The sequence below is a fragment of the Rhizobium sp. BK399 genome, assembly GCF_014194695.1.
Lineage (GTDB): Bacteria > Pseudomonadota > Alphaproteobacteria > Rhizobiales > Rhizobiaceae > Rhizobium.
The window spans coordinates 616,706-672,760 of record NZ_JACIAH010000001.1 but is presented as its reverse complement, the minus strand read 5'-3'; the positions used below and the strand labels follow the sequence as shown (position 1 = coordinate 672,760).

The following is a 56,055-nucleotide window of genomic DNA, read 5'->3' as shown; positions in this document are numbered from 1 at the left end:
CCTTGCGCGGCTCTCCGGCGTCGAGAAAGTCTGACGGATGGCGGGCTTAGTAGATCTCGGTCTTCGAAATCTTGATGCCGAAGCCTTCGAGGCCGACGTAATGGCGCTCGCGGCTCGTCAGCAACCGGATCGATGAAACGCCGAGATCCTTGAGGATTTGCGCGCCGAGACCGATTTCCAGCCATTCATTGTCGCGGACCTGGGCCTCCGCATGTGCCTCTCGGCCCTGGCTGCGAGCCTTGCGACCGCTGTCATGGTGACCGACTCCGACGGAGCCTTCGCGCAGGTAGACGATGATACCTCGGCCTTCCTCGGTAATCTTCTTCATGTATTGGTCGACAGGCCGGCGTTTGCCGAACAGGTCGTCGGCGACATTCTCCGGATGCAGGCGAACCGGAATGTCGATACCGTCGCGGATGTCGCCGAAAACGACGGCGAGGTGCTGCATCGTATCCCAAGGGAGCGAATAGGTGTGTGCCTTGGCCTTGCCGAAGGGCGTTTCGATGTCGAAGCTCTGACCGAGTTCGATTAGCGTCTCCTTGCGTTGGCGGTAGGCGATCAGGTCGGCCACCGACACCAGCTTGAGGCCATGCGTTTCCGCGAATTCGACCACCTGCTGTCCACGGGTGACGGTACCGTCATCGTTTACCAACTCGCTGATCACGCCAATTAGCGGAAGGCCCGCGAGCTTGCATAGGTCGACCGCAGCTTCCGTGTGGCCAGAACGCATGAGCACGCCGCCCTCGCGTGAAACCAGCGGGAAGATGTGACCCGGCCGCACGAAGTCGGTCGCCCCGACATTCGGGTTGGCGAGGTTGCGAACGGTCAGTGTCCGATCATCGGCAGAAATGCCCGTTGTCGTACCGTGCTTGAAATCGACGGAAACAGTGAAGGCGGTCGTGTGGGCCGAGTCGTTTTCGGCAACCATCGCATTGAGGTTGAGCCGCCGGGCCTCCTCTTTCGGCATTGGCGCGCAGACGATACCGGAGGTGTGACGCACGATGAATGCCATCTTTTCCGAGGTACAGTGAACAGCCGCAACGATGAGGTCGCCTTCGTTCTCACGGTCGTTGTCATCCATCACCACGACGATTTCGCCGGCCTCGAAGGCCCTGATAGCATCGACGACGCGCTTCTGATCGTAAGCCATGTGTGTATTCCTATTTCAGCCGGCCGGTCTGGCCGCGGTCACGGAGATAGTGGTCGGCGATGGCGCAGGCGACCATCGCCTCGCCGATCGGCACGGCGCGAATGCCGACGCACGGATCATGCCGTCCCTTGGTGCGGATATCGACATTGTTGCCGTCGGCATCGATCGACTGGCGCTCGGTCAGGATCGATGAGGTCGGCTTGATGGCGAAGCGGGCGATAACCGGCTGGCCGGTCGAGATGCCGCCTAAGATGCCGCCGGCCTTGTTCGACAGGAACAGTGGCTTGCCGTCATTGCCCATGCGCATTTCGTCGGCGTTTTCCTCGCCGGTGATCTCGGCTGCTTCGAAGCCGTTGCCGATCTCGACGCCTTTGACTGCATTGATCGACATCAGCAGCGAGGCGATGTCCTGGTCGAGCTTGCCATAGATCGGGGCGCCGAGACCTGCCGGCACGCCTTCGGCGACGACCTCAACAACCGCGCCGATCGAGGAGCCATTCTTGCGGATGCCGTCGAGGTAATCCTCCCAGACCGGAACGATCGCGGCATCAGGTGCAAAGAACGGATTCTGGTCGACTTGATCCCAATCCCAGTTCTGGCGGTTGATCTTGTGCTTGCCGATCTGCACCAAGGCCCCGCGCACCTTGACCTCAGGCACAACAAGACGGGCGATGCCGCCAGCCGCGACGCGTGCAGCTGTTTCGCGGGCCGACGAACGGCCACCGCCGCGGTAGTCGCGGATCCCGTATTTGACATCGTAGGTGTAGTCGGCATGGCCTGGCCGATACTGCCGCGCGATCTCGCCGTAATCCTTGGAGCGCTGGTCGGTGTTCTCGATCATCATCGAGATCGGGGTGCCGGTCGAAATCATCGTCTCGCCGTCCGCGTCCAGCATCACGCCGGAGAGCACCTTGACCAGATCGGCCTCGCGGCGCTGCGTCACAAAGCGCGATTGGCCGGGCTTTCGCTTGTCCAGCCAGACCTGAATATCCTCGAGCTTGAAGCGAAGACCGGGGGGGCAGCCGTCGACGACGCAGCCGAGCGCCGGCCCGTGGCTTTCGCCCCAGGTGGTTACGCGGAAGAGATGACCGAATGTATTGTGCGACATATGTCCCGACCGGATCACGCCAACGGGTCGTCACCGGCGGCGTCCTTCATCTGAAAATGCGCGACACTCATAGGCCAAAAAAACGCGGCGGCAAAAGCCTTTCTTTGCTCCAAACCGCCAACGAAAGGAAATGGTGTTTCCGCGGATTATAAACGATGGCCTCAGGAGGCGATGCGCCAGGAGCTTTCGATCGCCATCTGCGTGAAATCCTCGAAGGACAGCGGGCGGGAGAAGGCATAGCCCTGCAGGAGGTCACAGCCGAGTTCGTCAAGGAGGGTGGCATGCGCTGCCGTTTCGACGCCCTCGGCCACCGTTTCGACGCCGAGCGAGCGGGCGATGTCGATGATCGAGCTGACCAGCGCGCGCTCCTGCGGCGAATTCATGATCGGCTGAACCAGCTGCCGGTCGATCTTCAGCCGCTTCGGCTTCAGCCTGAGGAGGCTGACAATCGACGTGTGACCCGTTCCGAAATCATCGATCTCGATGTCGATCCCAAGCGCCTTGATCCGCTCGAGGTTATGGGCGGCCACGTCCTCGCTTTCATCGAGGAAGATCGACTCGACCAGTTCGAATGACAGTTCGCCGGGGCGCATCTGCAGGCCGCTCAGCGATTGCGCAAGCATTTCGTCATGCAGCCGTCGTGCCGAAACGTTGACCGAAATCTTCGGAATGGTGACGCCCCGTGCTGCCCAGCGCATCTTGTCCCTCAGAGCAGTGTCGAGAACGATCCGGTCGAGCGTCTGGACGACGTTGATCTCGTCGGCGATCTTCAGGAACTTTTCCGGCGTCAACAGCCCGCGAGACGGATGCTGCCAGCGAACCAGAGCCTCGACGCCGGTGAGCTGCATGGTACGCGCGGAAAACTGCGGCTGGTACCAGGCCGTGAACTCGCCGTTCTCGATGCCGGCGAGAATCTCGTCTGCCAAGCGCTTGTTATTGATGATGTCGGCCTGCAGATTGTGGGTGAAGAACTCGTGGCGGTTCCGTCCCTGGCTCTTGGCGCGATAGAGGGCGATGTCGGCGTTGATCAGCACTTTGCGGGCATCGACGTGCACGCCATTGGCGAGCGCGATGCCGATGGAGACGCCGCAACGGCAGGCAAACCCTTCGAAGTCGATCGGCTGGCGCATTTGTTCGATGATGCGGCCGGCGAGCGCCGACATATCGGCGTCATTGGCGTTCAGTGCGAGGATGACGAATTCGTCACCACCGATACGCGCCACGAGGTCGTCGCTGCGCAGATTGCTCGAGAGCACCCTTGATGCGTGGATCAGCATCGCGTCGCCGGCGGCATGCCCGAGCGTGTCGTTGATTTCCTTGAACCTGTCGAGGTCGATATGAAGGATGGCGAACTTCTGCCGTTCCTTGCGTCCATCCATCGTCAATGTTTCGAGTGCGATATCCAGCTTGCGGCGGTTGGCGAGCGCGGTCAGCGGATCGTGCAATGCGTTGTGTTCGATACGATTCTTGGCAATCTCGAGCTCGATGTTCTTGGCGATCGCCTCGTCCTTGGCGGCCTTGAGCTGCGCTGTCATCAGCGCATCCTCGGTCATGTCGAAGGCAACGCCGATAATCTTCAATTTGCCGCTCGGCGTTTGATGGACCTTGCCGGTTGAACGCACATAGCGCATCGAGCCGTCCTCGACAGGGACACGGCAGATCAAGGTATGCGTGTCGCCGAGCTGCTTGAAATGGCGCGCGCTCTCGACGGCCAGGTCCCTGTCTTCCGGCAGAATGCAGGAGAGCCAAACCGGTTCGGTCATGAATCCGGCTCTTGGCTTCAACCCATAGAGCTCGTGCATCCGCTCGTCCCAGATCGAGCCTTCGTCCCCGAGCGTGGCTTCCCAGATGCCGCACTGATAGGAGTCGAGCGCCAGGTCCAGCTTGCCCGAGAGTTCCGAAAGCTCTGCCTCGCGCCGTGACAGTTCGTCCAGCGCCATTTCGAGCTCGGCATTCTTGATGTCGCTGACATCCTTCGCTTTACGCAGGGTTTCCGCTGTCTCGGCGTCGGCAGTGACGTCCCAGACGATGCCGATGGTTTTGTCGTCGCCTGCCGCGTCGGTGTAGAAGGAGCCAATCGAGCGCAGATGTCGGATCACTCCGTTCTCAGCGACAACACGGTATTGCGTCTCATATGCGGAGCCGGCGACGTTGTAGTGGAAGAAGTGTACTTCCGCGATGTGTCGATCCTCGGGGAGGATCGCGGCAAGCCAGTCTTCCAGCGAATGGCTGCCGTCTTGAGCTGGCTTGCCGTGCAGCGCAGCGGCGCGGGCGTCCCAGAACAGGGTATGCCCGTGATCATGCAGTTCCCATATGCCGATATTCGACGATTCCAGCGCAAGGTTGAGGCGTTGCGATAACTTCAGCAAGGTCGCCTCACGCACCTTGAGCTGCTCGATATTGCGGTTGCGCTCGCCGAGCAGCAGGGTCGCGAAGAAGACCGGGATGATCGTGATGCAGGCTGCTGCCGCGATGATCAGCCGAAGCTCTGACTGGTTTTCCGGGATCGCGTTCCAGCCTGTCTTCGGAACGGCAGCGATCTCCCAGCGTCCGCCGGCAAAGGCGATCTTGCGTGTCACCGGCTGCTTGTCGCGCAGATCCGGCGAGCCGAAGAAGGGCGTCGTCGCGCCGTCCGCCAGACCAAGGTCGCGCACTGCTATCGAGAGGTGATCGAGATGCGGATATTTCTCCTGGTTTTCGCTGTTTCGCGCGGGCTTCAATCCGGTGTTCTGGTAGAACAAGTCGGCGTCGACCATCACCTCGACGGCGCCCCAGATGCGGCGTTGCCCATTCTCCTTCACAAAGACTGGAAAGAAGACTGCGAAGGCCGCCTTGCCGTCGGTCGTGGTGATCGGGCCATAGAAGCGCGCTTGCTGGGCGCCTGTCGTGCGCGTCACCGATTGATGGGCGGAGAGACCATCGCGGACGTCACTACCCACCCGTTCGTCCGCGGCCTGCGGCGGATAGACGGCGCCGACGATGAAATTCGGCGCTATGGCGACATTCAGGAAGTGCGGGTTCTGGATGAGCAGCCAGTTGATCTGACGCTCCATCTCCTCGGCATTTACGCTCGAGTTGACCGCGACCATGTTCGCCAGGTCGCGTACGACCGTGATGTCCATGTTGATCTGCGCAGTCATCCGCGCCCGAATCAAACTGATCTCATTATCGGTTCGGATAGTTACTTCGCGCAGATGAGTGGCAGTATTGGCGCGGTCGAGCCCGAAGCCGACGATGACGACAACAATAGCGACGAGGCCGGAAACTAGGAGGGCGATACGGGTATGCCTGAAGACGCGCAGCAGCGTGTTGCTGTCTTTAAGGCCAAATAGCAAAACCCAGTCTCCCATGTTCGGGGCGACTTTAAATAGAAGCCGTTAATTTACGATTTCCCGCAAATCCTCTTTGCCGAACGCAGAAACCTACTGGAAATGCAATTAACGAAACGATGGCGTTGTTGTTAAAATACTCTTCACCAATTTGGCGCAGCACGTCATTCTTCAGGGCAAATTTCGCCATATTCGGGAGGTTATCTGTGCGCAGTTGGATTATCGAGTCGCGTTTTCGAGGGAATGCAGCCATGCGCTTCGTAGTAGCTACGCTTTTGGCCACAGCCAGTTTCTTGTCGCCGATCAGCGGATTTGCCGAGAGCGCGGACGTCGAGGCGACGATCAAGAAGGTCGATATGACCAACCTTAGCCTGACCCTCGATGACGGTAAAACCTATCAGGCACCGGAAGAGTTCAATTTCGAGGGGCTGAAGGCGGGTGTGAAGGTTATCGTCTTCTACACCGAGGTAGACGGCAAGCGCGTCATCAACGATCTCGACGTCGTTCAGTAGTTCGACCTAGATCCAGCCAATCAATCCCTTGTCGCGATCGATCTTCAGGATGCGGTCTTGTGGGATCTCACCTTCGGCAGCCTCGTCCTTTGGCAAGCCGGCAATCGTCCTGAAAAGACTGCGTATGACGCCGCCGTGTGTCACGCAAACCGTTGGTTTGTCGACGGAACTCAACCAGGATGCAACGCGCCACGACATGATTTCGTAGCTTTCCGCATCATCTCCCGGCGGAATGAAATCCCATTTGTTGAGATTGCGCTCGGTGACGCGGTCCCGGGCCGTCGCTTTCAATTCCTTGATCGTGAAGCCTTCCCAATCGCCAAAGGAAACCTCGACCAGTCGCTCGTCGGTCCGATAGGATTTCGATGGAAGACCCATTGCCTCACGCATGATCTCCATCGTGGCGCGGGTGCGTGCGAGCGGGCTTGCGACGAAATCGAAGGGGATTGCCTCGACCTTGAGGATTTCTGCGAGGTCAATGCCGTTCTGCCAGGCCTGCGCCCTGCCGATCGCATTGAGCGGAATATCCTTCTGCCCTTGCAGGCGACGCTCGGCGTTCCAGTCTGTCTGGCCGTGTCTGACGACGTAGATAAGCAAAGATCGGCTCCGTTGGGCGCGCAACCCCTCAACCGCTGTCGCGAAGAAGGGGTCGCGAGCACGACGCAGCAAAGGAGTGCGATCAGTCCTTTATGACGGAAATGTCGGGCGCGTCTACCGCCTTCATGCCGATGACGTGGTATCCGCTGTCGGCGTGATGGACTTCGCCGGTAACTGAACGCGAGAGGTCGGAGAGCAGGTACAGGCCGACATCACCAACTTCTTCGATCGTTACTGTACGACGCAGCGGTGCATTGTATTCGTTCCACTTCAGGATGTAGCGGAAGTCACCAATGCCAGAGGCGGCAAGTGTCTTGATCGGTCCGGCAGAAACGGCGTTGACGCGAATGTTCTTCGGTCCGAGATCAACCGCCAGGTACTTCACGCTCGCTTCCAATGCCGCCTTGGCAACGCCCATGACGTTGTAGTTCGGCATGACCTTTTCGGCGCCATAGTAGGTCAGCGTCAGCATCGAGCCGCCGTCCGTCATCAGCTTCTCGGCGCGACGCGCGACCGAGGTGAAGGAATAGACGGAGATCTGCATTGTCTTGTTGAAGTTGTCAGCCGAGGTGTCGACATAACGGCCGGTCAGCTCGTCCTTGTCCGAAAAGCCGATCGCGTGAACGATGAAGTCGATCTTGCCCCACAGCTTTTCCACGTGGTCGAAGACAGCGTCGATGGTTGACTCGTCGCTGACATCGCAATGTCCGGCAAGAACGCCATTTACTTCGGCAACCAATGGTTCAACGCGCTTCTTCAGTGCGTCGCCCTGGTAAGTAAAGGCAATTTCGCCGCCCTGTGCATGAATAGCCTTGGCAATACCCCACGCAATCGAACGATTGTTGGCAACGCCCATGATGACGCCGCGCTTGCCTGACATGAGGCCTGTTGCCTGAGCCATATTTCGCCCCCTAAGGAATTCTGATCGGTCCTGCCTATGGCATAGGCTGCTAATCGGTTCAAGATTGGCAGCAATCATCAACTGTTAGGGATCGTAACAAAGGGTGCGCGTGTCACCAAAATTTCACAAAAACAGCCCGTTCTTCATGCTGCGCATCAAATCGGTGACTTTGTCGTCAGGTTTTTCCCACAACATAATGCGCAGCTCGACCACGAGATCAGCCCTGCCGCCGTCGGCGTTCGCGAGGCCTTGACCAGGGATTCGGATCGTCCTGTCAGAGCCCGACCACGCGGGAACCGTGACGTTGATGGGGCCATTGGGCCCCTCGATCCGCGCCTCGGTTCCGAGCACGGCATTTTCGATCGTCACCGGCAGTACTGTGTGCAGGTCGAAGCCATTGACCGTGAAGTTGTCGTCGGGGGCAATGTGGATGTTGATGACAGCATCGCCGCGCTGCATCCCGGCGAGCTTGTGGCCCTGACCTTTCAGGCGCACCTGATGGCCTTCCGTCGTCCCGGCGGTCAGCGCAAATCCGCCATCGCGGCCTTCACCGAGATCGACGGTCACCCAGCTCCCTTTGATAACCTCATCGACTGTGACGGTCTTCGTTACGAACTGGTCCGGCGCCTTTTCGGGCGCAACTGTGCCGCCGCCGGTAAAGCGGCGAACGAGCGACGTCAGCAAGCTCAGCGGCTGCATGGAGACAGAGGCCTGAGCGGCGGCCTCATCGGCAGCTTGCTGTTCAGCCTCGGCCCTGCCGGCATCCGTATGTTTGTCTGCGGTTGCAGCCTCCGGTTCAGGCCGCCTTGGAGCGCCGGTGGAAAAACCTTGGGCTCGGCCGCCACCGGACGCAGCGCGTGCCTGCGTGCCGAAGATGCGCTCGATCACTTCTTCCGGCGGCTCCGCCGTGCCTGTCTTTTGCTGCTTGGAAGCGTCCGCGGCAGCCTTCTGCGCCGCGGCGCGCGCAAGTTCTTCCATCACGCGCTCGGCATTGGCCTGGGCCGCCTTGGCGCGAACGGCGGCTTCGCGAGCCGCCTGCCGTTGCTGCATGATCGTGCCTTCCTTGGCTTTGGCCTCGGCCATGCGGGCGGCATTGTCAAAGAGGCTCCGTTTCTTTGGATCCTTCAATGTCTCATAGGCGCGGCCGATTTCCGCGAAGCGAGCGCTCGCCGTCGGGTCGCCCTGATTGTGATCAGGGTGAACCGCCTTGGCCATATTGCGCCAGGCTGCTTTGATTTCGTCCTGCCCCGCGTCGCGCTTGACGCCCAAAATCTTATAAGGATCGCGCATGTCCCAAACCGCCGGTGTTCCGATGCGGTGTGCCTGCCCTTGCCCTGGCACCCCGAAGCCTCTCGTTCGGCGCCCGAGCTCATCCTGAGGATAAACCTGGCGCACATGAGGAACGATTGTCAGGAAAAGATGCTAATCAGTTCTTATCCGACGTGGCGGGTATCTCGCTTTTGCGCCGAATGGTTAGCCTTTTGCTAAACATCAAAAGAGGCGAAAGCATGCGTCACCTGGTACTCAGCTTTCCGGCTGGAAACTCAGGAGCTGCCAGTTGCCGCCGCCGACCAAGCAGGTCTTGCCATAGAATTTTGCAATTCCGACATAGGAGTGGCGCGTCGTACGGAACTGGCGGCAAACGTGGCCGGAATCGGTATTCTCGACGATTGTGTCGATCACGCCGGCGCTGCCGGTCGAAGCGTTCGCCCAGGGAAGGGGACGTCCCTCTAGTCTCTGGATGTCGGCCGATGTCACGGCGTTGCCGACCGTCATCTCGTCGGAAATCGAGTCACTCGTCGGCGCGGGCTGCGGCACGGTGCCCGTCGCAACCGAACGATCGACCTTCGAGCTGCTGAAGAGATCAAGGCCGCTGGACACGCAACCGGAAAGGGAGAGCACCGCCGTGCCGACAACGCAGAAGGCCGCACTGCGACGCAGCAGACCCTTTGTATGACGATCTGACTTTGCTATGACTTCCACCCTGCGTCCTGTCCGGTAGCTAAAAGCTGGGCAAACTTCGAATAAACCCGGGGCATTTGAGCTAATATGTCGGCAAATGAGTTAATAAGCGGTGACTTCACCGAGCGAAACGAACCGTTCGATCTTTTTGCCGAGTGGCTGAAGGAAGCGGAGGCTTCCGAGATCAATGACCCGAATGCGGTAGCACTTGCGACGGTCGATGAGGACGGCCTTCCCAATGTCCGCATGGTTCTCCTTAAGGGATTCGATCACGAGGGCTTTGTCTTCTACACGAATTTCGAGAGCCAGAAAGGCCAGGAAATCCTCGGGCAGAAAAAAGCGGCCATGTGCTTCCACTGGAAAACGCTGCGCCGGCAGGTTCGCTTGCGGGGGCCCGTGGAAATCGTGAGCGATGAAGAAGCAGATGCTTACTTCAAGACGCGGGCTCGCGGCAGCCGGATCGGTGCCTGGGCATCGAAGCAGTCACGGCCGTTGGAAAGCCGATTCGCGCTCGAGAAAGCTGTGGCGGAATATACCGCCCGCTACGCGATCGGCGAGATTCCGCGTCCGGCGCATTGGTCCGGCTTCCGGATTCGGCCGGTGTCGATCGAGTTCTGGAAGGACCAGAAGTTCCGCCTCCACGATCGCATCGAGTTTCGCCGGGCCTCGCCGGAAGAGAACTGGACGAAGGTTCGGATGTATCCCTGATCAACAGGATGTTCACACCTTGCTTGATGCAAACCGCAAAGGGATGCCGGAAGCAAGGCCGGAAACATGGCGTACGTTCTGATAGAGGCCGTTGACCGATAGCCTCGGCAGATGGGTGATGTGGCCGATCGAGCGCGGGGTGACGACGCCGGGCTGTGTCGTCACGGCAATATCGAAGCCCACCTCGCGTGCGATCGCCGCCTGCCTCTGTGTGACCGCCTGGCGCGTGCCATAGGGATAGGCGAAGCAGCCCGGTCGGGCGCCTGCGATCGCAGCCACATAGTCGCGCGAGGTTTCCATCTCGTCGCGAACCTCCTGGTCGGAAAGGCGGGACATCGCCCTGTGGCTGATCGTATGCGCGCCAAGGGAAGCGAGGGGACTGGCTTCCAGCAAATTGAGCTCCGCCGGGGTCATGACGAGATCGTCAACGATCTCGTGCGGATCGATCTCGTGCATCCGCGCCATGGCATCGATGGCTGCCACCACGGCGCTTTCGTCATGGCGATGAAGATGGCTCGCGAAACGCGCAAACGCATGCTCCTTCGAGGCAACCGTCGCGATATCAAATATCTCGTGGCCGTTGCCGAAATCGAAGCCGAACCTTTCCTCCTTGCGCAAAAGCGCCGCAAGTGTCTCCCACCAGATCGTATGGGTGCGTTCGGAAAGCCCTTTGGCGACGAAGATAGTGAAGGGCGCGTTGTGTCTCTCGAAGATAGGCAAGGCATAGACAAGATTGTTGCGGTAACCGTCATCGAGCGTGAAGGCCGCGAAAGGTTGGCTTGACGCGGACTGCGACAGCAACGCGGGAACTTCGTCAAGCGCCACGAACCGATAGCCGTCGCGCTTGAGGCGATCGAGGACCAGATCGAGGAATTCGGGTGTGATCTCCAGATGCGCATTGGGAGCGAACGCGGTGGCTTCCTGGGGGCGGACATGGTGGAGCGTGAAGATCGCGCCGCGCCCGCGGGCGCTTCGCATCACGCCGGCCGCACGCAGGAGGTTGGCAGCCTCAAGCGCACCGGTGATGGCAATTCGCCTTGCAAGCTTTTTCGCGCTGCCCGTCATCTCACTGGCTGCTGACCCGTTTCTGGAACGGCAAAACTAGCAAGCCCGGGGTTAAGTCTTGCTGAATGAAGATTTTTGAGTGTCCTCTTTACGGGATTTTCACTATGAAGGATAAAACTTGACAAAAATGGTACCAGTTGTCGCAAAGTCGCTCCAGATTGGCTGCTTCTGTAGCGGAACGGGACAAATCCGAATGGCGCCGGCTATTCGTTCATCAAGGGGAAATGCATGAATAAGCTGTTGGCCGCGATTATAGCCGCGACGCTCGTCGTTGCGGCGCCGTTGACGGCGATGGCAGGCAGTGCCTCCCTCATCCTGGATGCCCGAACCGGCAAGGTGCTCAGCGCCGAGAATGCCGACGTACTGAACCATCCCGCGTCGCTGACGAAGATGATGACCATCTATATGGCCTTCGAGGCGATCAAGCGCGGCAAGATCAGCTGGAACACGCCGCTTGTCATGTCGAAATACGCCGCCTCGCGGCCGCCGACAAAGCTCGGTGTTCGGCCCGGCGATTCCATTACCGTCCAAGAAGCAATCCTTGGCATGATCACCAAGTCTGCCAACGATGCTGCCGCGGCCATGGCCGAGAAGCTTGGCGGTTCCGAAAGCAACTTTGCCGCCATGATGACGCAGAAGGCACGGCAGCTCGGCATGACCCGCACGGCTTTCTACAATGCGTCTGGCCTTCCGGATGGCCGCCAGGTTACGACGGCGCGAGACATGTCCACGCTTGCCGTGGCCCTCATGCGGAATTTCCCCGGCGAGTATCGTCTGTTCTCGACGGCCAGCTTTACCTTCCGCGGACGCACGATCCGCGGCCACAACAACCTGATGTACCGCTATCAGGGCATGGACGGCATCAAGACCGGTTACACCAACGCGTCTGGTTTCAATCTGGTCAGCGCTGTCAGGGACGGAGACCGCCGCGTCGTCGGCGTCGTGCTCGGCGGCCGCACGGCCCGCAGCCGCGACGCCAAGATGGCCGGCCTGCTCGACAAGTATCTCGGTCGGTCGCCGGGCGGCGCGAATATGGTCGCAACCACCAACTCGCGCCAGCCAGTGGAAGTTGCCTCCGCGGCAGATGACGGCGGTATGCCGACCCCAGGCACCGCACCGCGCAAGAGTGAACTCTCGCCGAAGGCGCTCGGATTTCTCAGCGATGCGACGGTTCCAATGGAGCGTCCGTTTGACGCCGCCGATCCCAGCAAAGCTGGCAAGCCTGCCGCGAAGTCTGCCGCTGCGCCGACGGCAGCCGGCGACTGGCAGATCCAGATCTCGGCTGCATCGAGTGACGATGCGGCGCGCGCCCTGCTTGCCCAGGCCAAGGCCGAGGGCGGCGCTGCCTTGAAAATGGCCTCGCCCTATACCGAGGCTGTCGGCAATGGCGCGAACAAGATCTATCGTGCTCGCTTCGTCGGCTTCCATAGCCGCGAGGCGGCTACTTCAGCCTGCGATGCCCTGAAGCAGCGCTCCTACGACTGCATGCTGCTGCCCGATCACGGCTGAGGCTTCTGGACTTTCCAGCAGAATCAAGGTTCTCCTTTGTAAACAAAAGGAGAACATCATGCTGAATGATCTCGCCGAAAAATTCGAGCGTTCCTCTCGGGCCTACGCCGACGCAAACCACATCGAGCGGGATGCCGACTGGTTTCTGCTGAAGCTGCAGGAGGAAATGGGGGAACTCACCCAGGCCTGGAACCGCGTCAGCGGCAGAGGACGCCGGAAGGGGAGGTCAGACGAGGAATTGGCCCGCGATCTTGCCGATGAGGCGGCGGATGTGCTCGGCCACATTCTTCTTTTTGCACACAGGAACAGGCTGGATCTCTCTGCCGCGATCAAGCGCAAGTGGCTTTTCCAGGCTGAATAGACTTCAAACCGCGCCGATCTTGCGCCGATAGAATTTCGTGTCCAGGCCCATCAGCGGAAACGATCGCGGAAGCTCGCCTTTCGAAATCTCGATGAAACCGTTCTTTTCATAAAAGCGGTGCGCGGCGAGGAACTTGTCCGTCGTGCCAAGGAAGATATCCTTGACCTGCTGAGCCTCGGCATGTGCTATCAGTTCCGCAAGGAGCCGGGCCGCGACGCCATGCTCACGGCCGCGCACGCCAGCCGAAACGAACATCTTGCGCAGCGCCGCCTGACTGTTACCGATGTCCTTCAGCCCAATCGTGCCGACAATCTTGCCGCTGCGAGCTGCGACCCAGAACTGTCCCTTTCCCGACTGATAGAAATCGGAAATCACAGCCAGATCCGGTTGGTCGTCAGCTGTGATGGAGAAGCCGAATTCCTCGCGCTGAATCGGCAGGATTACCGAGAAAACGCCATCGATGTCGCCAGCAGCGAAGGGTCTGATCTCGATTTCGCTCATTGCGGTTCCCGTTCTCGGCTAGGCCTTCGTGCCGCCGACGGTGATCTGATCCATCCTAAGATGCGGTTGGCCGACGCCGACCGGAACCCACTGGCCGCCCTTGCCGCAATTGCCGATGCCGGTGTCGAGCTTCATGTCGTTGCCGACCATCGAAACACGCTTCATCGCGTCGGGTCCGTTGCCGATCAGCATCGCGCCCTTGATCGGTGCGCCGATCTTGCCGTTGTCGATCAGATAGGCCTCCGTGCAGCCGAACACGAACTTGCCTGAGGTTATGTCGACCTGGCCGCCGCCGAACGAGACCGCATAGATGCCCTTTTTGACCGACGAGATGATTTCCTCCGGCGTCTTGTCGCCGCCGAGCATGTAGGTGTTGGTCATCCGAGGCATCGGAACATGCGCATAGCCCTGCCGGCGTCCGTTGCCCGTCGGTGCCATGCCCATCAGGCGGGCATTCTGCCGGTCCTGCATGTAGCCGACGAGCTTGCCGTTTTCGATCAGCACGTTGTAGGCGGACGGCGTGCCCTCGTCGTCGATCGTGATCGAGCCGCGCCGGTTGTCGATCGTGCCGTCGTCGACGACAGTCACGCCGGGTGCCGCGACCATCTGGCCGAGAAGACCGGCAAAGGCTGACGTCTTCTTTCGGTTGAAATCGCCTTCGAGCCCATGACCGACCGCTTCGTGTAGCATGACGCCCGGCCAGCCGGAGCCGAGCACGACGTCCATGGTGCCCGCCGGCGCCTCGATCGCCTCCAAATTCACCAGTGCTTGCCGTAAGGCCTCGTCGGCGCCGTAGTGCCAGTTGTCTTCGGCAATGAAGTCGCCAAAGCCGATGCGGCCACCGGTGCCGTAGGAACCGCTTTCCTGACGATCGCCTTCGCCCGCAATGACCGAGATGTTGATGCGCGTCATCGGCCGTATGTCGCGAACGCGGTGACCGTCGGCCCGCAGGATGTCGACGACCTGCCAGCTGGCAGCGATCGATGCGGTGACCTGACGCACCTTGGGGTCCTTGCCGCGCAGATAGGCGTCGATGTCCTGCAGCACCTTGACCTTCTCCTCGAAGCTCGGCGTGCCGATTGGGTTGTCGTCGGAGTAGAGTTTCTTGTTGGTCCGCTGCGGAGCCGCCGCATAGCTCCCGGAATGACCGCGTGTGACTGCGCCGACAGCATCGGCCGCGCGCTTCAGGGCTGCCACCGAAAGGTCGCCCGCATGCGCGTACCCGACGGCTTCGCCGGCAACCGCGCGCAGGCCAAAACCCTGCTCGGTGTTGAAGCTGCCGCCTTTCAAGCGCCCGTTATCGAACATCAGCGACTCTGCCTGAGCATGTTCGATGTAGAGCTCCCCGTCGTCCGCGCCAGAAAGCGCTTCGGCAACGAGCGAACGCATCTTCGCTTCGTCGGCATCGAAAAGCGTTAGGAGATCCGTATTCATGTCTTTTGCTCCGCTGAAGCAGGAATGCTTTCAGCCGATGTAGGTCCGGGGGACGGTTCGAGCAAGCCCGAAAATCAAGACGATCAGGGGAGGGCGTCGTAGCCTTCGGCAAAGCCCTTGAGATCAACGGGGATGCCGATCCCTTCCTCGGGCGTCTGGAAGACGATGAACGTGGCGCTCGCGCCGCTGCGGAAGGTCTTCAGCAGTTCGTCTTCAAGAACAACCTCTGCATAGCAGCCATCTGCAAAGCAGCGGACGAAATAGGCGCGGCCGATATCCTTGCCGTCGACATTGAGGCCAAGGCCGTTCGGCAGCAGGACGCCGAGAGGCGCCAGAACGCGCAGTATCTTCGACTTGCGGTCAGCGGTCTTCAGCACAACAACGGAAAGACCGACTTCCGGCCGGTCTTCGGCGATCACGTTCTGCATCAGCGCGCACTGCTCAGCCGAGGCGCCGGCGGGCTTGTCGCACACGACAGACCATGCGCCGTGGTTCGACTTCACGGTGCCGGGCGCCTGCGGCTGTGTCTGCCCAGGCTGTGCCTGCGACGTCGGCGGCGTTGGCGCTGGCTGCCCCGGCGCGGGTTGCTGCTGGGCGAAGGCGGGAGCAGTCGCTGCGGCCGCAATGCACGCTGTCAGCACGAAGGGCCGTGCGAGGGAACGGAAACCCATGAAAACCTCTGCAATTCGAATCAGTGCCGCTAAGTTGGGGCGCGCCACCAAAAATGAAAAGCCCCACCCGCTGAAAAGCCGGGGACTACGGCGGAAATGGGACGTTTATCCGAGAATGTTTGTGCGACGGCACGGGCAACGACCGATATTTCACTGATTGCAACGAAAAAGATGAAATGTTTCGTTATGCTTGGGGCAATCTGTTTGAAAGCGAAAATGCCGCACGAACAAACGCTTTGGGCTGTTGCGATCAATGGCAAACTGTGGTTTGAAGCGCTGAGATGGCAAGGATTCTGTGCGTGATTTTGCGCAGATCAGCGCTCGAGGGAGATTTTAAGGTGATTAAGAAGGCTTATGCAGCTCTGACCGCGCTGGTCTGTCTGCTTTTTGCTTCCGGCAGTTATGCCGACCAACCGATGCCGTGGCAGGCGACATTGCAGCCGGCAGCCACGCCGATCATGCGGGACATTCATTGGTTCGAACAATATACCCTGTGGTTTATCGTTCCGATCACGCTCTTCGTTCTGGTCCTTCTTATCGTCGTCTGTCTCAAGTTCCGCGCCGGCGCAAATCCGGTGCCGTCCAAGACGAGCCACAATACGATGATTGAAGTTGCCTGGACCGTGGGACCGGTCCTCGTGCTTCTCTTCCTCGCTGTGCCTTCGTTCAACCTCTTGACCGCCCAGCTGACCCTGCCGGAAAATCCTGACGTCACCATCAAGGCGACCGCGACGCAGTGGCAGTGGAACTACGAATATGAAGGCTCGGGCGAAAACCCGCTCGCTTTCGATTCCTTCCTGCTTAAGGATGCCGACCGCGCAGCCGCCGGCAAGGAAGACAAGGCGATCTATCCGCGCCTGCTGACTGTCGACAACGAGCTTGTTCTGCCCGTCAACAAGACCGTCCGCGTTCTCGTGACCGCTGCCCCGACCGACGTTATTCACGCATTCGCCATGCCGTCCTTCGGCGTCAAGATCGACGCCGTTCCGGGTCGCCTGAACGAAACCTGGTTCCGCGCCGAGCGTGAAGGCCTGTTCTACGGTCAGTGCTCCGAACTCTGCGGCAAGGATCATGCGTTCATGCCGATCGCCATCCGCGTTGTTTCCGAGGACAAGTACAAGCAGTGGCTCGCCGGTGCCGCGACCGACTTGCCGGGCGCGTACAAGACACTCATGGCCGCAACCGATGGTGCCGCAAGCACCGTCAACGTTGCCGAAAACGTGGCTAAGTAAGGAAGAGGGAACGGGACATGGCTGGACCTTCCGCACACGACGATCATCACTCGCATGATCACTCTCATGGCGCGCACGCCCATGACGACCACCACGATCACTCGCACAAGCCGAGCTTCGTCAATCGCTGGTTCTTTTCGACGAACCACAAGGACATCGGCACGCTTTACCTGATCTTCGCGATCATTGCCGGCATCATCGGCGGCGCGCTCTCCGTTGCCATGCGCATGGAGTTGCAGGAGCCTGGCATCCAGATCTTCCACGGTCTGGCATCGATGGTCTACGGCTATGAAGGCGACGCCGCCATCGACGGCGCCAAGCAGATGTTCAACATGTTCACCACCGCTCACGCGCTGATCATGATCTTCTTCATGGTCATGCCGGCGATGATCGGCGGTTTTGCCAACTGGATGGTGCCGATCATGATCGGTGCGCCTGACATGGCGTTCCCGCGTCTGAACAACATCTCCTTCTGGCTGATCGTTCCGGCCTTCCTTCTGCTGATCCTGTCGATGTTCGTTGAAGGTCCTGCCGGTGCTTATGGCGCAGGCGGCGGCTGGACGATGTACCCGCCGCTCTCGAGCTCGGGTACGCCGGGTCCTGCCGTCGACCTTGCGATCTTTGCGCTCCACATTGCCGGTGCGTCCTCGATCCTCGGTGCGATCAACTTCATCACCACAATCCTGAACATGCGCGCTCCGGGCATGACGCTGCACAAGATGCCGCTGTTTGCCTGGTCGGTCCTGATCACCGCCTTCCTGCTTCTGCTGTCGCTCCCGGTTCTCGCCGGCGCCATCACCATGATGCTGACCGACCGCAACTTCGGCACCTCCTTCTTCGTGCCTGAGGGCGGCGGCGACCCGATCCTTTACCAGCATCTGTTCTGGTTCTTCGGTCACCCAGAAGTCTACATCCTGATCCTGCCCGGCTTCGGCATCGTCAGCCACATCATCTCGACCTTCTCGCGGAAGCCTGTTTTCGGCTACCTCGGCATGGCCTACGCCATGGTTGCGATCGGTGCCGTCGGCTTCGTCGTCTGGGCGCACCACATGTACACGGTCGGCCTGTCGCTCGACGCGCAGCGCTACTTCGTGTTCGCCACGATGGTCATCGCCGTTCCGACGGGCGTGAAGATCTTCTCCTGGATCGCGACGATGTGGGGTGGCTCGATCAGCTTCCGCACGCCGATGGTCTGGGCGATCGGCTTCATCTTCCTGTTCACCGTCGGTGGCGTCACGGGCGTCCAGCTCGCCAACGCCGGCCTCGACCGCTCGCTGCATGACACCTACTACGTTGTGGCTCACTTCCACTACGTTCTATCGCTCGGCGCCGTGTTCGCCATCTTCGCTGCCTGGTACTACTGGTTCCCGAAGATGACCGGCTACATGTACAACGAGTTCCTCGGCACGCTGCACTTCTGGGTCATGTTCATCGGAGTTAACCTGGTGTTCTTCCCGCAGCACTTCCTTGGCCTCGCGGGCATGCCGCGCCGCTACATCGACTACCCGGATGCATTCGCCGGCTGGAACTACGTTTCCTCGGTCGGCTCCTACATCTCCGCCGTCGGTGTGTTGATCTTCCTGGTTGGCGTCTTCGAAGCCTTCGCAAAGAAGCGCGTTGCCGGTGACAATCCGTGGGGTGAGGGTGCAACGACGCTCGAATGGCAGTTGTCTTCGCCGCCTCCGTATCACCAGTGGGAACAGCTCCCGCGCATCAAGTAAGATGCGAGAAATTGCGACCGCCGCGTGTTACAGTGCGGCGGTCGGCTTACAAGTTTGCAGGACAAGAGAATGACAGTAATCGGCAATCGCAAGGCTCTGGCGCACGACGGCGAGTTCCGCCTGTCGGAAGCGAGTGCGCGCGATTATTTCGAGCTTTTGAAACCGCGCGTCATGTCGCTCGTGGTCTTCACGGCATTTGCCGGTCTGGTTCTGGCTCCGGGGCACATCAATCCGGTCCTCGGCCTCATCGCCATCCTTTGCATAGCCATCGGCGCCGGCGCTTCCGGCGCGCTGAATATGTGGTACGACGCCGATATCGATGCGATCATGACCCGCACCGCCAAGCGTCCGATCCCGGCCGGCCGGATCGCGCCACGGGAAGCGTTGGCATTCGGTCTGGTGCTCTCCTGTTTTTCGGTGATTATCCTCGGGCTCGCCGTCAATTGGCTCGCAGCCTCGATCCTCGCCTTCACGATTTTCTTCTACGCCGTGATCTATACGATGTGGCTGAAGCGCTCGACGCCGCAGAACATTGTCATCGGCGGTGCCGCCGGCGCCTTTCCGCCGATGATCGGCTGGGCCTGCGTGACCGGTACCGTCACGATTGAAAGCTTTGTTCTGTTCATGATCATCTTCCTCTGGACGCCGGCCCACTTCTGGGCGTTGGCGCTGTTCAAGATGAAGGACTATGAGGCGGTCGGCGTCCCGATGCTGCCCAATGTCTCGGGCGAGCGCACGACCAAGCATCAGATTGTTGCCTATGCGGTGCTGACGGCGGTGTGCGGCGTGTTGCCGACGGCGCTCGGCTTTGCGAGCCTCGGCTACGGCGTGGTCGCCGCAGCCCTCGGCGCAATCTTTATCTACTGTTCCATCGCCGTCTGGCGGATGCCGGACGGCGATGAGAAGATGATCCCGGCGAAGAAGCTCTTCGGCTTCTCGATCCTGTATCTTTTCGCGATTTTCTCCGCCCTGATGTTCGACCGGCTCGCCGCCGTGCTCGTTTCTCACATGGGAGGTATTCTCTAATGGACGTCGTCAAGCTTACAGAGGCGCAGCGCAAGTCGCGCCGCAACCGCAACGTTGCGCTCGGTCTGGTTTTGGCCGGCCTCGTCGTGCTTTTTTACGCGATTACGATCGTTAAGTTTACGGGGCACGCGTGAGATGAGCGGGATGCCGAGCACGCCGCGAAAGCCACGCAACAACGGCGCTGTCGTTTTCATGTGCCTTGCCTTCGTCTTCGGCATGGGCGCTGCGAGCTATGCGGCGGTTCCGCTCTACCGGATGTTCTGCCAGCTGACTGGCTATAACGGCACGACGCAACGCGTCGAGCAGGCTTCCAGCGTGATCCTCGACCGCAAGATGCGCGTGACCTTCGACGCCAATGTGGCGCCGGGTCTTGACTGGGAGTTCAAGCCGGTCGAGCGCGAGGTCAACCCGCGCATCGGCGAAACCATTCAGGTGAATTTCACCGCGGTGAACAAGTCGAACGAGCCGCAGCGCGGTCAGGCTGTATTCAACGTGACACCTGGCGAGGCGGGCGTCTATTTCAACAAGGTGCAGTGCTTCTGCTTCAACGAGACCGTTCTGAAACCGGGCGAAAAGCTCGAGATGCCTGTCGTTTTCTATATCGATCCTGATATTACCAAGGCTGTGGAATCGAAGGATATCCACACCGTTACCTTGTCCTATACGTTCTATCCGAAAGAGGGTCCGAAGCCGGTGGCTTCGAATGAGGGTGGAACGGTAAAGCTTGAAAAGAAACTTTGATTGAGGTCCGTTTCCGGCTATGCCGGAGCGGAGAGGAAGAGATCCGGGGATAGCTTACATGGCTGATGCTCATCAGAAACATCACGACTACCACATCATTGACCCGAGCCCGTGGCCGATCCTGGCTTCGATCGGCGCGTTCATCATCACGTTCGGCGGCGTCGGCTTCATGCGCTACCTCAACGGCGGGTCGCTGCATCTCCTCGGCATCGAATGGGCTCATCCGTGGCTGTTCTTCATCGGCCTTGCGATCATTCTCTACGTCATGTTCGGCTGGTGGTCTGACACCGTGAAGGAAGCACACGAGGGCGCCCATACCCGCGTCGTCTCGCTGCACCTTCGCTACGGCATGATCATGTTCATCGCTTCCGAAGTGATGTTCTTCGTCGCCTGGTTTTGGGCTTACTTCGACGCAAGCCTCTTCCCGAATGAAGCAATCCAGGCTTCGCGCGTGGCCTTCACCGGTGGCCAGTGGCCGCCGAAGGGCATCGAAGTCCTCGACCCCTGGCACCTGCCGATCTATAACACTGTGATCCTGCTATTGTCCGGCACGGCCGTTACTTGGGCGCATCACGCGCTGCTGCACAACGACCGCAGAGGCCTGATCCAGGGCCTGACGCTCACCGTTCTGCTCGGTATCTTGTTCTCCTCGGTGCAGGCGTTTGAATACGTACATGCGCCGTTTGCCTTCAAGAACTCGATCTACGGGGCGACCTTCTTCATGGCGACCGGCTTCCACGGCTTCCACGTTCTGGTCGGCACGATCTTCCTGTTGGTCTGCCTGTTGCGTGCGATCCGCGGCGATTTCACGCCGAAGCAGCATTTCGGCTTCGAAGCGGCGGCCTGGTACTGGCACTTCGTCGACGTCGTCTGGCTCTTCCTGTTCTTCTGCATCTACGTCTGGGGCGGCTGGGGCGCTCCGCTGGCTGCTGGCTGAGCCGAGGCCATGAATTGAAAAAGGGCGGGTGCCACGGCACCCGCCCTTTTTGTTTTACTGATCACCGCATGGCGGCGATGCGCTCGAATGCTGAGGGTTCGGGAATGCCGAGATCCAGGCGGTGCCGGATCGCTTCGGCACATTCCAGCGGCGTCAGCACCGACGTGTCCACTTCAAGATCGTAGATGCCGGGGATATGAACCTGTTCCTGCCAGAGCTGGACCGGATGGGGGACGGCCTCATCGTCGGTTGCGGTGACGTACAGAGAGTGACGACCTGGCACTGGGATGTTCCGCCTTTTCATGATGACCTTGATCGGACACCTCACCCCGACGAAAAGCACTGGCAATCCCTCAAGCCGGCGCGCGCAATCGGCGAGAATACCGAGCGGCTGAGAGTAGCTGTCGTGATGGCCGAGGTCGGCCACGACATTGAGGCCGAGCCCAGCATGGATCGCGATCGACTCGTAGAGTGCCGCATAGAAAAACGGAATCATCTCCTCGAGGTCCGGGCGTTCTCCGCCCGGGCGCAGTCCGATTCCCGGCAGGTAGCGTTCCGCGGTCATCGAGTTGTAGGTGTCGACGCCAAAGTTCATCCAGGGGCCGTCGAAATGCTCCTGGATCGCGTTGGCGATCGACGATTTTCCACTGCGCGGGGCGCCGTTCAGAATGACGATCTGTCCGGCCGAGCTGTCGTATGTCATCAGTTTTCTTCTTCTGTTTGGCGCGAATCGCTGAGGCGAAAGAGCGCAGGTATTTCCCTTCCCTCTGTGATTACTTTATGGGTGAGTTATGGCGGAGCGAGCGGTTGGCCATAGGCCATTGGAAGGATGCATGAACGAAGACAGCGCACATTTTCCCCCGGTCGATCCTGTGAAGACAGGCATCAGGGGATGCTGCCCACGCTGCGGCCAGGGAAAGCTCTTCAACGGCCTGCTGGCGCTGCAACCGCGCTGCTCGGCCTGTGGCCTCGACTACGCCTTTGCCGATGCCGGCGACGGCCCTGCGGTATTCGTCATTTTGATCGTCGGCTTCATTATCATCGGCTCGGTGCTGTGGCTTGAGGTCAATTACGCGCCACCGATCTGGCTGCACATTCTGCTGTTCGGTCCTCTCACCATTGTTCTCTCCCTGCTGGCTCTGCGCTGGTGCAAGGGAATCCTGATCGCGATGCAGTATCGCCATAACGCCAGTGAAGGGCGCATTTCCCGTGACTGAATTTTATGTTTCGGCGCCAAGCCGAAAGCGGTCGGTACTCACCGGCATCGCTCTGCTTGTCGCGCTTGCCATCCTCCTGTCGCTCGGCACCTGGCAGGTCGAACGGCTGCACTGGAAGGAAAAGTTACTCGCCGATATCACCGAGCGCCGGCAGGCGCCGCCGGCATCGCTTGCCGATATCGAAGGCATCGCTGCAAAGGGCGACGATATCGATTATCGCCACATGACGGCCAGCGGCGAATACGTCAACAGCAAGGAGCGGCACTTCTTTGCCACCTGGCATGGCCAGACGGGCTTCTACGTCTACACCCCCCTGCAGCTTGCCGATGGCCGCTATCTCTTCGTCAACAGAGGCTTCGTTCCTTATGACAACAAGGAGCCGGAAATGCGCATGCAGGGCCAGCTCACCGATCAGCAAACGGTGACCGGCCTTGCTCGTGCAAAACTTCCGGGCAAGCCGTCCTGGGTGGTGCCTGATAATGATGTCGCCAAGAATATCTTCTACTGGAAGGACCTCGACGTGATGGCGTCGAGCGTCGGGCTCGACAAGGCCGAGGTGGTTCCGTTCTTCCTGGATGCGGACGATACCCCCAATCCGAAGGGGCTGCCGATCGGCGGGGTCACCGATGTCGATCTGCCCAACAACCACCTGCAGTATGCCTTCACCTGGTATGGGCTTGCGGCAACGCTTGTCATCATCGCCGTGATCGCCCGTTTCCGTAAGCGGGGTCCGGCGCAATAGTATCGCTTCAATTCCTGCCTATATTGGGCTAGACAGCGCTATCCCTACGAACCGGAACAGACATGAATATTGCGGCGAAACCTCCCTTGACGATCAGGCTCTGCGGACCGCGCGGCTTTTGCGCCGGCGTCGACCGCGCCATCCAGATCGTCGTCCTGGCGCTGAAATCCTACGGTGCGCCGGTCTATGTCCGCCATGAAATCGTTCACAACAGGTATGTGGTCGAAGGCCTGGAAGCCAAGGGCGCTGTCTTCGTCGAAGAGCTCGACGAGATCCCGAAAGAGCATCGCGCCCAGCCGGTTGTCTTCTCGGCGCACGGCGTGCCGAAGTCCGTGCCTGAGGATGCGAGCGCCCGCAATCTCTTCTATCTCGATGCAACATGCCCGCTGGTCTCCAAGGTGCACAAGCAGGCGATGCGCCACAACAAGCTCGGTCGCCATGTCGTCCTGATCGGCCACGCGGGCCACCCCGAAGTGATCGGCACGATGGGCCAGCTGCCGGAGGGCTCGGTATCCCTGATCGAGACGGTCGAGGATGCCGACGTCTATCAGCCGGCCGATCCTGACAATCTCGGCTACGTGACGCAGACGACGCTCTCGGTGGACGACACGGCGGGCGTGATCACGCGCCTGCACGAGCGCTTTCCCAATCTGACGGCACCTGCCGCCGACTCGATCTGCTACGCCACGACGAACCGCCAGGAAGTGGTGAAGCAGGCAGCCCCCGGCTGTGATCTCTTCATCATCGTCGGCGCTCCGAACTCGTCGAACTCCAAGCGGCTGGTCGAGGTCGCGCTGCGGGCAGGGGCGAAGAAGTCGCTCCTGGTGCAACGCGCCTCGGAGCTCGATTGGGATGACATCGGCACGATCTCGACGCTTGGCCTGTCAGCCGGCGCGTCGGCGCCCGAAGTCATCGTCAACGAGATCATCGAGGCCTTCCGTGCGCGCTTCGACGCCAAGGTCGAGCTTGCCGAGACGGTTCAGGAAAACGAGCATTTCCTCGTCAACCGCGAACTGCGCAACATCGAGTTGACGCATGAGGATATGGCGTGGGTGAATGGGTAAGGCGCCTCCCGTGATGCGGGAGTAATCGTCGAGGGGACGATTACAGCGCCAGTCACCGCCCGGTCCGGGCGGTGGTCTAACTGATCAAACATTTTCGCGGGACGTAAATTGGCAGTCTATACCGATATTTCCGAAGACGATTTGAAGTGGTTCCTGACGGAGTACGATGCCGGTACGCTGCTGTCCTACAAGGGCATCGCTGAAGGTGTCGAGAACTCGAACTTCCTGCTGCACACCACCAAGGATCCGTTGATCCTCACGCTATACGAGAAGCGCGTCGAAAAGAACGACCTGCCGTTCTTCCTGGGGCTGATGCAGCATCTGGCGGCCCGCGGTCTCTCCTGCCCGCTTCCCCTGCCGCGAAAGGACGGGGCCTTGCTCGGCACGCTGTCCGATCGCCCGGCAGCGCTGATCTCGTTCCTGGAAGGCATGTGGCTGCGTAAGCCGGAGGCCAAGCATTGCCGCGAGGTCGGCAAGGCCCTTGCCAAGATGCATGTCGCCGGCGAAGGCTTCGAGCTGAAGCGTCCCAATGCGCTGTCCGTCGATGGCTGGAAAGTGCTCTGGGAGAAGTCCGAGGCGCGCGCGGACGAGGTGGAGAAGGGACTTCAGAACGAGATCCGCACCGAGCTCGACTTCCTCTCCGCCCATTGGCCGAAGGACCTGCCGGACGGTGTCATCCACGCCGACCTCTTCCCCGATAACGTCTTCTTCCTTGGCGACGACCTGTCGGGCCTGATCGACTTCTATTTCGCCTGCAACGACCTGCTTGCCTATGACGTCTCGATCATCCTCAATGCCTGGTGCTTCGAGAAGGACGGCGCCTACAACATTACCAAGGGTATGGCGATGCTGGAGGGCTACCAGAGTGTGCGGCCGCTGAGCGATGCCGAACTGGCAGCACTTCCGATCCTCTCGCGGGGTTCGGCGCTGCGCTTCTTCCTGACGCGCCTCTACGACTGGCTGACGACGCCCGAGGGCGCGCTGGTCACCAAGAAGGATCCGCTCGAATATCTGCGCAAGCTGCGCTTCCACCGGCAGATCGGCTCAGCCGCCGAATATGGGCTCGTGGCATGAAGCACGTCGATATCTTCACGGACGGCGCCTGTTCCGGCAATCCCGGCCCCGGCGGCTGGGGCGCGGTGCTGCGCTACGGCGAGGTGGAAAAGGAACTGTCTGGCGGCGAGGCAGACACCACCAACAATCGCATGGAACTGCTGGCGGCGATTTCGGCGCTGACGGCACTGAAAAGCCCGTGCGAAGTCGATCTCCATACCGACAGCAAATATGTCATGGACGGAATCTCGAAATGGATCTTCGGTTGGAAGAAAAACGGCTGGAAGACCGCTGACAAGAAGCCGGTGAAGAACGGCGAGCTCTGGCAGGCGCTCGATGCCGCGAACCAGCGCCACAAGGTCAAGTGGCACTGGGTCAAGGGCCACGCCGGCCATCCGGAAAACGAGCGAGCCGACGAGCTTGCGCGCAAGGGCATGGAGCCGTTCAAGAAGCGGTAGCGGTCCACCCAAACCGCGTAAAAACAGCCACAAGAAACGCTTGCCTGAATCAATGCAGCAAGCGCTTGAATCACAGCATGAGGAGAGTTGTGGTGCGTGTGATCTCGCTGAACGCCTGGGGCGGCAAGCTCTATGAGCCGCTGATCCGGTATCTTCGCGATGCCGATCCTGATGTTCTCTGCCTGCAGGAAGTGACCCGCTCGGTCGGCGTCACCTCGGACTGGCTGGAGTACCGCGACGGCAGCCACATCCTGCCGCAGCGCGCCAACCTCTTCGACGAGATCAAGGCGATCCTTCCCCACCACGACGCCTTCTTCGCGCCGACGGCGCGCGGTACGCTCTTCGATGGCGAACAACAGCTCTCGTCCGAATTCGGCCTCGCCACGTTCGTGCGCAACAGCTATCCAGTCGTCGGTCATGCGATGGATTTCGTGCACGGCGATTTTTCCGGCGACGGCTACGGCGAACATCCGCGCCCACGCAACGCCCATTGCATCAGGCTCTTCGACTATAGCGCCAATCGACCTATCACCATCGTCCAGCTGCACGGCTTGCGCGACCTTGCCGGCAAGGGCGACACGGCGGCGCGTGGCGGGCAGGCGGACGCGTTGGTTGCTCTCATCCACCGCATCTGGCGCGAGGGCGAGCCACTGGTCGTGTGCGGTGATTTCAACGTGGTCCCCGGAAGCGTCATGTTCGCAGCGCTCGCCGAATTGGGCTTGACCGACCTCGTGACCTCGCGCGGCCACACGGATACGCGAACCTCGCACTACGCCAAGGAAGGCCGCTATGCCGACTACTTGCTGGTCACCGCAAACATAGACGTCGTGGCGTTCGACGTCGTTGAGCAGCCCGAGGTCTCCGACCATCGGGCGCTGTTGCTGGAGATCGCATGAGAGTTACGGATGGCGCAGCGGTGCAAGATGCACCCGCTGCGCCGAGCCTAGGGAGGCCTTTACCTAAGCCGCCTTGGCGACTTCGCCATGCGGGTCGAGGACAAACTTCGTCGCCGCGCCATGGTCGAAGCTCTCGTAGCCTTGTACCGCCTCTTCGAGCGGAATGACCTTGGCGTTGACGATATCGGCGATCGGCAGGCGGTCATGGAGGATCGCCTGCATGAGCTGGCGGTTGTACTTCAGAACTGGTGTCTGGCCCGTATGGAACGACTGCGCCTTCGCCCAGCCCAGGCCGAAGCGCAGCGCCAGGTTGCCATGCTTGGCAGCATTGTCGACGGCTCCTGGGTCCTCGGTCACGTAGAGGCCCGGAATGCCGATCGAGCCCGCCGCGCGGGTGATTTCCATCATCTGGTTCAGAACGATCGCCGGCTGCTCGCCGCCTGAATGGCCGCGTGCCTCGAAGCCGACGGCGTCGATGGCGCTGTCCACTTCGTTGCTGCCGGTCACCTGAGCGATCATCTCGCCGAGCCGGTCGCTCTTCGACAGGTCGATCGGCTCGAAGCCGACCTTGGCGGCATGGGCAAGGCGATCCTTGTTGAAGTCGCCGATCATCACGACCGCAGCGCCGAGGATGCGGGCGGATGCAGCCGCGGCAAGCCCGACCGGACCGGCACCGGCGACATAGACCGTCGACCCGACACCGACGCCGGCGCGCACCGCACCGTGGAAGCCTGTCGGCAGGATGTCGGAAAGCATGGTCAGATCGCGGATCTTTTCCATGGCGCGATCGCGGTCCGGGAATTTCAGGAGGTTGAAATCGGCATAGGGAATGGTCACGTAGCGGGCCTGCCCACCGATCCAGCCGCCCATGTCGACATAGCCGTAGGCGCCGCCGGCGCGCGACGGGTTGACCGTCAGGCAGACGCCTGTGTCCTGCGACTTGCAGCAGCGGCAGCGGCCGCAGGCGACGTTGAACGGCACGGAGACGAGGTCGCCAATCTGCAGCATCTCGACGTCAACGCCCTTCTCGATCACCTCGCCGGTGATTTCGTGGCCGAGAACGAGGCCGGGCATGGCGGTGGTGCGGCCGCGAACCATATGCTGGTCCGATCCGCAGATATTGGTGGAGATCACTTTCAGGATGACGCCGTGCTCGATCTTGCGGCCATCGGGTGCTTCAAGCTTCGGATCGTCGATATCGTGGATTTCGACCTTGCCGGGCCGCATGTAGACGACGCCTCGGTTCTTGCTCATTTCCATCTCCTCCGTTGAAAATGCTGCCTCGTGCAGGGCTCCTCTCCCCACGCGCAGGATACCGACAGATTAGACGAGAATGTAGGACGCGCCGTTCCGTTTACGACGGTTTACGGCGTCGAATTGGTCGCGTCTCGCATACCGGCCCTTACCGAAGCCATTCAGATGGGGATGTCTACAGAACGGCACGTCCTTGTCACTTGCCCCTGCGACGTTTCTCCTTATGCTCGCCTGAAAATGGAATCCGGGAGGTCAACACATGATCCTGCACTGCGTGCTGATGCGGCTGAAGGCAGCCATGACAGGGGAAGAAAAGCAGTCCTTGTTTGACGCGATCGTCGCATTGAAGCAGGTGATTCCCGGCATCATCGACATCAAGTACGGCCCGAATGTCTCGCCGGAGGGGCTTCATGCGGGCTACGTCGATGGCTTTGCTGTCACCTTCGAAAGCGCGGAAGCACGCGATGGATACCTTGTGCATCCCGAGCACGTTGGCGTCGGCGAGCGTATTGTCTCCTCAACGGATGGCGGCTTGGGTGGCCTGATCGTCTTCGATCTCAATTATTGAGGCCGAGCCGCGCCGTTGCGCGGCCCAGCCGTTGTCGTCAGCTCGCTTTCCCCATCGCCGCCACGAGCTGGTCGACGTTGTAGCGGAACATCTTCTCGTAGCTCGAGGCCGGCCCCTTGGTGTCGGAAAGAGCCTCGACATAGAGCTCGCCGCCGGGTTCTGCCCCTGTCGCCTCTGCGATCTGCCTGACGAGGCGAGGATCGTTGGAGTTCTCGAAGAAATAGGTCTTCACGTGCTCGGCCTTGATCTGTTCGATCAGCTTGGCGACCTCCGCGGCGGAAGCTTCGCTCTCTGTCGAGACGCCGATCGGGGCTAGGAACTTCACGCCATACTCACGACCGAAGTAGCCGAATGCGTCGTGGCTCGTCAGCACCTTGCGATGGTCCTCGGGGATTTTGGCAAGCTCCGAGAGCGCGTAAGCATCGAGCCCGTCAAGCGTCTTGATGTACCTCTCGGCATTGGTCTTGAACGCCGCAGCATCGGCCGGCGCGACCTTCGCAAGCGCCTCTTCGATGTTGGCGACCCAGATCTTGACGTTGACGGGGCTGTTCCAGACATGCGGATCGGTGACCGTCTGCCCGTCCTCGTCCATGGTCCGGAACGTTATCCCTTCCGAGACGACGACCGGCTTGCCCTTGTAGCCTGAGGCGCTAATGAGGCGGTCCATCCAACCCTCGAGCCCTTCACCGCTGACGAAGGCGACCTGCGCCGCATTGAGGTTCCTTGCGTCGCTTGGCGACGGTTCGAACTCATGGGGATCGCCGTTCGGGCCGACAAGGCTCGTGACCGTTACGCGATCACCGCCGACCTGGCGGACGACGTCGGCAAGCACGGTGAAGGAGGCCACCACCTTGAGGGTCGCGGCAGAGGCCGAGCTCGTCGAAAGCGCCACCAGCGCCGGGATCATCACTGAGAAAAGCAGTCTGCGGGAAATCATCGGAAGGCTCCGGTTGTCAGCCCTTAAGATGCGGGCGAGGGAAATACCGCCGGGCGAGACCCGACGGGGCGAGAAAGATCGAGAAGCCGTAGAGCAGCGCCGCCGTCATGATGATCGTCGGTCCGGAGGCGAGCTCGAGATGGTAGGAGGCGACGAGCCCGAGATATCCGGAGGCAGTGGCGCTCGTGGCCGCGATCGCCATCATCGATGGGAGGCTGCGAGACCATAGCTGTGCAATGGCCGCCGGCAGCATCATCAGACCGACCGCCATCAACGTGCCCAAGGCCTGGAAACTGGCGACCAGATTGAGCACCACCAACAGCAAAAAGATGAAGTGATAGATCGGTCCGCGCCCGCCGATGGCCCTGAGGAAGCCGGGATCGAAACATTCCGCCACGAGCGGCCGGTAGATGATCGCGAGCGTCGCCAGCGTTGCTGTGCTGATCGCGCCGATCTCATAAAGGGCCCGAGCATCGATCGCGAGGATGGTGCCGAAGAGAACGTGCAACAGGTCGATATTGGAACCGCGCAACGAAACGATGAGCACGCCGAGCGCCAACGAGGAGAGATAGAAGCTGGCGAAGCTCGCATCCTCCTGCAGCGAGGTCGCGCGGCTGACGATGCCGGAGAGGAGCGCCACCGACAGCCCGGCAATCAGCCCCCCGAGGCCCATCGCCGTCAACGACAGCGAACCGGCGATCAGGTATCCGATGGCGGCGCCGGGCAGGACGGCGTGGCTCATCGCATCGCCGACGAGGCTCATCCGCCGCAGCATCAGGAAGACGCCGATCGGCCCGGAACCAAGACCGAGGCACAGGCAGGCGACAAGGGCGCGGCGCATGAAGCCGTAGTCGGCAAACGGCGCAAGAAGAAAATCGTAGGCGGTCATCTGGCAGGCTCGCAAACGCCGGCGCTCTCGTCCCAGCGTTCGGCCATCACCCGCGCCGTCGTCAGGTTTGCCGTGGTCATGACATCAGCGGTTGCCCCCCAGCCAATGACTTCGCGCGCAAGCAGAAGTGTTTGCGGAAAGTGGGCGCGGACCTGCTCGAAATCATGGAGGACAGCAAGCACCGTTCGCCCTTCGCTATGCCAGCCGGCGACGATATCCAGAAGTTCCCGCGTCGTGCGGCCATCGATGGCCGTGAACGGCTCGTCGAGGAGTATGACGCTCGCGTCCTGCAGTAGCAGCCGGGCAAAGAGCACGCGTTGAAATTGACCGGCTGAGAGGGAGCCGATACCGCGCCGATCAAAGCCTTCCATCCCCACCACGGCCAGCGCGTCGCGCGCTCTCTGCCGCTCAGGCGATGCGATCTGTGCGAAGGCTCCAGCCTGCCGCCAGGATCCGAGAAGAACCGTGTCGAGCACGGAGATCGGAAAGCGGCGGTTGATATCGGCTGCCTGTGGCAGGTAGCCGAAATCCGTCCGCTTCAGTCGGTGCCTTATCGTGCCGGAGGAGGGGCGGAGTTCGCCGATGACCGCTTTCAGCAGGCTGGATTTTCCGGCGCCGTTTGGACCGGTGATCGCCGTCAGGCTGCCGGCCGCAATGGTTCCTGAAAGATGATGGACCGCGGGATGCCGCTCATAGGCGACCGTCAGATCGTCAAGCTCGATCGCAACGTCGCTCATGGCAGCAACGTCGCCCAGCGGATTGCTGCCCAGAGTGGGATTCCAATTAAGGCGACATAAAAGACGCGCCGGCCGCCGGAGAGCGCCATCAGGCCCAGAGAATCTTGAAACTTCGAGAAATGCATACCGCACCAAATGTAATAACATTACCGTTATGTTATAACAAATGAGGCAAAAAAATGGCACGTCGCGAGGTTTTATAAGGAAACAAAAAAGCGGCCGCATGGGCCGCTCTTAGAAGGTCGGTGTTGGGGGAGCCTTACAGTTGCTCCAGCATGGTCGCAGCGCCGGAAACGGTGGCCTGCCCCGGATTCTCTTCGACGTTCAGCGATCTCACGACGCCGTCTTCGACGAGCATCGAATAACGCTTCGAGCGGACGCCGAGACCGCCGGCCGAAAGGTCGGCGTCGAGGCCGAGCGCTTTGGTGAAGCCGGCATCCCAGTCCGCAAGGAAGTGAATCTTGCCCATGCCGCCGGAGGATTGTGCCCAGGCGCCCATCACGTGCCAATCGTTGACGGCGATGACGGCGATGTCATCGACGCCCTTAGCAAGGATCGAGTCGCGGTTCTCTAGATAGCCCGGCAGGTGGTTCAGCGAGCAGGTAGGCGTGAAGGCGCCGGGGACTGCAAAGAGAACGACGCGCTTGCCCTTGAAGAGCTGCTCTGTCGAAATTTCGACCGGACCGTCAGACGTCTTTTCCTTGAAGGTGGCTGCTGGAAGCTTATCGCCGATTGCGATGGTCATGGCCATCTCTCCTTGTCATGTATGGCGGCGCAAATACCGCGATTTGCGCGCGACTATAGAACTCGACTACTCAAAGGCAAGCGGTGTCTCGATGGCACGCGAACCGTCGATGACAAGCGCGCTCCATGTCTTTCCGTGAATGTCGTATGCCTTGGGAAGCTTGCCCACGGAAAGCGTCGTCGTGAAGCTTTGGCCGTCGCGGTGAGTTGCCGTCTGCTTGGTAAAGACGTGCCCGCTCGGGCCTGCGACGATCACCTCAGGGGCGGTCTCGCCGCTCTCCGGCAGTGTCACGGTGAGGGAAAGCTCCTTCATGTCGGGCGACAGCCTATGGTCGCTCACGTTGAATTCGGAGGAGGCGGCTTCCGGCAAGGCGGCCTCGGCATCCCGAAGGATTTTTTCCTCTTCGGGGCGTGAACGGGCCGATGGTTCGAAGGTTAGCGACAGCTCCGCCTGAAACGGGATGCATATTTCCTTGCAGATGCCGATGAAGGCGGTTGCCTTGAGTTCATGGAGTGCCGGGTCTTTCGCCGTCAGCTGCAACGGGAAGGTGACCGAGGTGTCGTAGGCGACCTCATCGACCTTGTCGTCGACGATATGCTTGGGAGTCGGAAAGCTCATCTTGTCGAGCGAAATGCCTTCAGAAGAAAAACCGACTTGAGGCGGGATGCCGCTATTGCCGGGTTCTCGCCAATACGTGATCCAGCCGGGCTTCGGTTCGATCTGCAGTCCGGCGCGAATGCTTCCGTGTGCATCGGGGGGAAGCGCGATCAGCCGCATCCGCCCACCCTCATTGTCGGCCCAGGCGCTCATCTCCGCCCGGGCGGGCTGAGAAAGTTGCAGCATCACGACGAGCAGACCGAAAGCGGAACAGAATTGGCAAGTGGCGCGTGAAATAGTTTGCATGCATCAATGATCTATTGAAATTCGCCATGCTCGGCTAGAACTCGCCATCATTTAAGTTTTCATTTTCAGTTGATTGATCTGTGACATTGGCTCATGCTCGTGATGTCGGGCCTCGTGCGGTCTGGCAGAGGAGGAACGATGTCGTTGGCGACCCTCAAAAACAAAAGAGAACGTGGCTTCTTCGATGGCCAGTTTCTCATTGCCATGCCGGGCATGGAGGATCGCAACTTCGCCCGCACGGTAATCTATATCTGCGCGCATTCCGATGCCGGCGCGATGGGGTTCGTCATCAACCGTCCGCAGAACCTGACCTTTACCGATGTTCTCCTGCACCTGGAAATGATCAAGGATGAGGATGCCATCGTTCTCCCCGCACACGCCCGCGATTGCCCGATCCAGACGGGCGGGCCGGTGGAAAGCGGACGCGGCTTCGTCCTGCACTCCGACGACTATCTCTGCGATTCCAGCATTCCCGTCAGCGACGATATCTGCATGACGGCGACGCTCGACATCATCCGCGCGATTTCCAAGGGCAAGGGACCGAAGCGGGCGACCATGCTGCTCGGTTACGCCGGTTGGGGAGCGGGTCAACTGGAAGCCGAAGTCGGCAACAATGGTTGGCTCACATGTGCGGCCAACGAGGAATTGATCTTCGACCGCAGCCTCGACGACAAGTACGAGCGGGCGCTGGCTTCGATGGGCATTAATGCCGCCATGCTTTCGGCCGAGGCCGGGCACGCCTAGTTGGCGGAACGATCCGTAAAGAAGCGCGTTCTCTGCTGGCGCGGGCCATAAAGCCCAGTCAGGGGAAGTTTGATGGAAACCACGGCCGGAAACTATCCGCCGTCCACTTTGCACTTCGGTTTTTCGACCCCTGATCTCGAGGGAGGCACCCGTTGAGGCTGTTTGTATGTGACAACTGCGACCAGGTTGTTCATTTCGACAATCGCCAGTGCGTTCGGTGCGGTCACCGCCTTGGCTTCCAGCCGAATGGCCTGCGCATGCACGCTGTTCAGCAGCAGGACAGCGATCTCTGGCAATACGTGGCTCAGCCGGACCTGGTGCGTTTCTGCGCCAATGCCGGCCTCGACATCTGTAACTGGCTTGTAGAGGATGGCGACGCGGGTGACTATTGTGTCGCCTGCCGGCATAACCGGCTGGTGCCCAATTCAGCGACGCAGGATGGCGTGGACCGGTGGCGTCGGATCAGCCAGGCACAACGACATCTGTTCTACTCGCTCTTGCGCTGGCGGCTGCCGCATCCGGACCGCACGCAGGACCCCGTCGGCGGCCTTGTGTTCGACTTCCTCGAAGACACCATCACGGATGACGGCAGCGTTGTTCCGGCGATGACGGGACACGAGGAGGGCTTGATTGCAATTCGGGCGGCAGAGGCTGACGACCTGACCCGTGAACAGGCGCGTACCTCGATGGATGAGCCTTACCGGACGCTGCTCGGCCACTTTCGCCATGAGACGGGTCATTTCATGTGGAATCGCCTCGTGCGAGACAGGAACAACTTCGATGGATTCCGGGCGGTGTTCGGCGATGAGCGCGAGGACTACAGCGAGGCCCTTGCACAACACTACGCAAATGGCGCTCCGCCCGGCTGGCAGGAAAGCTTCGTCAGCGCCTATGCCAGCGCCCATCCCTGGGAAGACTTCGCCGAATGCTTTGCTCACTATCTCCACATCGTCGACACCTTGGAGACCGCGCGCGCCTTCGGCATCGCAATTGATCCCCGCGGTCACGAAGAGATGGCGGCGGAGGTGGATTTCGACCCCTACAGGGCAGCCAGTGCCGATCAGCTTGTCGACGAATGGGTGCCGCTCAGCGTTGCGATCAACTCGATACAGCGCAGCATGGGGCAGCGCGATTCCTACCCGTTCGTGCTGTCAGCGCCGGTGGTCGCCAAGCTTGAATATATGCACCAGCTGATAGCGGGCGCCGCTGCGCCGCAACATTGAGCGGTCGGTTAAGCGCGCTTCGTCAACGGGAACCGTTCCTTCAGCAGCCGCAGGACTGACTCCGCTGCCATCGGCGGCCCGAACAGGTAGCTCTGCCCGAAAGTGCAGCCCATCTTTGCGAGCTCAATCGCATCTTCGTTCGACTCGATCCCTTCGGCGACCACCTTCATATCAAGTTCACGCGCCATTGATATCACCGAGCGAAGCACGGTTGCCTTCTTGTCACTGCCATCGCGCACCATCACCTTGTCAAGCTTGATCGTGTCGAACGGGAAGCGCGTCAGATAGGCGAGGGACGAATAGCCGGTTCCGAAATCATCCAGCGCGAGGCCAAGCCCCATCTCCCGCAGCTTCTCAAGCACGAGGCGCGCTTGCTCCGGATTCTCCATGACCATGGATTCCGTGAGCTCCAGCTTCAGGCGCGACGGGTCGCAATGGGTTTTCGCCAGCACCGAACGGACATCGTCATAAAGCTCGTTGTTCAGCAGCTGTGCGCTGGAGAGGTTGATCGAGACGAAGATCGGCAGCTCGCCGGTCTGGTTCTCCCAACCCATCAGGTCGTTGGTCGCCTGCTCAAGGGCAAAGAGACCGAGCATCTCGATAAGGTCGGATGTCTCGGCGATCGGAATGAATTCCGAAGGAGGGATGGTGCCGCGCTTCGGATGCTCCCACCGCATCAGCGCCTCAAAGCCGGCAATCTCCACGTCCTCCAGTCCGGCGATCGGCTGGTAGACCATCGACAGTTCCTTGCGCTCGATGGCACGGCGCAGGTCGGATTCGAGCTGCAGCCTGTCGGCGCCGAAATCGCGGAAGGCTGGCTGGAACGGCTCGACGCGATTGCCGCCGGCGCGTTTGGCTCGGTACATCGCAAGCTCCGCATCGCTGAGCATGCCGGCGGCGCTTTCCTGCTGGTCGACGAACGAGGCAAGCCCGATCGACGCCGTCAGGATGATTTCGCGATTGGCGAAGTTGATCGGCACCATGATCGCCTTGCTGATCGCATCAGCGAAGTCGGCCACCTTCGTCGGGTCGCGCTCTGACGTCAGGATCAAACCGAACTGGTCGCCGGAAAGGCGTGCGAGCGTGTCCTGCGGCTTGAGCAGACGGCGCAGGCGTCGCGTCAGCGCGATCAGGATATTGTCGCCGGCGGCGATCCCGAGCGTATCGTTCACCAGCTTGTAGCGGTCGATATCGATCACCATGACCGTCGGGCGCAGCGTCTCGCCACCGGGCGCCAGTGCAAGCACCGCCTGCAGGCGATCGAGGAAAAGCTGCCGGTTCGGCAAGCCGGTCAGGTTGTCGTGCAGCGCATCGTGCAGCAGCCGCTCGACGGAAATCTTTTGTTCGGTGACGTCGACGATCGTGCCGACGCAGCGGATGATTTCGCCGTTCGAACCGAGGACCGGGCGGGCGCGGATGAGAAGCCAATGGAAATGGCCGTCTTCCGCGCGGATGCGGAATTCATGATTGAGCCGCCCGCGGCGATGCTCAAGCAGCACGTCGAGCGTCGCCCGGAAGCGATCGCGATCGTCGGGGTGAAGCCGTGGCAGCCAGTTGCGGGCCGCGCCGTGCATCGTGCCGAGCGGGAGGCCGAGCTTGGCCGACACGTCAGGAATGGTGACGACACGATCGCGCGCCACGTCCCAATCCCACACCATGTCGCCCGAGCCGGTTAGAGCCAGCGATTGCCGCTCCAGATCGGAGAACAGGCCCTGCTGAAATGCACCGCCGGCAAAGGCGTGCTGCATGACGGTAAAGCCGATCAGCAGGACGATGAGAACGAGGCCGCCGCCGAGCGCCGGCTGGATGATGTCGTTGTCGAGCTGACCGGTGATCGTCAGCCATGCCCCGAAGATCCACACGAGGATCAGGGCCCAGGCGGGCACCAGCAGAATGGCGCGATCGTAGCGGTTGAGGCCGAGATAGATGATCAGGAAGAGGCCCATCGTCGCGGTCAGCGCAAACGACAGACGCGCGATGCCAGCAGCGATTGCCGGATCGTAAATCGCGACGCCGAAGAGCAGCGCCAGGCCCAGCACCCAGGCGAGCGTGAGGTAGCCGAGATGCGTGTGCCAGCGGTTGAGGTTGAGGTAAGTGAACAGGAAGATGACGAAACTGGAGGCGAGCGCGACTTCCGCACAGGCGCGCCATATTCGCTGGTCGGTCGACGCGATGCTGATCAGCTTGCCGAGAAAGCCGAAGTCGACGCAGATATAGCCGAGCACGGCCCAGGCGAGTGCTGCGGTCGCGGGCAGCATCGAGGTGCCCTTGACTACGAACAGGATGGTCAGGAACACGGCCAGCAGGCCGGCAATGCCGAGCACGATGCCGCGATAGAGCGTGAACGCGTTGATCGTGTCCTTGTAGGCGTCCGGTTCCCAGAGATAGATCTGCGGCAGCTCCGGCGTCGTCAGCTCAGCAACAAAGGTAATGACGGCGCCGGGGTTGAGTGTAATGCGGAAGACATCCGCTTCGTCACTCGGTTGCCGGTCGAGCGCGAAACCTTCGCTCGGCGTGATCGCGATGATGCGCTGCGAGCCGAGGTCAGGCCAGAACAGCTTGGAGTTTACCAGGCGGAAGTGCGGGGCCACGATCACGCGCTCAAGCTGCTCGTCGGAGACGTTGGCAAGCGCGAAGACGGCCCAGTCGCCCTGGTGGTTTTCCGAGCTGGCACGTACCTCAATACGGCGGCGGATGCCATCGGCACCGGCAGCGGTTGAGACCTGGAAGGCTTCGCCCTGATTGGCGTAGATTTCCGTCGTGGCAGTCAGATCGAGCGCGGTATCGTCGCGGGAGATCTTCACCGGCTCGGCTGCCTGGACATTGCCTGCCGCTAGCATGAAGGCCGACAGCAAGAGAGCTGCGATCACCGCGATCAATCGTCCGGCCGGTGATGGGAGCAGCATGCGGTTGTTGGTCATCGGCTGTCGGTTATCCTGCCTTTATCCGTGTCGGTGGCGAGCAATGAGAACATCACATGGTCGTGCCACTGACCGTTGATTTTCAAGTATCCGCGCAGATAGCCTTCCCGCTGAAACCCGGCTTTTTCAAGCAGGCGGATGCTCCGAGCATTGTCTGGAATACAGGCTGCTTCGATACGGTGCAACTCAAGCACCGTGAAGATGTAGGGTATAACCAATTGAAGTGCGGCGAACATATGGCCTTGGCCGGCGTAAGCCTCACCCATCCAATATCCGATCATGCAGCTTTGTGCCGCCCCGCGCCTGATATAGCCGATCGTAATGCCGCCAAGCAGCGTCATCCTATCCTTGTGGAACAGGAATAGCGGGATCGCCTGGCCGGACGCATATTCCTGTTTGCCGCGGATGACGCGGGCGCGGTAGGCGCCCTCGGTCAATTCATCCCGCCGCCATGTCGGCTCCCAGGGTTCCAGGAATTGCCGGCTGGCCGCCCGCAGCTTGTGCCACTGGTTGAAATCCTGGTATCGCGGCAGGCGCAGCACATAGTTCTCGTTTTCGAGTTCCACTGAATCCGGCTGTCGCGACAGGAACCGAAAAACCGATTTTGGCATCGATCACTCCCGGCAGGATGGATGTGAAATCAAACGAGCGCTTGTTGGCTGTGCGGTGCGGCGGGCGAGGAGAGAGAGGCGGCGATATCTTCCATAGGAGCCAAGTGTTCCAGAGGACCGATCGCCGATAGCGTCGGAACGGTGTCGAAGAACAGGCGCCCTGCAAGATCCGTCAGGCGCTCGACGGTGATCCCCTCGAGCCGTTCCATCATCTCCTGATTGGAGATCGGGCGGCCGTAGAGCATCATCTGTCTTGCGATCTGGCCGGCGCGGGCCGCCGGGCTTTCCTGGCCCATCAGCAGCTGGGCGCGGATCTGGGCGCGGGCGCGTTCGATTTCCTTTTGCTCGATCGTCGCTGCAGACTTGTGCAGTTCGTCGATAATGACGGGCACCAGCTCCGGCAGGTTCTCGCCACCGGTGGCGGCGTGGATACCGAAGATGCCGGTGTCGGAAAAGCCCCAGTGAAAGGCATAGATCGAATAGCAGAGACCACGGATTTCACGCACTTCCTGGAACAGACGGGAGGACATCCCGCCGCCGAGAATATTGGCGAGGATCTGCGAACAGTAGAAGTCGCGGGCGTGATAGGCCTTGCCCTCGAAACCAAGCAGGATCTGCGCGTCCATCAGGTCGCGCGTTTCACGGATATTGCCGCCGATGTACTTCGCGGCTTCCATGACCGGCGTCGCCGATGGAGAAGTCGGAAGGCTCGCGAAGCGCTCCTCGACCATGCGAACGAACTCGTCGTGCTGCACGGCGCCCGTTGCAACGATAAACATCCGGTCGGTGGTGTAATTGCGGCTGAGATAGCCGCGGATCTGCGGCGGCGTGAACGACACCACAGTTTGCGGTGTGCCGAGGATTGCCCGGCCGAGTGTCTGATCGCGGTAGGCGGTTTCGGAAAACTTGTCGAAAACGACGTCGTCCGGCGTATCGTTCGCAGCGTTGATTTCCTGCAGGATGACCTGCTTCTCGCGCTCGAGTTCTTCTTCCTCGAACGCGGACTCTGTCAGGATATCGGCAAGAATATCGACGGCGAGCGGAACGTGATCCTTGAGGACGCGGGCATAGTAGGAGGTCGTTTCCGTGGATGTCGCGGCGTTGACCTCGCCGCCGACATCCTCGATCTCCTCGGCGATTTCGCGCGCGCTGCGGCGCGCCGTGCCTTTGAAGGCCATATGTTCGAGCAGGTGGGCGATGCCGTGCTCGTCTGTCGTCTCGTTGCGCGATCCTGATTTGATCCAAACTCCCAGCGCAACGCTTTCCAGATGCGGCATGGTCTGTGTGACTACTGTCAGCCCGGATTTGAGCCGGGTGCACTCAACTGTCATTGGCTATCTTTCTGCGCCTGCGTTACTTAGGCCCGAGCGTGCTCGCCGATGAAGGTCTCGATGGCTTTGAGCTCAGGCTTCACAATCTGAAAGCGCTCCTCCTTGTGCATCAGATCAGCAAGCCACGTCGGAAGCGCGGGGTCAATACCGGAGGCGGATTTTACGGCGGCGGGGAATTTCGCCGGGTGTGCGGTGGCAAGCGTCACCATCGGCGTGTTCGGCTTTTCGTGCTTGCCCGCAACGAAGACGCCGATCGCCGAGTGCGGATCGAGAAGATAGCCGGTTTCGGCGTGGGTTTTCTTGATCGTCTGGGCGACCTGTTTCTCGCTGGCGCGGCCAGTGCGGAAGTCCTTCTTGATGAAGGCCAGGGCCTCCTTCGCAATCTCGAAGCCATTGGATTGGTTGAGACTGTTCATTGCCGCGCGAACTTTGGATGCGTCGCGATCATAGGCTTCGAACAGCAGTCGTTCGAAGTTCGAGGAGATCTGGATGTCCATCGAAGGTGAGGTCGTTGCCTTTACCGCTTTCATCTCGTAACGCCCGCTCTTCAGCGTGCGGTCGAGGATATCGTTCTCGTTGGTCGCGACCACCAGTTTGCCGATCGGCAGGCCCATCCGCTTTGCGCAGTAACCGGCAAAAATATCCCCGAAATTGCCCGTCGGCACGGTAAACGAAATCTTACGGTCCGGTCCGCCAAGCGCGATTGCCGTCGTGAAATAGTAGACGATCTGGGCCATGATGCGGGCCCAGTTGATCGAGTTGACGCCGGAGAGCCTGACGCGATCGCGGAACGGTCCGTCGTTGAACATCGCCTTGACGAGGTTCTGGCAGTCATCGAAATTGCCTTCGACGGCAAGCGCGTGAACGTTGGAGGCAGTGGAGGTCGTCATCTGGCGCTGCTGCACCGGCGACACCTTGCCATGCGGGAAAAGAATGAAGATGTCGGTGCGTTCGCGCCCGGCAAAGGCGTCGATCGCCGCGCCGCCGGTATCGCCGGAGGTAGCGCCGACGATGGTCGCGCGCTCGCCGCGCTTTTCGAGCGCATAGTCCATCAACCGGGCGAGCAGTTGCATCGCGACATCCTTGAACGCCAGCGTCGTACCATGGAAGAGCTCAATGACGAAGCTGTTCGGCCCTGTCTGCACGAGCGGGGCGATCGCAGGGTGGCGGAAAGTGCCGTACGCCTCATCGATCATGGACCGGAAAGTCTCGTCGGCAATCTCGCCGTTGGTGAAGGGCGACAGAATGGTGAAGGCAATATCCTGATAGCTTTTTCCTCGAAGCGCGCGGATTTCCTTTTTCGAGAAATGCGGCCACTTGCGCGGCACATAGAGGCCACCATCGCGCGCCAGGCCCGTCAGCAATGCATCGCAGAAACCGAGGGAAGGGGCTTCGCCGCGGGTCGAAATATAATCCACTGTCGTCATCCTTGATGTGCCGGTCGGAGAAAGGCTGAGGGAAAGTAAACCCCGCGCTGCATCTCGCTTGCGCTGTCGGCTATGCTCGCCTGCGATCCCGAAATGTGCATCAAAACGGTTCTTACCCAATCGATTTTTGTTTGCGCCGCTGATATAGACCATCGCAAACTGTCACGAAAGGCCTGCCATCAAGTGATTGGGCCTGCCAAAAAACTTTGTGGAGAGGGTGGAATAATCGTGCTTGGCAAGGTCTCGCGTCTTATCGTTTCGGCTTCCCTTGCGGCAATGCTTGCCGGTTGTAATTCGCTCGGCGTCGGTGGTGGCTCAGACAGCGCAACGGCACCGACCCAGCCGAACGGCAATGGCCAGATCATGCCGTTGGCGCCATCCAACCCGTCCTCCAGCGACGCATCGATCGGCTCCGCCAAGACGGCCGCTGGCGCAACGGCGCCCGTCGTTCAAGGCGCCTGCCCGCAGATGTTCATGAAGGACAGCGACGCGATCTTCCGGACTTATGCCGGCGGAGCGAAGACCGGCGATGCGGAGAAGCTGGCCTACCAGGCGTCGATCGGCAACTACACGCGCCAATGCACTCTCAACGATACGAACCTGACGATGACCGTCGTGGCGCAGCTTCGCGTCATTGCCGGGCCGAACGGGTCGTCCGGCAAGGTCACGCTCCCGGTTCGCATCACAGTCTACGACGGCCAGGAAGCGCTCTATTCGGAAGTGACGAATTTCCCGGTTGATGTCGGACAGAACGCTACACAGGCCCTGTTCCGCAAGGACGGCATCAAGCTGCCGGTCGGCTCCGGCGCACTGGTTCGCGTCAATATCGGTTTCGATCAAGGACCCGTGTCGACGAAAAAGAAGAAGGCCTGAAGAACGCCCCTGTTTCCGCTTCGCCAGGCTGGTGAGGCGGGGAGAAGATATCGCTTGAAAATCGGCATCGTATTGAATCCGGCGTCGGGCCGGCGCGGAAAGAAATTGTTCTGGTCGGCGCTGCGGCGCGCCATCGAGGCGAGATTTGCCGATCTCAGCCTGCGCGAAACCAAAGGCTTCGGCGATGCCGAGCGGTTCGGGCGCGAACTGGCGAATGATGGGGCCGATCTGGTGATCGCCGTCGGCGGCGACGGAACGATCGGCGAGGTGGCTGGCGGCATCCTCAAATCGCATCGGCCGGGTACAGCGTTTTCTTTCATCCCAACCGGCACCGGCTGTGATTTTGCCCGCAACTTTCCGATGTCGCGCGATCCCACCACGATCGCCAACGGCCTGAACTCTCCGTCCGTGCGGCAGATCGATGCCGGCCTGCTCACTTGCGACGACGAGGACGGTGACACCGTCACCCGTCACTTCGCCAACATCGCAAGCTTTGGCGTTTCCGGCCATATCGTGCGCGCCGTCAACGAGGCACGCAAGGGCAGGCGCCTGCCGGGGCCGATGGTTTTCTTCTTCCATAGCCTGCTTCAGATCCTGCGCTACGAGCCGCGCACAATTCGCCTCAGACTCGATGGAGAGGACATCTACGAGGGCCCGATCACGGCGGTTGCCGTCGCAAACGGCGCTTGGTTCGGCGGCGGTATGAAGGTGGCCCCCGATGCGGATATCAGCGATGGCCTGTTCGACGTGGTCATCATTCGAGGCGCCGGCCGCTTGAAAGTGCTGTCGTTGATGAACAGCATCTATAGCGGCGGCCACCTCAAGAGTCCGCTCGTCAGCATCCATCGCGCCACGCTCGTCGAGGCATGGCCGATAGGCAAGGAGGCGGTGCCGATCGACAGCGACGGCGAGGGACCTGGTCAGCTCCCGGCCCGGTTCGAGATGCTGGCTCGCGCGATCAACCTGAAAATCTAGTAATTTCAGACGAGTATTCATACCGAAGGGAACCAGCGGAGTCGCACGACGAACGCCGTGTCGTCGTTCAGCCGTCCAAGCGCGCCTGAATTGTCGCGGCGAGATTGGTGTCGTGGAACCCTTCGTAGAAGGCCACCACCTCCGTCGCCATGTCGGCCGGAATGGCGACGAAATCCTGAAGTCGGAACCCAACCGCCTTGTTGAGCCCGGGACTCAACAGGTCGCTCTCGCTCAAGTTCTCGACACGGCGGGCCAACTCTTTGAAATATTGCAAGTTGTCGTCCACCGTCGCGGGAGAGAGCGTTCTGCCGTGCGCAGGAATCACAAACCTCGCGTTAAGGTCGCGTATTCGTTCGAGGGATGAGGAGAGGAGCCGGAGATCATGCGCGCTCCTGCTCCACGCCTCGGGGATCGGATACTCGACCGCGTCGACGGCCAGGCAGACGCGGATTTCAGGAATCCACACCGAGACATGGTCGGGCGTATGACCTGGCGTGTGAAACAATTCGAGCGTGAGATCGCCACCGTGAAGGGTCATAGAGCCTGAGAAGGTGATGTCTGGCGCTACGAGTTCAACGTTTCGAAATCGCTGATCTTCGCGCACCTTATCTTTCAGGACTTGAAGTGAGGACGGATCACGCAAGCGCTCAAGCGTTGCGGCATGGGCAATGATCGGCGCCTTTCCTGCAATCGCGGCGTTTCCCCAAAAGTGATCCCAGTCCATGTGCGAGTTCACGACCAGCAGCGGACGTGCATGCACGTCCTCGCCAAGCAGGTCCAGCGCCGTCCGGCACAGCTCGGGCGTTCCGAGAGTGTCGACCAGGACGTTGAATCTCCTGGTGCGGACGAAGATGCCATCAACTTCGTCTCCGGCCCTGACAACGGTGATCCGGTCGTCGAGTTCGGGCGGAGAGCACAATTCCACGGAAACGTTCATACGAGCAGCCCCATCAGACGGCGATTACCACTCCGGTATCCGAATGGGTTCGCTCTGTCGCGCCAAGAACGCGCGTTCTACAGGGCGCCTTCCCATTCGGCGAGCGCGGCAACGATGCCGGGCAAATCGCTCATCCGGGAAATGACGGTTTCAGCACCGGCATCGGTCAGCCTGTCGGCATGTGCCGGATAGGTATGGGAGGCGCCGGTAAACCCGATGACGCGCATGCCGGCAGCCCGCGCTGCGTGAACGCCATGGACGGAGTCCTCGACGACCACGACGCGGTCTGTGGAAACGCCCATCTGCTTTGCGCCATGCAGGAAGATATCCGGCTTCGGCTTCACGCGATCGGCACCGAGATCCTTGGCTGAGAAGATATGCGGCGCAAAGAGCGGCTTCAGGCCCACTTTGCCGAGCATCATGTCGAGCCGCGCACTGCTGGAGTTCGAGCAGATGCAGCGCTTCAGCTTCAGTCGCGAGAGAGCGGCTTCGACGCCGGCAATTGCCTGCACATCCTGGGACAGACGCAGATCGAGCAGCTTTTCGGACTTGTCGAGCAGCGATGCGGAAATCGGAATGCTGGCCTCGCGCTCGACCTGCAGCAGGATATTCTGCCAGGTCATGCCGGCGAAGCGCTCGCCCATTTCCTCGATGCTGATCGGGTAGCCCGCTTCGGTCAGAAGCTTGGATTCGACATCCGCAGCAATAATTTCCGAGTCGACCAGAACGCCGTCGCAGTCGAAGATGATGAGGTCGAAGCCGTCCATATACTTGCGCCTTATTTGGGATGATGCCCCTTTACACGATGCCTCGGCGAAGCTCAACCGACAGCAGGGCATGGCTGGATTGCGTGCCACGGGCGGCTTCGATCTTACGATCGCTTTCGCGGCTATTTGGCGGCAGGAAACAAGGCAAGAAATTGCCGTTCGCCTTCTGGTGAGAAGATGACGGAGCGGCTTTCGGCAGTGCGACGCGCCCAGCCTTTGTCGAGGAAATTCGAAAGTAGCGCCTTTCCGAGACTGCCGGCGAGGTGGGCCCGTCGCTCGCTCCAATCCAGGCAGGAGCGGCAGAGTGGACGACGCAACGATCTCAGGGCGTGGACGTCGATGCCGATACTCTTGAGCGCGGTTTCGCCGCTTTCCGTCACGGCAAGGCCATCACCGAATGCATCGATCGCGCCACGAGCAATCAAGCTGTCCAGCATGCGTACGCCGTAGTCGCCGGCGAGATGATCGTAGCAGATGCGCGCCTTGCGCAAGGCCGGTTCCTTCGGTCCCGGCTTGTGGCGCAAATGACCGCGCCCGGCCGCAAATCCCATGATGCTCTCCAGGAACTTGCCGACACTGTCATCCGCCAGCGTGAAGTAGCGATGGCGGCCCTGCTTGCGCTGGGCGAGCAGATTGCCGGCTTCCAGCTTGGCAAGGTGCGTGCTCGCTGTCTGCACGGTAATGCCGCCGGCGGCGGCAAGCTCCGTTGCCGTTAGCGCCTTGCCGCCCATCAACGCCGTCAGCATGTTGGCGCGCGCTGGATCGCCGATCAGCGCGCCGATCTGGGCTATGTCGGGTCCTTCCTTCATACTTCGATCCTAACCGAAGCATTGTCGTCAGACAATGTGCGAAAACCGCTTCCAGACAACAAGGAGACGACGATGATTACCTGCTTCATCCGCTATGAAATCGATCCGTTCAAGAGGGACGCCTTCGCCGAATACGCTCGCAACTGGGGGCAGGCAATTCCGCGCAACGGTGCGGACCTGATCGGCTATTTCGCGCCGCATGAGGGCTCGGCGACGACGGCTTACGGCGTCTACAACATTGAAAACCTCGCCGCCTACGAAGCTTATCGCGCCCGCCTTGCCGCCGATCCGCTCGGCAGGCAAAACTACGAATTCGCCAAACGCGAACGTTTCATCCTCAAAGAAGATCGTATCTTCCTCAAGAACGCTTCCCTTCCTCATTCAAAGCTGGTGATGCCATGATCGCTGTTATCTTCGAAGTCCTGCCCTTCATGGGCGAACGCCACACCTATCTCGATCTCGCCGGCGAACTTCGCGGTGAACTCGAAAAGATCGACGGCTTCATTTCAATCGAACGCTTTGAAAGCCTCACCAATCGCGGCAAGCTGCTGTCGCTGTCCTTCTGGCGCGACGAGGAGGCGGTCAAGGCTTGGCGAAACGTGGAGGCACACCGAGCTGCCCAGCACGCCGGCCGCAACGGCGTCTTCGCGGACTATCGGCTGCGCATCGGCCACATCGTTCGCGACTACGGCATGAACGAGCGCGCCGAAGCTCCGGCCGATAGCCGCAAGGTGCATGACGCGGCGGCGTAATAACACAGCCGGAAGGGCGTGCGGCCGCTGCCCCGCTCCTTCGGCGCCGACGCCTGTCGCGACTTATTTTCCCGAAATCGCTCATCCCTTCAGGCTTTGGTAACCAAACTGAGTAACCATAACAGACAGTAAAAAGCGTAATTGTGTATGAGCGAGTTTCCAGATGGCGTCAGTATTTCCGCTTGCCGATCTCAAGGCCTCCGCAAAGCCGGGCTCCTGGATCGACACGATCATCAAGGGCGATTGCGTTGCTGCCCTTGAAGCCCTGCCGAACCACTCCGTAGACGTTATTTTCGCCGATCCGCCATACAATCTGCAGTTGGGCGGTACGCTGCATCGCCCCGACCAGTCGCTGGTCGACGCCGTCGATGACGAGTGGGATCAGTTCGCCTCCTTCGAAGCCTACGATGCCTTCACCCGCGCCTGGCTGCTCGCCTGCCGCCGCGTTCTGAAGCCGACCGGCACGATCTGGGTCATCGGCTCCTATCACAACATCTTCCGCGTTGGTGCGACGCTGCAGGATCTCAATTTCTGGATCCTCAACGACATCGTCTGGCGCAAGACCAACCCGATGCCGAACTTCAAGGGCCGCCGCTTCCAGAACGCGCATGAGACGATGATCTGGGCGAGCCCGAACGCCAAGGCCAAGGGCTATACCTTCAACTACGATGCCATGAAGGCGGCAAACGACGACGTGCAGATGCGGTCCGACTGGCTGTTCCCGATCTGCAGCGGCGGCGAACGCCTGAAGGGCGACGACGGCAAGAAGGTGCATCCGACGCAGAAGCCGGAAGCGTTGCTTGCCCGTGTCATCATGGCGTCCTCGAAGCCAGGCGACATCATCCTCGATCCATTCTTCGGCTCCGGCACGACGGGTGCCGTCGCCAAGCGCCTCGGCCGCCACTTCGTCGGCATCGAGCGCGAGCAGGACTACATCGATGCGGCCTCCGCTCGCATCGAAGCGGTCGAGCCGCTCGGCAAGGCTGAACTCACCGTCATGACCGGCAAGAAGCAGGAAGTCCGCGTGGCTTTCAACGTGCTGGTCGAAAGCGGTCTGATCAAGCCCGGCCAGGTGCTTACCGATGCCCGCCGCCGCTACAGCGCGATCGTTCGCGCCGACGGCACGGTGGCTTCCGGTGGCGAGGCCGGTTCCATTCATCGCCTTGGGGCAAAGGTCCAGGGCCTTGATGCATGCAACGGATGGACATTCTGGCATTTCGACGACGGGCAGTCCCTGCGCCCGATCGACGAATTGCGGTCCGTGATCCGCAGTGATCTGGCAAAGGCGGAATGACGCGCGCCTCGACCTGATCGAGACTTCCTTCTTCCGGTGTTTTGTACCTCCAGTTACGGAAGAAGGCCTGGCGCCCGGGGATCAACACCCCGGGCGCTCTTCATTTTGGCTCGCGCGGCCGTGCAATTCCGTGTCATGTATCGGCTGCTGATGATCCGAAACAGGCAAGGAATGCCATGTATCTTGCGGTCATATTGTTGCTGATGCTTGTTTTGCCGTTGGGCTCGGTTGTCGCCGAAGTGCATTGGAATGCGGATGCCAATCTCGTCTTCCTTATCGGAAAATGGTTCGTCTTTTGGGGCGTCGGCTTGCGATTGCTTATGGCCAGTCTGAAACAGATCATCAATCCGGCGTTCACGGCGGAAACGATCTTTGGTGTGACCGATCATAAGGCCCAGTCGTTGGTGCAGGAGATCGGCTTCGGCAACCTGTCAATCGGTATGCTTGGCGTGCTCAGCCTTTTCGCGCCGCAGTGGATCGTCCCTGCCGCGATCATCGGTTCCCTGTTCTTCGGTCTTGCCGGTCTCAAGCATCTGCTGGAGCGAGCAAGAAACAGGTCGAGAACCATCGCGATGGTTTCCGACCTGTGGCTCTTTTTCGTGCTCGCCTTTTATCTCTCGGCGACGTTCTTTCAGAATGCTCGGTAGTCCGTCACTTCGACGTGGGTGACGCGACCGTCTTCGTTGAAGGTGATCGTCTCTTCGCCTTCCCGCACTAAGGGCTTGCCCGTCTTGCTGTGCGTCGCGCGAACCGACCAAACGGCACGACCGGCATAGGGGCTGACCTTCTCGACCAGCGTGTTGATTGCTGTCTGGTCTGGGTAGTCGTCAAAATACTTGCGGAAGGCGACCATGATCTCGGCTCGCCCGGACAAGCTGCCCACGCCATTCGAGGCATAGGTCGCGTCATCCGCGAAATAGTCCTCGATCATATCGAAATCGAGCGCGTTGATCGCGCCATGGAAGCGTTTGATTTCCTCAACCGGATCGAATGCCATTGTCAGAGCCTCACGCCGCGCGCTGTAAGATCGGCGCGCAGCTTGTCGGCGCCGGTGAAGAGAACCGCATCCCAGCCGGCCGCTTTCGCGCCTGCGACGTTGGGGGCGGAGTCGTCAATGAAGATCGTCGCCGCCGGATTGAGGCCGAAGCTCTTGGCGTGTGTTTCGTAGATCGCAATATCGGGCTTGATGAGACCGACGTCGCCGGAGACCGTTACCCCGCGCGGCTTGGTCAGGAACGGGAAGCGGACTTGCGCCTCGCGGAAGGTGTCGGACGCGAAGTTCGTCAGCATCGTCACGTCCTGGCCATCGTCAATCAGGCCTTCCATGATGGCGACGCTGTCATCGTAGGCGTGCGAGACCATTTCGTGCCAGTGCTTGCGGAAGGCGCGGATGTGCTCCTCGCGGTCCGGATGAACCTCGATCAGCAAGGCTTCGGCATCGGTCCAGGTGCGGCCACGGTCCTGCTCGACGTTCCAGTCGTGGGTGCAGACATTGTCGAAAAACCACTTGCGTTCAGTCTCGTCGGGGATGAGGCGGCTGAACGGGATACTCGGATCGTAATGGATGAGTACTTTTCCAATGTCGAAAACAATATGCTCGATGGCCATCGATTAATCCTTGGCATGTTTGAACGCGAGCGGAATAGCCGCGGTGATTGCTTTTTTCATGACGGTCGGCAGCGCCTGCGAGTCAAGATTTGTAACCGGCTCCCACCAACCGTTATCCGTTTGAATTCGCGAAGGGATCGCGACGCGGTAGATGGAAAGCCTGAGCTCGAAATGGGTGAAGACGTGGGTCACGGTCCCGCAAGGCTCCCACGCCGCCGGAAACGGTGCCGCGTCAGCCGATGTCTCGCCGTCCTGCCGCGCCGTCCAGTGGGTCGTCGGCACCTCGGTCATGCCGCCAAGAAGGCCGCTCTCGATGCGACGCCGCAGCAGAATTTCGCCATCCCCCGTGACCGCGATAAAGGCCGCGCCCTGGCGGATCGGCTTTTCCTTCTTGGCTGCCTTGACTGGAAACTGTTCGGGATCGTGCAGGCGCAGCGCCTCGCAGGATCCCCTGAAGGGACAGAGCGAACAGGCCGGTCGCTTCGGCGTGCAGATCGTCGCGCCGAGATCCATCATCGCCTGCGCGAAGTCGCCCGGCCGATCATTTGGGGTGAGAAGAGCCACCTTCTGCTTCATGTCAGGTTTGGCTGCGGGCAGAGGCGTGGCGATGGCGTAGAGCCGCGAGATCACCCGTTCGACGTTGCCGTCCATCACGGCCGCCTGCCGGTTGAAGGCGATCGCCGCCACCGCTGCAGCCGTATAGTCGCCGATGCCGGGAAGCGATTTCAGTCCGTCCTCGCTGTCAGGAAAGATGCCGCCGTGGTCGCGCGTTACTGCCTCGGCGCATTTCTTCAGGTTGCGGGCGCGCGCGTAGTAGCCAAGCCCTGCCCAGGCAGCCATGACGTCTTCGCTGGGAGCATCGGCAAGGTCGCGCACGGTCGGCCAGCGCGCCAGGAAATTGGCGAAGTAGGGCTTCACCGCCGGCACCGTGGTTTGCTGCAGCATCACCTCGGAGAGCCAGACATGGTAGGGATCGGCCTTGATGCCGCGCGCCGCCATCGGCGGCGAGATGCGCCATGGCAGGTCTCGATGGTGCCGGTCATACCAGTCGAGAAGGGGCTTGGCGGCGGGCGCGTCCAGTGTCGTCGATGTCATCATTTGCCGTCGTGAGGGGAAGTGCCCTATACTTGGCGAAGCAATGCCGCGCGATCAAGGCAGTGGTGCCCGAACGCAGCGCGATCTGAAGGTTTCAATGAGTTATCCACGCAAAGGTGAAAAGCAGATCTCCGAATTGACCAATGGGTTGATCGATCCGGTGCTCGCAAAGCGCGCCGGCATCAACACCGCGCTGCTCGGCTCGTGGGACGAGATCGCCGGCGAGGAGTTCGCCGATTGCACGCGGCCGGAAAAGATCGCCTGGGCGAGGGGTAACGATGACGGCGGTTTCCGCCCCGGCGTGCTCACCATCGCCTGCGAGGGCGCTCGCGCCCTGTTTCTGACGCATGCGCAGGGCGAACTGATCCAGCGGGTCAACAGCTTCTTCGGCTTCGCCGCCGTTCACCAGATCCGCATCGTCCAGAAACCTGTCTATCAAGCGATCAAGCGCTCCCGTACGCCACCGCCGCTAAAGGGTGCGGCAGCCGCAAAACTGGACGAGATGATGGAAGGGATCGAAGGCGACAAGCTGCGCGAAGCGGTAAAGCGTCTTGGAACGGCCGTGTTGGGAAAGCGCGGGCGCTAGCGCTTCCAAGTATTGCTCCTGCAATTCTGTCCGCAATTTAATCTGGCGGTCCAACCAAGGTCACAATTCTTTGAAGAAAGTTGGCGAAGCGTGCCTTGTTCGGGGCATCGAGCCGTTATATCGCACTGTCAGCCACTACTCTCATTTATGGGGAACTTCATGCCGATTTCCGAAATGCAACTGACGAAACGCCAGCTTCTGGGCGGCGTGGCTGCCGCGACTGCGACGCTTGCGGTTTTCAGCACCGCACAGGCCGCTGTCGAAGTGCCTAAGCCCGATGGCGACGTCGACATGGCTGCCGTGCTGAAGCCAGGCGAACTGCCGGAAATGGCGCTCGGCAAGGAAGACGCCCCGGTCACGATCGTCGAATATATGTCGATGACCTGCCCGCACTGCGCCCACTTCCACACGACGACCTTCGACGAAATCAAGAAGAAGTACGTCGATACCGGCAAGGTGCGTTTCATCATCCGCGAATTCCCGTTCGATCCGCGTGCGGCTGCCGCCTTCATGCTGGCGCGCTGCAATCCTTCCAAGCCGGAAGAATTGAGCACGGCCGAACAGTATTTCCCGATGGTTGCCATGCTGTTCAAGCAGCAGCAGACCTGGGCGGCTGCAGATGATGGCCGCGGTGCACTGCTTCAGATGTCCAAACTTGCTGGATTTACTGAGGATAGCTTCACGAAGTGCTTGACGAACCAGAAGCTGCTGGATCAAGTGAACGCAACGCGGGAAAGGGGTTCCAAGGAGTTTGGCGTCAATGCCACGCCGACGTTCCTCATCAACGGCAAGCGCTATTCTGGAGACATGACGGTTGACACCATGTCGGCCCTTATCGACAGCCTGCTCTAATCTGAACCGTATCCGATCGACGGGCGACGGCCGAAGCCGTGCGCCCGTCTTTTGCTATATCAGGCGCGGGGATACGGCATGAAGTTCAACAAGCTTCGTGTCGTCGGCTTCAAGTCCTTCGTCGAACCCACCGAATTCATCATCGAGCGCGGCTTGACCGGTGTCGTCGGCCCGAACGGCTGCGGCAAGTCGAACCTCGTCGAAGCACTTCGCTGGGTGATGGGTGAAAACTCGTACAAGAACATGCGGGCGTCCGGCATGGACGACGTCATCTTCTCCGGCTCCGGCAACCGTCCCGCTCGCAACACCGCCGAAGTCGCGCTTTATCTCGACAATGCCGCGCGCACCGCGCCTGCCGCCTTCAACGACAGCGACGAGATCCAGGTTACGCGCCGCATCGAGCGTGAGCAGGGATCGATCTATCGCATCAACGGCAAGGAAAGCCGTGCCAAGGACGTGCAGCTTCTCTTTGCCGACGCCTCCACCGGTGCCCGTTCGCCGTCCATGGTCGGGCAGGGGCGGATCGGCGAGTTGATTTCGGCCAAGCCGCAGGCCCGCCGCCAATTGCTCGAAGAGGCAGCCGGCATATCAGGCCTGCATTCGCGCCGCCACGAAGCCGAGCTTCGCCTGCGTGCTGCCGAAAGCAATCTCGAACGCCTTGACGACGTAACCTCTCAACTCGAGAGCCAGATCGAGAGCCTGAAGCGTCAGGCCCGTCAGGCAAGCCGCTTCAAGTCACTGTCGGCGGATATCCGCGCCCGCGAGGCGCTGCTCCTGCATATCCGCTGGGTGCAGGCCAAGGAGGCGGAAGCCGATGCCGACAGCGCGCTCAATCAGGCCACCGTCGTCGTCGCCGAAAAGGCGCAGATGCAGATGGAGGCCGCCAAGGTTCAGGGCATTGCAAGCCTCAAGCTGCCTGAGTTGCGCGATGGCGAAGCGCGCGCCGCCGCCGCATTGCAGCGCCTGCAGATCGCCAAGACGCAGTTGGAGGAGGACGCCAATCGCATCCTGCGCCGCCGCGACGAACTGACCCGCCGCCTTGCGCAGCTCGGCGAGGACATCCGCCGCGAGGAGCGGCTGGTTGCCGACAACGCCGAGATCCTGGCGCGGCTGGACGCCGAAGAGGGCGAGATAACCGAGATCCTTGCCGATTCCGACCGTTTTGCCGAGGAAACCCGCGAGGCCTTCGAAGAGGCTTCGGCCAAGCTCGCAGACAGCGAGCGCGTCTTCGCGAGCCTGACCGCCGAGCGCGCCGAGGCCGCTGCCGGGCGCAACCAGCTCGAGCGTGCCATTCGCGATCTGGCCGATCGCAAGATGCGTCTTGAACGGCAGATGGACGAGGCCAACCGCGAGCTGTCGGCCATCGGCGAGAAGATTTCCGGCCTGCCCGATCCGGACGAGAAGCGGGCCGTGGTCGAGGCGGGCGAGCAGGCGCTTGCCGAGGTGGAGGCCGCGATCCAGGGCGTCGAGCAGGCCTTGGCCGCTGCTCGCCAGACCGAGGCTCTTTCCCGATCGCCGGTCGATGAGGCACGCGCAAAGCTGAATGCCATCGAAACGGAAGCCCGGACGATTTCGCGTATGCTGGCGGCCGGCGCCGCCGCAGGCGAATTTGCGCCGGTTGCCGATGAGCTTCGCGTCGATCGCGGCTTCGAAACGGCGCTCGGTGCGGCGCTTGGCGACGACATCGAATCGCCGCTTGATCCCAAGGCGCCGGTTCATTGGTCCGGCAATGGTGACGGCGCTGCGGATCCGGCATTGCCATCAGGGGCGACGCCGCTGACCAACCATGTTCGTGCGCCGGCGGTACTGATGCGCCGCCTGAAGCAGATCGGCCTGGTCTCCGGTTCGGATGCTGCGGCGCTGATGAAGGATCTAAAGCCTGGCCAGCGTTTGGTGACCAGAGAGGGCGCCGTCTATCGCTGGGACGGCCATGTCACCGGTGCGGATGCGCCGAGTGCGGCTGCACTCCGGCTGGCGCAGAAGAACCGGCTCGCCGAACTCGAAAGCGAAACGGCACTTGCCCGCGACATGCTTGATGAAGCAGAGGAACGGCTGGCGGGTGCCGCTGATGCCATTCGCCTTCAGGAGCAGCGCCTGGCGGAGGCTCGCGAGAAGAGCCGGATCTCGGCGCGGCAACTCGCTGAGGCGCGCGAAGCGCTGGCAGCAGCCGAGCGGGCCTCTGGCGATCTCATTCGACGTCGCGATGTCATTGCAGAAGCCGTCAGCCAGCTTCAGATCCAGCTCGAGGATCTCTCGATTCAGGAAGAAAACGTCAGGATCGAGCTGGAAGATGCACCTGATCTGACGGCGATCGACGAACGGCTTCGAGCGCAGCAGGCAGAAGTCGGGACCGATCGTGGCGCACTCGCCGAAGCACGGGCGCGCCATGAAAGCCTGAACCGCGAAAACGAAGCCCGCCAACGCCGCATCATTGCCATTGGGCAGGAGCGCGTGACCTGGCGCCAGCGTGCTGCCAGCGCCGAGGACCATATCGCAACCCTTCGCGATCGCGAGGAGGAAGCGCGGGAGGAAGCGGCCGAGCTCGAAATGGCGCCCGATGAGTTCGACGACAAGCGCCGTGCGCTGTTGACCGAACTCCAGAAGGCCGAGGAAGCGCGTCGCCATGCGGCCGATGCGCTTGCTGAAGCGGAGGTCGTGCAGCGTGACGCCGACCACAAGGCCGCGACGGCGCTATCCGAACTCGCCGAAAGCCGCGAGCGCCGCGGCCGCGCCGAAGAGCGGCTGGTCTCGGCGCGGGAAAAGCGGCAGGAAACCGAGGCGCGAATTCGCGAGGCACTGAATGTCGCGCCACACGAGGCCCTTCGACTTGCCGGACTAGAGTCGCTGCAAGCGGCACCCGACCTTCGCGAGGTCGAGCGCGAACTCGAACGCCTGAAGATGGAGCGCGAGCGCCTTGGCGCGGTCAACCTCCGTGCCGAGGAAGAGCAGAAGGAATTGAGCGGCAAGCTCGCGGCGCTGATCAAGGAACGCGACGACGTGATCGATGCGATTCGCAAGTTGCGTGGCGCGATCCAGAGCCTCAATCGCGAGGGTCGCGAGCGCCTGCTCGCCGCCTTCGACGTTGTCAACGGCCAGTTCCAGCGTCTCTTCACCCATCTTTTCGGTGGAGGCACGGCCGAACTGCAACTGATCGAGTCCGATGATCCGCTCGAAGCCGGCCTGGAAATTCTCGCCCGCCCGCCCGGCAAGAAGCCGCAGACGATGACGCTCCTTTCGGGCGGGGAGCAGGCGCTGACGGCAATGGCACTGATCTTTGCCGTCTTCCTGACCAATCCGGCGCCGATCTGCGTGCTGGACGAAGTGGACGCCCCGCTCGACGACCACAATGTCGAGCGCTATTGCAACCTGATGGACGAAATGGCCGCCTCCACCGAAACGCGTTTCGTCATCATCACCCACAATCCGATCACCATGGCGCGCATGAACAGGCTGTTCGGCGTGACGATGGCGGAGCAGGGCGTATCGCAGCTCGTGTCGGTCGATCTGCAGACGGCTGAACAACTGCGTGAGATCGCCTAAACAAGCCGCTGACAAAAAGCCCAAAAAAAGTCGAGCCGAATTGGCACATCTTCACCGTTGGGTGATGTTTTTCTACTGATCTTGTATTAGAGATTGCTTCATGTCGCTGCCGAATTGCCGCGAAGCGGTATCGGCTGCAGAGTTTTCTGTGCGACGCGATCGGAGCAGGCCTTTGGCGCTCTGACTGTCCGCATGGACGAGACCCCCCGTCCGGTTTTTCCTGGCTGGACGGACAGAAGGCTTTGCGGGACTTTGTTGCAGTCCCGCAAAGCTTTTTCTCCCTTCAATCGCTTCAGTCTGCCGCAGTTGTTGTGCGACGCAACATTTCGGCCGCATTTGTCGATTTTCATTTCAACACCAACGGATTAAGTTGATCCGGATATGGTGTTGGGGGGAATATGACCAAGTGGGTCTATACATTTGGCAACGGTCAAGCAGAGGGCAGTGCCCTCGACGTTGAGCGTTTGGGCGGCAAAGGCGCAAACCTCGCGGAGATGTGCAATCTTGGCCTTCCCGTTCCTCCGGGTCTGACGATCATCGCTGACGCTTGTTCCGCCTACTACAAGAACGGGCGACAGGTTGCCGAGGATCTGAAAGCGCAGGTCCGGACCGGCATCGAACGCATCGAGGAAGCGACCGGCCGGCGGTTTGGCGCGGGTGATCGACCGCTGCTGCTGTCGGTGCGCTCTGGTGCGCGTGTTTCGATGCCGGGAATGATGGACACTGTCCTCAATCTCGGCCTCAACGATGAAACCGTGCAGGCGCTCGGCCACGATGCCGGC

At 60.8% G+C, this 56,055-nt stretch carries 57 protein-coding genes (1 of these 57 running past the window's edge); 29 read left to right on the top strand and 28 right to left on the bottom strand.

The annotated features are described in order from the left end of the window. Window positions 1-46: 46 nt before the first annotated feature. From ribB to FHT97_RS03390, 3 genes are all read right to left on the bottom strand, one after another. On the bottom strand, window positions 47-1,150 hold the full coding sequence (ribB, locus tag FHT97_RS03400; RefSeq protein WP_183752277.1) for a 3,4-dihydroxy-2-butanone-4-phosphate synthase: 1,104 nt from the start codon (window positions 1,148-1,150) through the stop codon (window positions 47-49). Between the two features lie 10 nt (window positions 1,151-1,160). Continuing rightward, window positions 1,161-2,258, bottom strand: a complete 1,098-nt coding sequence (gene aroC, locus FHT97_RS03395; protein WP_183859914.1) for a chorismate synthase — start codon at window positions 2,256-2,258, stop codon at window positions 1,161-1,163. A gap of 161 nt (window positions 2,259-2,419) precedes the next feature. Further along, complete coding sequence (locus FHT97_RS03390) at window positions 2,420-5,593, bottom strand: EAL domain-containing protein (RefSeq protein WP_183859912.1); 3,174 nt, start codon at window positions 5,591-5,593, stop codon at window positions 2,420-2,422. A 245-nt stretch (window positions 5,594-5,838) separates the two neighbouring features. On the opposite strand from FHT97_RS03390, the gene FHT97_RS03385 reads away from it, so the two are divergent. Beyond that, window positions 5,839-6,099 (top strand): DUF1344 domain-containing protein, encoded by a 261-nt coding sequence (locus FHT97_RS03385; RefSeq protein ID WP_016552992.1) that lies wholly within the window; start codon window positions 5,839-5,841, stop codon window positions 6,097-6,099. 6 nt (window positions 6,100-6,105) lie between these two features. Here the strand turns inward: FHT97_RS03385 and FHT97_RS03380 are convergent, their stop codons facing one another. The 4 genes from FHT97_RS03380 to FHT97_RS03365 form a co-directional block, all read right to left on the bottom strand. Continuing rightward, window positions 6,106-6,696, bottom strand: coding sequence for a histidine phosphatase family protein (locus FHT97_RS03380; RefSeq protein WP_183859910.1), 591 nt, complete (start codon window positions 6,694-6,696; stop codon window positions 6,106-6,108). An 82-nt stretch (window positions 6,697-6,778) separates the two neighbouring features. Beyond that, entirely contained in the window at window positions 6,779-7,597 is an 819-nt protein-coding gene (gene fabI / locus FHT97_RS03375) for an enoyl-ACP reductase FabI (RefSeq protein ID WP_016552994.1), read from the bottom strand. Between the two features lie 123 nt (window positions 7,598-7,720). Continuing rightward, on the bottom strand, window positions 7,721-8,887 hold the full coding sequence (locus FHT97_RS03370; protein WP_183859908.1) for a DnaJ C-terminal domain-containing protein: 1,167 nt from the start codon (window positions 8,885-8,887) through the stop codon (window positions 7,721-7,723). Window positions 8,888-9,121: 234 nt separating this feature from the next. Continuing rightward, window positions 9,122-9,580 carry an RT0821/Lpp0805 family surface protein gene (locus tag FHT97_RS03365; RefSeq protein WP_016552996.1) on the bottom strand — a complete coding sequence of 153 codons (459 nt, stop codon included), beginning with the start codon at window positions 9,578-9,580 and terminating at the stop codon, window positions 9,122-9,124. A gap of 66 nt (window positions 9,581-9,646) precedes the next feature. Here FHT97_RS03365 and pdxH point away from each other — a divergent pair, with 66 nt between their 5' ends. After that, on the top strand, window positions 9,647-10,267 hold the full coding sequence (gene pdxH, locus FHT97_RS03360; RefSeq protein ID WP_183859906.1) for a pyridoxamine 5'-phosphate oxidase: 621 nt from the start codon (window positions 9,647-9,649) through the stop codon (window positions 10,265-10,267). 12 nt (window positions 10,268-10,279) lie between these two features. Here pdxH and FHT97_RS03355 read toward each other — a convergent pair whose 3' ends face one another. Then, window positions 10,280-11,332, bottom strand: coding sequence for a polysaccharide deacetylase family protein (locus tag FHT97_RS03355; RefSeq protein WP_183859904.1), 1,053 nt, complete (start codon window positions 11,330-11,332; stop codon window positions 10,280-10,282). Window positions 11,333-11,560: 228 nt separating this feature from the next. Between FHT97_RS03355 and FHT97_RS03350 the strand changes: the two genes are divergently transcribed. Further along, entirely contained in the window at window positions 11,561-12,841 is a 1,281-nt protein-coding gene (locus tag FHT97_RS03350; RefSeq protein ID WP_183859902.1) for a D-alanyl-D-alanine carboxypeptidase family protein, read from the top strand. Window positions 12,842-12,899: 58 nt separating this feature from the next. Beyond that, window positions 12,900-13,202, top strand: a complete 303-nt coding sequence (locus FHT97_RS03345) for a pyrophosphatase (RefSeq protein ID WP_183859900.1) — start codon at window positions 12,900-12,902, stop codon at window positions 13,200-13,202. A 3-nt stretch (window positions 13,203-13,205) separates the two neighbouring features. Here the strand turns inward: FHT97_RS03345 and FHT97_RS03340 are convergent, their stop codons facing one another. The 3 genes from FHT97_RS03340 to FHT97_RS03330 all read right to left on the bottom strand — a co-directional run bounded on the left by FHT97_RS03340 (window position 13,206) and on the right by FHT97_RS03330 (window position 15,808). After that, window positions 13,206-13,703: a GNAT family N-acetyltransferase gene (locus FHT97_RS03340; RefSeq protein ID WP_183859898.1), complete on the bottom strand. Its 498-nt coding sequence runs from the start codon at window positions 13,701-13,703 to the stop codon at window positions 13,206-13,208. An 18-nt stretch (window positions 13,704-13,721) separates the two neighbouring features. Further along, window positions 13,722-15,137, bottom strand: a complete 1,416-nt coding sequence (tldD, locus tag FHT97_RS03335) for a metalloprotease TldD (protein WP_183859896.1) — start codon at window positions 15,135-15,137, stop codon at window positions 13,722-13,724. Window positions 15,138-15,220: 83 nt separating this feature from the next. Continuing rightward, complete coding sequence (locus tag FHT97_RS03330) at window positions 15,221-15,808, bottom strand: invasion associated locus B family protein (RefSeq protein ID WP_016553003.1); 588 nt, start codon at window positions 15,806-15,808, stop codon at window positions 15,221-15,223. A gap of 338 nt (window positions 15,809-16,146) precedes the next feature. On the opposite strand from FHT97_RS03330, the gene coxB reads away from it, so the two are divergent. The 6 genes from coxB (at window position 16,147) to FHT97_RS03305 (ending at window position 21,465) form a co-directional block, all read left to right on the top strand. Continuing rightward, window positions 16,147-17,040 carry a cytochrome c oxidase subunit II gene (coxB, locus tag FHT97_RS03325; RefSeq protein WP_183859894.1) on the top strand — a complete coding sequence of 298 codons (894 nt, stop codon included), beginning with the start codon at window positions 16,147-16,149 and terminating at the stop codon, window positions 17,038-17,040. A gap of 17 nt (window positions 17,041-17,057) precedes the next feature. Beyond that, window positions 17,058-18,761: a cytochrome c oxidase subunit I gene (ctaD, locus tag FHT97_RS03320; RefSeq protein ID WP_016553005.1), complete on the top strand. Its 1,704-nt coding sequence runs from the start codon at window positions 17,058-17,060 to the stop codon at window positions 18,759-18,761. A 69-nt stretch (window positions 18,762-18,830) separates the two neighbouring features. Continuing rightward, window positions 18,831-19,787, top strand: coding sequence for a heme o synthase (locus FHT97_RS03315; RefSeq protein WP_183752256.1), 957 nt, complete (start codon window positions 18,831-18,833; stop codon window positions 19,785-19,787). After that, window positions 19,787-19,921: a hypothetical protein gene (locus tag FHT97_RS31400; RefSeq protein WP_259126687.1), complete on the top strand. Its 135-nt coding sequence runs from the start codon at window positions 19,787-19,789 to the stop codon at window positions 19,919-19,921. Before FHT97_RS03315 ends, FHT97_RS31400 begins: the two co-directional genes overlap by 1 nt. Window position 19,922: 1 nt before the next feature. After that, on the top strand, window positions 19,923-20,528 hold the full coding sequence (locus FHT97_RS03310) for a cytochrome c oxidase assembly protein (RefSeq protein ID WP_040673970.1): 606 nt from the start codon (window positions 19,923-19,925) through the stop codon (window positions 20,526-20,528). A gap of 58 nt (window positions 20,529-20,586) precedes the next feature. Beyond that, window positions 20,587-21,465, top strand: coding sequence for a cytochrome c oxidase subunit 3 (locus tag FHT97_RS03305; protein ID WP_114711812.1), 879 nt, complete (start codon window positions 20,587-20,589; stop codon window positions 21,463-21,465). A 61-nt stretch (window positions 21,466-21,526) separates the two neighbouring features. Here FHT97_RS03305 and FHT97_RS03300 read toward each other — a convergent pair whose 3' ends face one another. Continuing rightward, window positions 21,527-22,168, bottom strand: coding sequence for a chloramphenicol phosphotransferase (locus FHT97_RS03300; RefSeq protein ID WP_183752254.1), 642 nt, complete (start codon window positions 22,166-22,168; stop codon window positions 21,527-21,529). Between the two features lie 130 nt (window positions 22,169-22,298). Here FHT97_RS03300 and FHT97_RS03295 point away from each other — a divergent pair, with 130 nt between their 5' ends. From FHT97_RS03295 to FHT97_RS03270, 6 genes are all read left to right on the top strand, one after another. Beyond that, window positions 22,299-22,682, top strand: a complete 384-nt coding sequence (locus FHT97_RS03295) for a DUF983 domain-containing protein (protein WP_183752252.1) — start codon at window positions 22,299-22,301, stop codon at window positions 22,680-22,682. After that, window positions 22,675-23,424, top strand: a complete 750-nt coding sequence (locus FHT97_RS03290; protein ID WP_183859892.1) for an SURF1 family protein — start codon at window positions 22,675-22,677, stop codon at window positions 23,422-23,424. Before FHT97_RS03295 ends, FHT97_RS03290 begins: the two co-directional genes overlap by 8 nt. A gap of 62 nt (window positions 23,425-23,486) precedes the next feature. Beyond that, window positions 23,487-24,488: a 4-hydroxy-3-methylbut-2-enyl diphosphate reductase gene (gene ispH, locus FHT97_RS03285; RefSeq protein ID WP_183859890.1), complete on the top strand. Its 1,002-nt coding sequence runs from the start codon at window positions 23,487-23,489 to the stop codon at window positions 24,486-24,488. 108 nt (window positions 24,489-24,596) lie between these two features. After that, complete coding sequence (locus FHT97_RS03280) at window positions 24,597-25,562, top strand: homoserine kinase (RefSeq protein WP_183859888.1); 966 nt, start codon at window positions 24,597-24,599, stop codon at window positions 25,560-25,562. Beyond that, a complete protein-coding gene (gene rnhA, locus FHT97_RS03275; protein ID WP_183859886.1) occupies window positions 25,559-25,999 on the top strand; it encodes a ribonuclease HI in 441 nt (146 codons plus the stop codon). The genes FHT97_RS03280 and rnhA overlap by 4 nt, the downstream gene beginning before the upstream one ends. 92 nt (window positions 26,000-26,091) lie before the next feature. Next, window positions 26,092-26,895, top strand: coding sequence for an endonuclease/exonuclease/phosphatase family protein (locus FHT97_RS03270; RefSeq protein ID WP_183859884.1), 804 nt, complete (start codon window positions 26,092-26,094; stop codon window positions 26,893-26,895). Between the two features lie 63 nt (window positions 26,896-26,958). Here FHT97_RS03270 and fdhA read toward each other — a convergent pair whose 3' ends face one another. Further along, on the bottom strand, window positions 26,959-28,149 hold the full coding sequence (fdhA, locus tag FHT97_RS03265) for a formaldehyde dehydrogenase, glutathione-independent (RefSeq protein WP_183859882.1): 1,191 nt from the start codon (window positions 28,147-28,149) through the stop codon (window positions 26,959-26,961). Between the two features lie 259 nt (window positions 28,150-28,408). On the opposite strand from fdhA, the gene FHT97_RS03260 reads away from it, so the two are divergent. Next, window positions 28,409-28,717, top strand: coding sequence for a Dabb family protein (locus FHT97_RS03260; RefSeq protein WP_183752238.1), 309 nt, complete (start codon window positions 28,409-28,411; stop codon window positions 28,715-28,717). 37 nt (window positions 28,718-28,754) lie between these two features. Here FHT97_RS03260 and FHT97_RS03255 read toward each other — a convergent pair whose 3' ends face one another. The 5 genes from FHT97_RS03255 to FHT97_RS03235 all read right to left on the bottom strand — a co-directional run bounded on the left by FHT97_RS03255 (window position 28,755) and on the right by FHT97_RS03235 (window position 32,928). After that, on the bottom strand, window positions 28,755-29,654 hold the full coding sequence (locus tag FHT97_RS03255) for a zinc ABC transporter substrate-binding protein (protein WP_183859880.1): 900 nt from the start codon (window positions 29,652-29,654) through the stop codon (window positions 28,755-28,757). 16 nt (window positions 29,655-29,670) lie between these two features. Then, the gene (locus tag FHT97_RS03250; RefSeq protein ID WP_183859878.1) at window positions 29,671-30,543 is read right to left on the bottom strand and encodes a metal ABC transporter permease; all 873 of its coding nucleotides are present in this window, start codon (window positions 30,541-30,543) and stop codon (window positions 29,671-29,673) included. After that, complete coding sequence (locus FHT97_RS03245; RefSeq protein WP_183859876.1) at window positions 30,540-31,280, bottom strand: ABC transporter ATP-binding protein; 741 nt, start codon at window positions 31,278-31,280, stop codon at window positions 30,540-30,542. The genes FHT97_RS03250 and FHT97_RS03245 overlap by 4 nt, the downstream gene beginning before the upstream one ends. Window positions 31,281-31,539: 259 nt before the next feature. Further along, window positions 31,540-32,025, bottom strand: coding sequence for a peroxiredoxin (locus tag FHT97_RS03240; protein ID WP_183859874.1), 486 nt, complete (start codon window positions 32,023-32,025; stop codon window positions 31,540-31,542). A gap of 66 nt (window positions 32,026-32,091) precedes the next feature. Further along, entirely contained in the window at window positions 32,092-32,928 is an 837-nt protein-coding gene (locus FHT97_RS03235) for a protein-disulfide reductase DsbD domain-containing protein (RefSeq protein ID WP_246712548.1), read from the bottom strand. Window positions 32,929-33,066: 138 nt separating this feature from the next. On the opposite strand from FHT97_RS03235, the gene FHT97_RS03230 reads away from it, so the two are divergent. Both FHT97_RS03230 and FHT97_RS03225 read left to right on the top strand, forming a co-directional pair. Beyond that, window positions 33,067-33,672 carry a YqgE/AlgH family protein gene (locus FHT97_RS03230; protein WP_183752228.1) on the top strand — a complete coding sequence of 202 codons (606 nt, stop codon included), beginning with the start codon at window positions 33,067-33,069 and terminating at the stop codon, window positions 33,670-33,672. A gap of 152 nt (window positions 33,673-33,824) precedes the next feature. Next, window positions 33,825-34,895, top strand: coding sequence for a putative zinc-binding metallopeptidase (locus FHT97_RS03225; protein ID WP_183859872.1), 1,071 nt, complete (start codon window positions 33,825-33,827; stop codon window positions 34,893-34,895). Between the two features lie 8 nt (window positions 34,896-34,903). Here the strand turns inward: FHT97_RS03225 and FHT97_RS03220 are convergent, their stop codons facing one another. The 4 genes from FHT97_RS03220 to thrC are packed head-to-tail and all read right to left on the bottom strand — an operon-like array spanning window position 34,904 to window position 41,185. After that, entirely contained in the window at window positions 34,904-37,816 is a 2,913-nt protein-coding gene (locus FHT97_RS03220; RefSeq protein WP_183859870.1) for a sensor domain-containing phosphodiesterase, read from the bottom strand. Next, entirely contained in the window at window positions 37,813-38,427 is a 615-nt protein-coding gene (locus FHT97_RS03215; protein ID WP_114711839.1) for a GNAT family protein, read from the bottom strand. Before FHT97_RS03215 ends, FHT97_RS03220 begins: the two co-directional genes overlap by 4 nt. Before the next feature lie 29 nt (window positions 38,428-38,456). After that, on the bottom strand, window positions 38,457-39,758 hold the full coding sequence (locus tag FHT97_RS03210) for a pitrilysin family protein (RefSeq protein WP_183752222.1): 1,302 nt from the start codon (window positions 39,756-39,758) through the stop codon (window positions 38,457-38,459). A gap of 26 nt (window positions 39,759-39,784) precedes the next feature. After that, complete coding sequence (gene thrC / locus FHT97_RS03205) at window positions 39,785-41,185, bottom strand: threonine synthase (protein WP_183859868.1); 1,401 nt, start codon at window positions 41,183-41,185, stop codon at window positions 39,785-39,787. 225 nt (window positions 41,186-41,410) lie between these two features. Here thrC and FHT97_RS03200 point away from each other — a divergent pair, with 225 nt between their 5' ends. Together FHT97_RS03200 and FHT97_RS03195 are read left to right on the top strand one after the other, a co-directional pair. After that, window positions 41,411-42,058: a hypothetical protein gene (locus FHT97_RS03200; protein ID WP_183860737.1), complete on the top strand. Its 648-nt coding sequence runs from the start codon at window positions 41,411-41,413 to the stop codon at window positions 42,056-42,058. 54 nt (window positions 42,059-42,112) lie between these two features. Next, the gene (locus tag FHT97_RS03195; RefSeq protein WP_183859866.1) at window positions 42,113-43,033 is read left to right on the top strand and encodes a diacylglycerol kinase family protein; all 921 of its coding nucleotides are present in this window, start codon (window positions 42,113-42,115) and stop codon (window positions 43,031-43,033) included. A 67-nt stretch (window positions 43,034-43,100) separates the two neighbouring features. On the opposite strand, the gene FHT97_RS03190 is transcribed toward FHT97_RS03195, so the two are convergent. The 3 genes from FHT97_RS03190 to FHT97_RS03180 form a co-directional block, all read right to left on the bottom strand. Then, window positions 43,101-43,970, bottom strand: a complete 870-nt coding sequence (locus tag FHT97_RS03190; protein ID WP_183859864.1) for an MBL fold metallo-hydrolase — start codon at window positions 43,968-43,970, stop codon at window positions 43,101-43,103. A 77-nt stretch (window positions 43,971-44,047) separates the two neighbouring features. Next, on the bottom strand, window positions 44,048-44,737 hold the full coding sequence (locus FHT97_RS03185) for an HAD family hydrolase (protein WP_183752215.1): 690 nt from the start codon (window positions 44,735-44,737) through the stop codon (window positions 44,048-44,050). 122 nt (window positions 44,738-44,859) lie between these two features. After that, window positions 44,860-45,546, bottom strand: coding sequence for a helix-turn-helix transcriptional regulator (locus tag FHT97_RS03180; RefSeq protein ID WP_183859862.1), 687 nt, complete (start codon window positions 45,544-45,546; stop codon window positions 44,860-44,862). 72 nt (window positions 45,547-45,618) lie between these two features. Between FHT97_RS03180 and FHT97_RS03175 the strand changes: the two genes are divergently transcribed. The 4 genes from FHT97_RS03175 (at window position 45,619) to FHT97_RS03160 (ending at window position 48,239) form a co-directional block, all read left to right on the top strand. After that, a complete protein-coding gene (locus FHT97_RS03175; protein WP_183752211.1) occupies window positions 45,619-45,948 on the top strand; it encodes an NIPSNAP family protein in 330 nt (109 codons plus the stop codon). Then, entirely contained in the window at window positions 45,945-46,298 is a 354-nt protein-coding gene (locus FHT97_RS03170) for an antibiotic biosynthesis monooxygenase (RefSeq protein WP_112656607.1), read from the top strand. The genes FHT97_RS03175 and FHT97_RS03170 overlap by 4 nt, the downstream gene beginning before the upstream one ends. Before the next feature lie 163 nt (window positions 46,299-46,461). Continuing rightward, entirely contained in the window at window positions 46,462-47,592 is a 1,131-nt protein-coding gene (locus FHT97_RS03165) for a site-specific DNA-methyltransferase (RefSeq protein WP_183859860.1), read from the top strand. A gap of 176 nt (window positions 47,593-47,768) precedes the next feature. Continuing rightward, window positions 47,769-48,239, top strand: coding sequence for a DUF6790 family protein (locus FHT97_RS03160; RefSeq protein WP_183859858.1), 471 nt, complete (start codon window positions 47,769-47,771; stop codon window positions 48,237-48,239). On the opposite strand, the gene FHT97_RS03155 is transcribed toward FHT97_RS03160, so the two are convergent. Genes FHT97_RS03155 through mutY form a run of 3 tightly spaced genes read right to left on the bottom strand, consistent with a single transcriptional unit; the run spans window position 48,224 to window position 50,295 of the window. Further along, on the bottom strand, window positions 48,224-48,589 hold the full coding sequence (locus FHT97_RS03155) for a nuclear transport factor 2 family protein (protein ID WP_183859856.1): 366 nt from the start codon (window positions 48,587-48,589) through the stop codon (window positions 48,224-48,226). The two genes, FHT97_RS03160 and FHT97_RS03155, sit on opposite strands and share 16 nt — an antisense overlap. Window positions 48,590-48,591: 2 nt before the next feature. Beyond that, window positions 48,592-49,200 (bottom strand): HAD family phosphatase, encoded by a 609-nt coding sequence (locus tag FHT97_RS03150; RefSeq protein WP_183859854.1) that lies wholly within the window; start codon window positions 49,198-49,200, stop codon window positions 48,592-48,594. A 3-nt stretch (window positions 49,201-49,203) separates the two neighbouring features. Beyond that, window positions 49,204-50,295, bottom strand: coding sequence for an A/G-specific adenine glycosylase (gene mutY, locus FHT97_RS03145; protein WP_183860735.1), 1,092 nt, complete (start codon window positions 50,293-50,295; stop codon window positions 49,204-49,206). Between the two features lie 97 nt (window positions 50,296-50,392). On the opposite strand from mutY, the gene FHT97_RS03140 reads away from it, so the two are divergent. The 4 genes from FHT97_RS03140 to ppdK all read left to right on the top strand — a co-directional run. Continuing rightward, window positions 50,393-50,881, top strand: a complete 489-nt coding sequence (locus tag FHT97_RS03140; RefSeq protein ID WP_016553043.1) for a DUF721 domain-containing protein — start codon at window positions 50,393-50,395, stop codon at window positions 50,879-50,881. 159 nt (window positions 50,882-51,040) lie between these two features. Continuing rightward, on the top strand, window positions 51,041-51,733 hold the full coding sequence (locus tag FHT97_RS03135) for a DsbA family protein (protein WP_183859852.1): 693 nt from the start codon (window positions 51,041-51,043) through the stop codon (window positions 51,731-51,733). 78 nt (window positions 51,734-51,811) lie between these two features. Then, entirely contained in the window at window positions 51,812-55,273 is a 3,462-nt protein-coding gene (locus FHT97_RS03130; RefSeq protein ID WP_183859850.1) for a chromosome segregation SMC family protein, read from the top strand. Between the two features lie 398 nt (window positions 55,274-55,671). Beyond that, window positions 55,672-56,055, top strand: partial view of a pyruvate, phosphate dikinase gene (gene ppdK / locus FHT97_RS03125; RefSeq protein ID WP_183859848.1) — the 5' portion only. The gene runs 2,340 nt beyond the window's last position; 384 of the gene's 2,724 nt are visible here — the first part of the coding sequence; the start codon lies at window positions 55,672-55,674; its stop codon lies beyond the right edge, outside the window.

Bases quoted from the DNA above. Each gene is read 5' to 3' on its own strand.
- FHT97_RS03260 (WP_183752238.1), top strand. From the start codon at position 28,409: ATGATCCTGCACTGCGTGCTGATGCGGCTGAAGGCAGCCATGACAGGG.
- FHT97_RS31400 (WP_259126687.1), top strand. From the start codon at position 19,787: ATGGACGTCGTCAAGCTTACAGAGGCGCAGCGCAAGTCGCGCCGCAAC.
- pdxH (WP_183859906.1), top strand. From the start codon at position 9,647: ATGTCGGCAAATGAGTTAATAAGCGGTGACTTCACCGAGCGAAACGAA.
- FHT97_RS03235 (WP_246712548.1), bottom strand. From the start codon at position 32,928: ATGCAAACTATTTCACGCGCCACTTGCCAATTCTGTTCCGCTTTCGGT.
- FHT97_RS03160 (WP_183859858.1), top strand. From the start codon at position 47,769: ATGTATCTTGCGGTCATATTGTTGCTGATGCTTGTTTTGCCGTTGGGC.
- FHT97_RS03135 (WP_183859852.1), top strand. From the start codon at position 51,041: ATGCCGATTTCCGAAATGCAACTGACGAAACGCCAGCTTCTGGGCGGC.
- FHT97_RS03240 (WP_183859874.1), bottom strand. From the start codon at position 32,025: ATGACCATCGCAATCGGCGATAAGCTTCCAGCAGCCACCTTCAAGGAA.
- FHT97_RS03370 (WP_183859908.1), bottom strand. From the start codon at position 8,887: ATGCGCGATCCTTATAAGATTTTGGGCGTCAAGCGCGACGCGGGGCAG.
- FHT97_RS03340 (WP_183859898.1), bottom strand. From the start codon at position 13,703: ATGAGCGAAATCGAGATCAGACCCTTCGCTGCTGGCGACATCGATGGC.
- FHT97_RS03170 (WP_112656607.1), top strand. From the start codon at position 45,945: ATGATCGCTGTTATCTTCGAAGTCCTGCCCTTCATGGGCGAACGCCAC.
- FHT97_RS03210 (WP_183752222.1), bottom strand. From the start codon at position 39,758: ATGACAGTTGAGTGCACCCGGCTCAAATCCGGGCTGACAGTAGTCACA.
- FHT97_RS03295 (WP_183752252.1), top strand. From the start codon at position 22,299: ATGAACGAAGACAGCGCACATTTTCCCCCGGTCGATCCTGTGAAGACA.
- FHT97_RS03180 (WP_183859862.1), bottom strand. From the start codon at position 45,546: ATGAAGGAAGGACCCGACATAGCCCAGATCGGCGCGCTGATCGGCGAT.
- FHT97_RS03220 (WP_183859870.1), bottom strand. From the start codon at position 37,816: ATGACCAACAACCGCATGCTGCTCCCATCACCGGCCGGACGATTGATC.
- FHT97_RS03300 (WP_183752254.1), bottom strand. From the start codon at position 22,168: ATGACATACGACAGCTCGGCCGGACAGATCGTCATTCTGAACGGCGCC.
- FHT97_RS03250 (WP_183859878.1), bottom strand. From the start codon at position 30,543: ATGACCGCCTACGATTTTCTTCTTGCGCCGTTTGCCGACTACGGCTTC.
- FHT97_RS03255 (WP_183859880.1), bottom strand. From the start codon at position 29,654: ATGATTTCCCGCAGACTGCTTTTCTCAGTGATGATCCCGGCGCTGGTG.
- fabI (WP_016552994.1), bottom strand. From the start codon at position 7,597: ATGGCTCAGGCAACAGGCCTCATGTCAGGCAAGCGCGGCGTCATCATG.
- FHT97_RS03165 (WP_183859860.1), top strand. From the start codon at position 46,462: ATGGCGTCAGTATTTCCGCTTGCCGATCTCAAGGCCTCCGCAAAGCCG.
- FHT97_RS03330 (WP_016553003.1), bottom strand. From the start codon at position 15,808: ATGGGTTTCCGTTCCCTCGCACGGCCCTTCGTGCTGACAGCGTGCATT.
- FHT97_RS03345 (WP_183859900.1), top strand. From the start codon at position 12,900: ATGCTGAATGATCTCGCCGAAAAATTCGAGCGTTCCTCTCGGGCCTAC.
- FHT97_RS03355 (WP_183859904.1), bottom strand. From the start codon at position 11,332: ATGACGGGCAGCGCGAAAAAGCTTGCAAGGCGAATTGCCATCACCGGT.
- ispH (WP_183859890.1), top strand. From the start codon at position 23,487: ATGAATATTGCGGCGAAACCTCCCTTGACGATCAGGCTCTGCGGACCG.
- FHT97_RS03140 (WP_016553043.1), top strand. From the start codon at position 50,393: ATGAGTTATCCACGCAAAGGTGAAAAGCAGATCTCCGAATTGACCAAT.
- thrC (WP_183859868.1), bottom strand. From the start codon at position 41,185: ATGACGACAGTGGATTATATTTCGACCCGCGGCGAAGCCCCTTCCCTC.
- FHT97_RS03385 (WP_016552992.1), top strand. From the start codon at position 5,839: ATGCGCTTCGTAGTAGCTACGCTTTTGGCCACAGCCAGTTTCTTGTCG.
- FHT97_RS03190 (WP_183859864.1), bottom strand. From the start codon at position 43,970: ATGAACGTTTCCGTGGAATTGTGCTCTCCGCCCGAACTCGACGACCGG.
- FHT97_RS03315 (WP_183752256.1), top strand. From the start codon at position 18,831: ATGACAGTAATCGGCAATCGCAAGGCTCTGGCGCACGACGGCGAGTTC.
- FHT97_RS03155 (WP_183859856.1), bottom strand. From the start codon at position 48,589: ATGGCATTCGATCCGGTTGAGGAAATCAAACGCTTCCATGGCGCGATC.
- FHT97_RS03230 (WP_183752228.1), top strand. From the start codon at position 33,067: ATGTCGTTGGCGACCCTCAAAAACAAAAGAGAACGTGGCTTCTTCGAT.
- ctaD (WP_016553005.1), top strand. From the start codon at position 17,058: ATGGCTGGACCTTCCGCACACGACGATCATCACTCGCATGATCACTCT.
- FHT97_RS03215 (WP_114711839.1), bottom strand. From the start codon at position 38,427: ATGCCAAAATCGGTTTTTCGGTTCCTGTCGCGACAGCCGGATTCAGTG.
- FHT97_RS03130 (WP_183859850.1), top strand. From the start codon at position 51,812: ATGAAGTTCAACAAGCTTCGTGTCGTCGGCTTCAAGTCCTTCGTCGAA.
- mutY (WP_183860735.1), bottom strand. From the start codon at position 50,295: ATGACATCGACGACACTGGACGCGCCCGCCGCCAAGCCCCTTCTCGAC.
- ribB (WP_183752277.1), bottom strand. From the start codon at position 1,150: ATGGCTTACGATCAGAAGCGCGTCGTCGATGCTATCAGGGCCTTCGAG.
- FHT97_RS03350 (WP_183859902.1), top strand. From the start codon at position 11,561: ATGAATAAGCTGTTGGCCGCGATTATAGCCGCGACGCTCGTCGTTGCG.
- FHT97_RS03150 (WP_183859854.1), bottom strand. From the start codon at position 49,200: ATGGCCATCGAGCATATTGTTTTCGACATTGGAAAAGTACTCATCCAT.
- tldD (WP_183859896.1), bottom strand. From the start codon at position 15,137: ATGAATACGGATCTCCTAACGCTTTTCGATGCCGACGAAGCGAAGATG.
- FHT97_RS03310 (WP_040673970.1), top strand. From the start codon at position 19,923: ATGAGCGGGATGCCGAGCACGCCGCGAAAGCCACGCAACAACGGCGCT.
- aroC (WP_183859914.1), bottom strand. From the start codon at position 2,258: ATGTCGCACAATACATTCGGTCATCTCTTCCGCGTAACCACCTGGGGC.
- rnhA (WP_183859886.1), top strand. From the start codon at position 25,559: ATGAAGCACGTCGATATCTTCACGGACGGCGCCTGTTCCGGCAATCCC.
- fdhA (WP_183859882.1), bottom strand. From the start codon at position 28,149: ATGAGCAAGAACCGAGGCGTCGTCTACATGCGGCCCGGCAAGGTCGAA.
- FHT97_RS03175 (WP_183752211.1), top strand. From the start codon at position 45,619: ATGATTACCTGCTTCATCCGCTATGAAATCGATCCGTTCAAGAGGGAC.
- FHT97_RS03185 (WP_183752215.1), bottom strand. From the start codon at position 44,737: ATGGACGGCTTCGACCTCATCATCTTCGACTGCGACGGCGTTCTGGTC.
- FHT97_RS03245 (WP_183859876.1), bottom strand. From the start codon at position 31,280: ATGAGCGACGTTGCGATCGAGCTTGACGATCTGACGGTCGCCTATGAG.
- FHT97_RS03305 (WP_114711812.1), top strand. From the start codon at position 20,587: ATGGCTGATGCTCATCAGAAACATCACGACTACCACATCATTGACCCG.